General features: G+C 28.3%; 50 protein-coding genes, 3 tRNA genes, 1 other RNA gene and 1 pseudogene (2 of these 55 only partly in view). 29 read left to right on the plus strand and 26 right to left on the minus strand.

Annotation, left to right across the window (positions count from 1 at the left end; translation table 11 throughout):
* The 12 genes and pseudogenes from rpoD to QIA00_RS03645 all read left to right on the plus strand — a co-directional run.
* Positions 1–509 (plus strand): annotated as a pseudogene (rpoD, locus tag QIA00_RS03590) (RNA polymerase sigma factor RpoD) (it extends 1,386 nt beyond the left edge of the window).
* A 12-nt stretch (positions 510–521) separates the two neighbouring features.
* The gene (locus QIA00_RS03595) at positions 522–1,280 is read left to right on the plus strand and encodes a zinc ribbon domain-containing protein (protein ID WP_316257512.1); all 759 of its coding nucleotides are present in this window, start codon (positions 522–524) and stop codon (positions 1,278–1,280) included.
* Positions 1,281–1,306: 26 nt separating this feature from the next.
* An RNA gene (gene rnpB, locus QIA00_RS03600) (RNase P RNA component class A) lies at positions 1,307–1,661 on the plus strand.
* A gap of 24 nt (positions 1,662–1,685) precedes the next feature.
* Positions 1,686–2,654 (plus strand): tetratricopeptide repeat protein, encoded by a 969-nt coding sequence (locus QIA00_RS03605; RefSeq protein WP_316257514.1) that lies wholly within the window; start codon positions 1,686–1,688, stop codon positions 2,652–2,654.
* A gap of 10 nt (positions 2,655–2,664) precedes the next feature.
* Positions 2,665–3,714: a rod shape-determining protein gene (locus QIA00_RS03610; protein WP_002557301.1), complete on the plus strand. Its 1,050-nt coding sequence runs from the start codon at positions 2,665–2,667 to the stop codon at positions 3,712–3,714.
* A gap of 3 nt (positions 3,715–3,717) precedes the next feature.
* On the plus strand, positions 3,718–4,563 hold the full coding sequence (mreC, locus tag QIA00_RS03615; protein ID WP_316257516.1) for a rod shape-determining protein MreC: 846 nt from the start codon (positions 3,718–3,720) through the stop codon (positions 4,561–4,563).
* Positions 4,563–5,045 (plus strand): rod shape-determining protein MreD, encoded by a 483-nt coding sequence (mreD, locus tag QIA00_RS03620; RefSeq protein WP_316257518.1) that lies wholly within the window; start codon positions 4,563–4,565, stop codon positions 5,043–5,045. The genes mreC and mreD overlap by 1 nt, the downstream gene beginning before the upstream one ends.
* Positions 5,045–6,844: a penicillin-binding protein 2 gene (gene mrdA, locus QIA00_RS03625; RefSeq protein WP_316257520.1), complete on the plus strand. Its 1,800-nt coding sequence runs from the start codon at positions 5,045–5,047 to the stop codon at positions 6,842–6,844. The genes mreD and mrdA overlap by 1 nt, the downstream gene beginning before the upstream one ends.
* 4 nt (positions 6,845–6,848) lie before the next feature.
* Positions 6,849–8,165, plus strand: a complete 1,317-nt coding sequence (rodA, locus tag QIA00_RS03630; protein ID WP_316257664.1) for a rod shape-determining protein RodA — start codon at positions 6,849–6,851, stop codon at positions 8,163–8,165.
* Between the two features lie 166 nt (positions 8,166–8,331).
* Positions 8,332–10,077 (plus strand): threonine--tRNA ligase, encoded by a 1,746-nt coding sequence (gene thrS, locus QIA00_RS03635; protein ID WP_316257521.1) that lies wholly within the window; start codon positions 8,332–8,334, stop codon positions 10,075–10,077.
* A 4-nt stretch (positions 10,078–10,081) separates the two neighbouring features.
* Positions 10,082–10,711: a CDP-diacylglycerol--glycerol-3-phosphate 3-phosphatidyltransferase gene (pgsA, locus tag QIA00_RS03640; RefSeq protein ID WP_316257522.1), complete on the plus strand. Its 630-nt coding sequence runs from the start codon at positions 10,082–10,084 to the stop codon at positions 10,709–10,711.
* Positions 10,698–12,143 carry a hypothetical protein gene (locus QIA00_RS03645; protein WP_316257523.1) on the plus strand — a complete coding sequence of 482 codons (1,446 nt, stop codon included), beginning with the start codon at positions 10,698–10,700 and terminating at the stop codon, positions 12,141–12,143. Before pgsA ends, QIA00_RS03645 begins: the two co-directional genes overlap by 14 nt.
* Here the strand turns inward: QIA00_RS03645 and cyaB are convergent.
* Positions 12,117–12,665, minus strand: coding sequence for a class IV adenylate cyclase (gene cyaB / locus QIA00_RS03650; RefSeq protein ID WP_316257524.1), 549 nt, complete (start codon positions 12,663–12,665; stop codon positions 12,117–12,119). The genes QIA00_RS03645 and cyaB overlap by 27 nt on opposite strands.
* Positions 12,666–12,761: 96 nt before the next feature.
* Here cyaB and QIA00_RS03655 point away from each other — a divergent pair, with 96 nt between their 5' ends.
* Genes QIA00_RS03655 through QIA00_RS03670 form a run of 4 tightly spaced genes read left to right on the plus strand, consistent with a single transcriptional unit; the run spans position 12,762 to position 17,229 of the window.
* On the plus strand, positions 12,762–14,084 hold the full coding sequence (locus QIA00_RS03655) for a TrkH family potassium uptake protein (RefSeq protein ID WP_316257665.1): 1,323 nt from the start codon (positions 12,762–12,764) through the stop codon (positions 14,082–14,084).
* A gap of 5 nt (positions 14,085–14,089) precedes the next feature.
* Positions 14,090–14,872 carry a potassium channel family protein gene (locus QIA00_RS03660; RefSeq protein WP_301427467.1) on the plus strand — a complete coding sequence of 261 codons (783 nt, stop codon included), beginning with the start codon at positions 14,090–14,092 and terminating at the stop codon, positions 14,870–14,872.
* Between the two features lie 9 nt (positions 14,873–14,881).
* The gene (locus QIA00_RS03665; protein ID WP_316257525.1) at positions 14,882–15,853 is read left to right on the plus strand and encodes a MinD/ParA family protein; all 972 of its coding nucleotides are present in this window, start codon (positions 14,882–14,884) and stop codon (positions 15,851–15,853) included.
* Between the two features lie 32 nt (positions 15,854–15,885).
* Entirely contained in the window at positions 15,886–17,229 is a 1,344-nt protein-coding gene (locus tag QIA00_RS03670) for an ATP-dependent 6-phosphofructokinase (RefSeq protein ID WP_301427469.1), read from the plus strand.
* A 16-nt stretch (positions 17,230–17,245) separates the two neighbouring features.
* On the opposite strand, the gene QIA00_RS03675 is transcribed toward QIA00_RS03670, so the two are convergent.
* The 5 genes from QIA00_RS03675 to QIA00_RS03695 form a co-directional block, all read right to left on the minus strand.
* Complete coding sequence (locus tag QIA00_RS03675; RefSeq protein ID WP_316257526.1) at positions 17,246–18,577, minus strand: CoA-disulfide reductase; 1,332 nt, start codon at positions 18,575–18,577, stop codon at positions 17,246–17,248.
* A gap of 14 nt (positions 18,578–18,591) precedes the next feature.
* Positions 18,592–19,983 (minus strand): L-cystine transporter, encoded by a 1,392-nt coding sequence (locus tag QIA00_RS03680; RefSeq protein WP_316257527.1) that lies wholly within the window; start codon positions 19,981–19,983, stop codon positions 18,592–18,594.
* A gap of 65 nt (positions 19,984–20,048) precedes the next feature.
* Positions 20,049–21,644, minus strand: a complete 1,596-nt coding sequence (locus QIA00_RS03685; protein WP_316257528.1) for a glucose-6-phosphate isomerase — start codon at positions 21,642–21,644, stop codon at positions 20,049–20,051.
* A 24-nt stretch (positions 21,645–21,668) separates the two neighbouring features.
* The gene (locus QIA00_RS03690) at positions 21,669–22,070 is read right to left on the minus strand and encodes a ParB N-terminal domain-containing protein (RefSeq protein WP_184106920.1); all 402 of its coding nucleotides are present in this window, start codon (positions 22,068–22,070) and stop codon (positions 21,669–21,671) included.
* A 6-nt stretch (positions 22,071–22,076) separates the two neighbouring features.
* Entirely contained in the window at positions 22,077–24,995 is a 2,919-nt protein-coding gene (locus QIA00_RS03695) for a penicillin-binding protein 1A (protein ID WP_316257529.1), read from the minus strand.
* Between the two features lie 307 nt (positions 24,996–25,302).
* On the opposite strand from QIA00_RS03695, the gene plzA reads away from it, so the two are divergent.
* Positions 25,303–26,088, plus strand: a complete 786-nt coding sequence (gene plzA, locus QIA00_RS03700) for a c-di-GMP-binding receptor PlzA (protein WP_316257530.1) — start codon at positions 25,303–25,305, stop codon at positions 26,086–26,088.
* A 192-nt stretch (positions 26,089–26,280) separates the two neighbouring features.
* Here plzA and QIA00_RS03705 read toward each other — a convergent pair whose 3' ends face one another.
* Entirely contained in the window at positions 26,281–27,300 is a 1,020-nt protein-coding gene (locus QIA00_RS03705) for an L-threonylcarbamoyladenylate synthase (RefSeq protein ID WP_316257531.1), read from the minus strand.
* Positions 27,301–27,405: 105 nt separating this feature from the next.
* Between QIA00_RS03705 and QIA00_RS03710 the strand changes: the two genes are divergently transcribed.
* The 3 genes from QIA00_RS03710 (at position 27,406) to valS (ending at position 32,009) form a co-directional block, all read left to right on the plus strand.
* Entirely contained in the window at positions 27,406–28,197 is a 792-nt protein-coding gene (locus QIA00_RS03710; RefSeq protein WP_316257532.1) for a septal ring lytic transglycosylase RlpA family protein, read from the plus strand.
* Between the two features lie 190 nt (positions 28,198–28,387).
* Positions 28,388–29,377 (plus strand): tRNA dihydrouridine synthase, encoded by a 990-nt coding sequence (locus QIA00_RS03715; RefSeq protein WP_316257533.1) that lies wholly within the window; start codon positions 28,388–28,390, stop codon positions 29,375–29,377.
* A gap of 4 nt (positions 29,378–29,381) precedes the next feature.
* Positions 29,382–32,009, plus strand: a complete 2,628-nt coding sequence (gene valS / locus QIA00_RS03720; protein ID WP_316257534.1) for a valine--tRNA ligase — start codon at positions 29,382–29,384, stop codon at positions 32,007–32,009.
* Between the two features lie 82 nt (positions 32,010–32,091).
* Here valS and QIA00_RS03725 read toward each other — a convergent pair whose 3' ends face one another.
* The 3 genes from QIA00_RS03725 to groES all read right to left on the minus strand — a co-directional run bounded on the left by QIA00_RS03725 (position 32,092) and on the right by groES (position 33,863).
* A complete protein-coding gene (locus tag QIA00_RS03725) occupies positions 32,092–32,688 on the minus strand; it encodes a hypothetical protein (protein WP_316257535.1) in 597 nt (198 codons plus the stop codon).
* Between the two features lie 76 nt (positions 32,689–32,764).
* Positions 32,765–33,442: a tRNA (5-methylaminomethyl-2-thiouridine)(34)-methyltransferase MnmC2 gene (gene mnmC2, locus QIA00_RS03730; protein WP_316257536.1), complete on the minus strand. Its 678-nt coding sequence runs from the start codon at positions 33,440–33,442 to the stop codon at positions 32,765–32,767.
* A 148-nt stretch (positions 33,443–33,590) separates the two neighbouring features.
* Positions 33,591–33,863 carry a co-chaperone GroES gene (groES, locus tag QIA00_RS03735; protein WP_014023949.1) on the minus strand — a complete coding sequence of 91 codons (273 nt, stop codon included), beginning with the start codon at positions 33,861–33,863 and terminating at the stop codon, positions 33,591–33,593.
* A gap of 141 nt (positions 33,864–34,004) precedes the next feature.
* Here groES and QIA00_RS03740 point away from each other — a divergent pair, with 141 nt between their 5' ends.
* The 3 genes from QIA00_RS03740 (at position 34,005) to QIA00_RS03750 (ending at position 39,582) form a co-directional block, all read left to right on the plus strand.
* Positions 34,005–35,636, plus strand: coding sequence for an ABC-F family ATP-binding cassette domain-containing protein (locus QIA00_RS03740; protein ID WP_316257537.1), 1,632 nt, complete (start codon positions 34,005–34,007; stop codon positions 35,634–35,636).
* 34 nt (positions 35,637–35,670) lie between these two features.
* A complete protein-coding gene (locus QIA00_RS03745) occupies positions 35,671–37,371 on the plus strand; it encodes a PQQ-binding-like beta-propeller repeat protein (RefSeq protein WP_316257538.1) in 1,701 nt (566 codons plus the stop codon).
* A 105-nt stretch (positions 37,372–37,476) separates the two neighbouring features.
* Positions 37,477–39,582, plus strand: coding sequence for a P83/100 family protein (locus QIA00_RS03750; RefSeq protein WP_316257539.1), 2,106 nt, complete (start codon positions 37,477–37,479; stop codon positions 39,580–39,582).
* Between the two features lie 76 nt (positions 39,583–39,658).
* Here the strand turns inward: QIA00_RS03750 and QIA00_RS03755 are convergent.
* Both QIA00_RS03755 and QIA00_RS03760 read right to left on the minus strand, forming a co-directional pair.
* Positions 39,659–39,731, minus strand: a tRNA-Pro gene (locus tag QIA00_RS03755).
* 7 nt (positions 39,732–39,738) lie between these two features.
* A tRNA-Arg gene (locus tag QIA00_RS03760) sits at positions 39,739–39,812 on the minus strand.
* Between the two features lie 100 nt (positions 39,813–39,912).
* Here QIA00_RS03760 and QIA00_RS03765 point away from each other — a divergent pair.
* On the plus strand, positions 39,913–40,548 hold the full coding sequence (locus QIA00_RS03765) for an endonuclease III domain-containing protein (RefSeq protein ID WP_316257540.1): 636 nt from the start codon (positions 39,913–39,915) through the stop codon (positions 40,546–40,548).
* 8 nt (positions 40,549–40,556) lie between these two features.
* On the opposite strand, the gene QIA00_RS03770 is transcribed toward QIA00_RS03765, so the two are convergent.
* The 3 genes from QIA00_RS03770 to QIA00_RS03780 are packed head-to-tail and all read right to left on the minus strand — an operon-like array spanning position 40,557 to position 42,862.
* Entirely contained in the window at positions 40,557–41,417 is an 861-nt protein-coding gene (locus QIA00_RS03770) for an ABC transporter permease subunit (protein ID WP_316257541.1), read from the minus strand.
* Positions 41,417–42,397, minus strand: a complete 981-nt coding sequence (locus QIA00_RS03775) for an ABC transporter permease subunit (RefSeq protein ID WP_316257542.1) — start codon at positions 42,395–42,397, stop codon at positions 41,417–41,419. Before QIA00_RS03775 ends, QIA00_RS03770 begins: the two co-directional genes overlap by 1 nt.
* 6 nt (positions 42,398–42,403) lie before the next feature.
* Complete coding sequence (locus QIA00_RS03780; RefSeq protein WP_316257543.1) at positions 42,404–42,862, minus strand: septum formation initiator family protein; 459 nt, start codon at positions 42,860–42,862, stop codon at positions 42,404–42,406.
* A gap of 98 nt (positions 42,863–42,960) precedes the next feature.
* On the opposite strand from QIA00_RS03780, the gene QIA00_RS03785 reads away from it, so the two are divergent.
* The gene (locus tag QIA00_RS03785; protein WP_316257544.1) at positions 42,961–44,241 is read left to right on the plus strand and encodes a hypothetical protein; all 1,281 of its coding nucleotides are present in this window, start codon (positions 42,961–42,963) and stop codon (positions 44,239–44,241) included.
* Between the two features lie 212 nt (positions 44,242–44,453).
* On the opposite strand, the gene QIA00_RS03790 is transcribed toward QIA00_RS03785, so the two are convergent.
* From QIA00_RS03790 to QIA00_RS03815, 6 genes are all read right to left on the minus strand, one after another.
* Entirely contained in the window at positions 44,454–45,467 is a 1,014-nt protein-coding gene (locus tag QIA00_RS03790) for a DUF4340 domain-containing protein (protein WP_316257545.1), read from the minus strand.
* A 19-nt stretch (positions 45,468–45,486) separates the two neighbouring features.
* Positions 45,487–46,995, minus strand: a complete 1,509-nt coding sequence (locus QIA00_RS03795) for a GldG family protein (RefSeq protein WP_316257546.1) — start codon at positions 46,993–46,995, stop codon at positions 45,487–45,489.
* Between the two features lie 5 nt (positions 46,996–47,000).
* The gene (locus QIA00_RS03800) at positions 47,001–47,735 is read right to left on the minus strand and encodes an ABC transporter permease (RefSeq protein ID WP_301427490.1); all 735 of its coding nucleotides are present in this window, start codon (positions 47,733–47,735) and stop codon (positions 47,001–47,003) included.
* Positions 47,732–48,661 carry an ABC transporter ATP-binding protein gene (locus QIA00_RS03805; RefSeq protein WP_316257547.1) on the minus strand — a complete coding sequence of 310 codons (930 nt, stop codon included), beginning with the start codon at positions 48,659–48,661 and terminating at the stop codon, positions 47,732–47,734. Before QIA00_RS03805 ends, QIA00_RS03800 begins: the two co-directional genes overlap by 4 nt.
* Positions 48,662–48,669: 8 nt before the next feature.
* Positions 48,670–49,629: a ribonuclease Z gene (locus QIA00_RS03810; RefSeq protein ID WP_316257548.1), complete on the minus strand. Its 960-nt coding sequence runs from the start codon at positions 49,627–49,629 to the stop codon at positions 48,670–48,672.
* 191 nt (positions 49,630–49,820) lie between these two features.
* On the minus strand, positions 49,821–50,888 hold the full coding sequence (locus tag QIA00_RS03815) for an NAD(P)/FAD-dependent oxidoreductase (RefSeq protein WP_316257550.1): 1,068 nt from the start codon (positions 50,886–50,888) through the stop codon (positions 49,821–49,823).
* A gap of 201 nt (positions 50,889–51,089) precedes the next feature.
* Between QIA00_RS03815 and QIA00_RS03820 the strand changes: the two genes are divergently transcribed.
* The 3 genes from QIA00_RS03820 to QIA00_RS03830 all read left to right on the plus strand — a co-directional run bounded on the left by QIA00_RS03820 (position 51,090) and on the right by QIA00_RS03830 (position 52,541).
* Positions 51,090–51,686 (plus strand): ATP-dependent Clp protease proteolytic subunit, encoded by a 597-nt coding sequence (locus tag QIA00_RS03820; RefSeq protein WP_316257551.1) that lies wholly within the window; start codon positions 51,090–51,092, stop codon positions 51,684–51,686.
* A gap of 46 nt (positions 51,687–51,732) precedes the next feature.
* Positions 51,733–52,392 carry a hypothetical protein gene (locus QIA00_RS03825; protein WP_316257666.1) on the plus strand — a complete coding sequence of 220 codons (660 nt, stop codon included), beginning with the start codon at positions 51,733–51,735 and terminating at the stop codon, positions 52,390–52,392.
* 65 nt (positions 52,393–52,457) lie between these two features.
* A tRNA-Leu gene (locus QIA00_RS03830) sits at positions 52,458–52,541 on the plus strand.
* A 12-nt stretch (positions 52,542–52,553) separates the two neighbouring features.
* Here QIA00_RS03830 and QIA00_RS03835 read toward each other — a convergent pair.
* Both QIA00_RS03835 and QIA00_RS03840 read right to left on the minus strand, forming a co-directional pair.
* Complete coding sequence (locus QIA00_RS03835) at positions 52,554–53,411, minus strand: undecaprenyl phosphate translocase family protein (protein ID WP_316257553.1); 858 nt, start codon at positions 53,409–53,411, stop codon at positions 52,554–52,556.
* A gap of 38 nt (positions 53,412–53,449) precedes the next feature.
* Positions 53,450–53,779 carry a nucleoside triphosphate pyrophosphohydrolase family protein gene (locus QIA00_RS03840; protein WP_075552402.1) on the minus strand — a complete coding sequence of 110 codons (330 nt, stop codon included), beginning with the start codon at positions 53,777–53,779 and terminating at the stop codon, positions 53,450–53,452.
* A 110-nt stretch (positions 53,780–53,889) separates the two neighbouring features.
* Here QIA00_RS03840 and QIA00_RS03845 point away from each other — a divergent pair, with 110 nt between their 5' ends.
* Entirely contained in the window at positions 53,890–54,783 is an 894-nt protein-coding gene (locus QIA00_RS03845) for a LysM peptidoglycan-binding domain-containing M23 family metallopeptidase (protein WP_316257555.1), read from the plus strand.
* 240 nt (positions 54,784–55,023) lie between these two features.
* Here the strand turns inward: QIA00_RS03845 and QIA00_RS03850 are convergent, their stop codons facing one another.
* The 3 genes in view from QIA00_RS03850 to QIA00_RS03860 are tightly spaced (at most 2 nt apart) and all read right to left on the minus strand, a layout consistent with a single transcriptional unit that may run on beyond the window.
* Positions 55,024–56,382 (minus strand): sigma-54-dependent transcriptional regulator, encoded by a 1,359-nt coding sequence (locus QIA00_RS03850; protein WP_316257557.1) that lies wholly within the window; start codon positions 56,380–56,382, stop codon positions 55,024–55,026.
* A gap of 2 nt (positions 56,383–56,384) precedes the next feature.
* On the minus strand, positions 56,385–57,533 hold the full coding sequence (locus tag QIA00_RS03855) for a two-component system sensor histidine kinase NtrB (protein ID WP_316257558.1): 1,149 nt from the start codon (positions 57,531–57,533) through the stop codon (positions 56,385–56,387).
* Positions 57,530–57,671, minus strand: the 3' end of a protein-coding gene (locus tag QIA00_RS03860) for a hypothetical protein (RefSeq protein WP_316257560.1). The gene runs 905 nt beyond the window's last position; the window shows 142 of its 1,047 coding nt (coding positions 906–1,047); its start codon lies off the right edge, out of view; its stop codon occupies positions 57,530–57,532. Before QIA00_RS03860 ends, QIA00_RS03855 begins: the two co-directional genes overlap by 4 nt.

Raw genomic sequence — 57,671 nt, forward strand, 5'->3', positions numbered from 1 at the left:
GCTCGCACAATTAGAGTTCCTGTGCATATGATTGAACAAATAAATAGGCTTAATAGAGAAACTAGATATTTAATTCAAGTTTTAGGCAAAGATCTACAGATGAAGAGCTTTCAGACAGACTTGGGTGGGAGCTTAAAAAGGTCAAAACCGTAAAGAGTGTTTCAAGAGAGCCTGTATCCCTTGAAACACCAATTGGAGAAGAGGAGGATTCTGTTCTTAGCGATTTTATTGAGGATAAGGCAATAAAAAATCCTGCAAGTCACACATCTTTTGTAGTTTTGCAAGATCAAATAAGAGCAATTCTTGGAACTCTTCCTGAAAGAGAACAAGAAGTTGTAAAAATGAGATTTGGACTTGAAGATGGCTATTCTTTAACTCTTGAAGAGGTTGGACTTCATTTTAATGTTACAAGAGAAAGAATTAGACAGATTGAATCTAAAGCATTAAGGCGGCTTAAAAATCCCAAAAAAACTCAGAAATTAAAAGATTATCTTGAAGATTTAAATTGAACAGGAGGATTGATGGAAAATAATATTGATACATTAAAAAAACTTGAAGTTATATATAAGTCTAAGTTTGAACTTGAAGAAAGGCGAAAAAGTATTCCCAAGTATTTAGAGGCGAAAAAAAATCAGATTGAAGAATTGTCGAAAGTTCTTGTTGATTTGCAACAAAAGTTTAAGGAGTATCAAAAAGAAGACTCTGCTTTAAAGTTAGATATTCAAGATATTAATTCAAGAAAAAGCAAAGCTGAAGAAAAAATTGATAGCATTAAAACACAAAGAGAATATGAAGCTCTTGAAAAAGAACTTCAGGTTATTATTGACGATGAAGTTACAATTAGAAAAAAAATGACACATGTTAATGGACTTAAAACTAAAATAGAAAAGGAAATATTAGATGTAAACGAGAAGCACAGCAAAGAAGAAGAATGTTTTAGAGCTGAGAGTAGTAGTTTTGAGCTTGAGCTTTTAGAAATTGAAAAAAAACTTTTAGAAATAGAGAGTGAAGAGTTAAATTGTGCTTCTAAAATGAATGAAGATTTTTTATTTAAATTTCAAAGAATAATAAGAAATAAATCAAATGGAGTTGTGCCTTTGGTTAACAATGTTTGTAAAGGTTGTCATATGATACTTCCTATTGAATTTGCAAACAAAGTAAGGCGTGAGCCTAACGATATTAAATTTTGTCCTTATTGCAGTAGAATACTTTATTATCAGGATAAAATTCGAATAAGTGATGAAATAATTCCTGGTAGTTTGGCAGATCTTGTTGAATAAAATTTATTAATTTGATACTTTTTATTTAAGCTGGCAGTCAGCCATCGCTTAGTTTTATAAGTAATTAAAGCTTAAGAGGAAAGTCCGAGCTCCAATAAGAACATAATGCTAGGTAATGCCTAGGGGTTTTAAACCTAAGAAAGTGTCGCAGAAAATTACCGCCTTAAAAGGTAAGGGTGAAAAGGTGAGGTAAGAGCTCACCGCTTATTTAGCAATAAATACAGGCAAGATAAACCTCATTAGGAGCAAGATCAAGTATGTAAGCACCCTTTGTTCTTGAGGATATGCTTACGGGTAGATCGCACGATTTTTTTAGTGATAAAAAAACAAGAGAGATGATGGCATAGTACAGAACTCGGCTTATGGGTGTCAGCTTAATTTCATTAGCCTAAAAGAGAGTTTTAAATGGAAATAAGATATTTAAGATATATTTTTTACGCATTTATGATTTTCATTTTCATTTTTTTAATTTATTACATTTTATCATATTTTAAATCTTTTTCTAGTTCTTATTTAAAAGCAGGACCAACAGAAGTTGATTTACTTTCACTCTGGGATAAAAAGGAATATAAAGAAATAATAGATTATGCTGAGAATGATATTAAAAATCATAGATTTGATTTTAATTTAAATTTACTTTTGGGATTTTCATATTTTTATTATTCTTTAATAGTTAATGAAGGATATCTAAAAGGAGAGTTTTTAGATAAATCCATAGAAAGGTTAAGATTTTTAATTTCTATAAATGATGGAGTCTCCATAAGTCCTTTGTATTACATATTGGGAAAAGCATATTCTCATAAAGGAGAGTTTTATAGCGAGCTTGCTGTAAAATTTTTAAAGAAGGCCTTAAGTGCTGATAACTTTGATTTTGTAAACATTAAAGAAGATATTTTTGAATATTTAGGATATTCGTATCAGCTTTTAAGAGATTACAAGTCTAGTTTGAAATTTTTTGAAAAAGCTTTTAATGAAAATAAATCTGATTTAGTTCTTTGGAGTTTGGCTTATGTTAATTATAAGTTGAACGATATAAACAAAAGTATTGAGTATATAGAAAAAATAATAGAAGAAGAGAAAAGGAAATTGTCAAAGGGTGGGAAAACAGATGAAAATTTAATTCAAAAGGTATATTTACTTTATGGAGACATTCTATTAGATAAAGGTGATTATGACAATGCTTTTAATTACTATAATAAAGTTCTAGAAATTAATAGTTCAAATTCTAGCGTTTATGTTAAAATAGGAGATATATATAGAAAGAAAGATAAAGATTATCCTAAAGCTAGAAAATACTGGAGAGAAGCTCTCAATCTTAATCCTTATTTAGAAGCAGCAAGAGAGAGACTTGGAATTACTTTGGAAGACTTTTAGGGAGGTTGATTTGAATTTGTTTAAGTCTTTTTTGATAGATATTGGCATTGATCTTGGGACATGTAATACATTGGTGTATATCAAAGATTATGGTGTGGTTATGAGTGAGCCCTCTGTTGTTGCAATAGATATTACCAAAGGTAATAAAGTTGTTGCGGTTGGTAGGAATGCTAAAAAAATGCTTTGGAAAACTCCAGAAAATATTAAAGCTGTACGCCCACTTAGAGATGGAGTTATTGCTGACATTGAGAATACAGAGAAGATGATCAAATATTTTATTAATCAAATTTTTTCTCGTAAAAAATTATTTTTTAAGCCAAGAATGGTAATAGGTGTACCCACTTGTATTACAGAGGTTGAACGAAGAGCTGTAAAAGAGAGCGCAATGAATGCTGGTGCAAGAGAAGTTAAAGTAATAGAAGAATCTCTTGCAGCTGCTATTGGATCTGACATTCCTATTTTTGAACCTACAGGTCACATGGTGTGTGATATTGGAGGTGGAACTACAGAAATATCTGTTATTTCTCTTGGTGGTATGGTTGTAAGTAGAGCAATTAGGACTGGTGGTGACGAATTTGATGAAAGCATAATAAAGTATATGAGAAATTCTCATAATATTATAATTGGTCAACAAACAGCAGAAAAATTGAAAATTAAGATAGGAAATGTATATCCTGATATTCAAAATTTAAGGGTGGAAAAAATAGATATTAAGGGTACAGATGCTGTAACTGGTCTTCCTAGAAAGCAACTTGTTGATTCTATGGAAGTAAGAGAATCTTTGCAAGAACCTATAAATGTTGTTGTAGATGAAGTTAAGCGCACTCTTGGTGCAACGCCTCCAGAGCTTGCTACAGACATTGTTGAGCGCGGCATCATTTTGACAGGAGGAGGGGCTCTTCTTAAGGGCTTAAATAGGCTTCTTTCAAAAGAAACCGGAGTTCCTGTTTATGTTGCAGACAATCCACTTCTCTCTGTAGCTGTTGGTGCTGGGTTATTTTATGATTATGCCAATAGAATAGATATTAGTAAGAATATTTACAGTTTTATCAATGAATAAATTATGAATTTTCTTGTCAAATTCAAGAATTTTATCAAAGTACTTTTAGTATTGATAGTTTCTCTTGTTTTTATGATTTATGATTCAAGCAGTATTCAAAAGAGAAGATCTGATAATTTTTTGTTTTTTACTCTTAATTCTTATATTCAAAGCAGAATGCATGGAATTTTTAGTTTTATTTCAAATGTTTTTAAAACTGTAAATGAATACAAAAATTACAAGGACAAGATAGAATTTTATAAAAAAAGAATACAGCAGCTTGAAATAGTAACTCAAAATATACAGTCACTAAGGCAAGAGAATGTTCGTCTTAAAGAGCAATTAAATTTTTATTCGTCAAGCTCTAGTGATTTTATTTCGGCAGAGATTATATATCTAAACTATTCAAACATATCGACTTTAATGGCTATTAATAAAGGATTTAATGATGGAATAGAAAAGGATATGATAGCAGTTGCATATCAGGATGGATTTAGTGGTCTTGTGGGCAAAGTTGTAAAGGTCTATTCCAATACTGCTAAAATTTTGCCTTTGACTAATTATGAAAATTTTGTGTCCGCAAGGATTCAAAGTAGTAGGTTTATAGGGCTTATAGAAGGCAATGGTTATGGGAAAAAACTTGAAATGAATTACGTTAGTAGACTTGCTGAAAAAGATTTAAAAATAGGCGATTCTATTGTTACTGCTGGATTTAGTGAATATCCGGTTGGTATTTATATTGGAAAGATTACAAATTTTCATATTCTTGATTACAATTCTCTTTTAAAAATAGAAGTAGAGCCAGCTATAGTTTTAGATAAGCTTGAATATGTTTTTCTTATTAAAAACAACAAAGAGATTGGTGAATAATGGCAGCATTTTTTACATATTTTATTTCTAGCGCATTTTTAGGTAAAATTTTTCAACACTACTTTGCAACTTATTTTTATTTTTCAATAGATATTTTTTTAATTTTTCTAGTTTTTAATTCTTTAAATTTTATTTTTAATGTGGGATTATTATCTAGTATTTTATATGGTCTTCTTATGGATTATTTTACAGGATTACCACTTGGATTTTTTGTTTTTGGGTATACGATAATATTTTATTTTAACAATAAAATAAAGTTTTTCATGCCTAAAAATATGCTTAGCATGACAATATTTTTTATTCTTTCAAAAGTTATATTATGGTTTTTAGCTATTGTATTTTATGATTTTGTAGATTTAAAATCTTTTAATTATTCAATTTTTAACCTTGATCTTGTTGTAAATATAATGTCTATTAACTTTTTATATCCAATTCAAAATTACTTTACTAGAAATTTTTATTCATTTAAAGAGGATTATTAGTGGGTGTTATAAAAAATTTTAGATACAAGTTCGCCATATTTTTTTTAATAGTAATTATGGTGCTTTATTTGGCGATTTTATTTCAAATGCAGATCGGTAAGCATTTATTTTATGACAGAGAAGCCAATGTTTTTTTATCAAGATTGGAAAAAATCAATGCCTCAAGGGGCGAGATTTTAGATTCTAATTCCAATATTTTGGCAAATAATTTAACTATGTTTATTTTAAAGATAAGTTTGCAACAGTATTACAATATGCCTGCTGCCACTAGAATTGAGATGATAGATTTTTTATCAAACACGCTAGATATTGATAAATCAATTATTTTGTCTAAACTTCAAGAGCCTGGTGGATATCTTAAAGATGTTGAAATAATTGAACTTACTCCTAAGATGTTATTTAAAATTTCTGAAAAAAAGTTTTATTATCCTGCTCTTTTATGGACTTATTCTTTTAAGCGTAACTATTTAGTTGACGATTCATATTCGCATTCAATCGGTTATGTTGGGCAAATAAATCAAAGAGAGCTTAGAACGTTTTACAATGTTAGTGGATATGATAATACTTCTACGATTGGAAAGTTAGGCATTGAGCAAGTTTATGATAATTATATTAGAGGGCAAGAGGGGTTAATAAAATACAAAGTAGACTCTAAAGAGAGAAGAATAGACGATGGTTCTATTATAAGAAATATGGTACCAGGTAATGATGTTGTGCTTAATATTAATAAAGATATTCAAGATCTTGCCAAGAATGCTTTAGGCAAAAGGTATGGTTCTATTGTGGTATTAAAACCATCAACAGGTGCTGTTCTTGCTCTTCACAATTACCCTTATTATTCTATGAAAGATGTTTACAATAAAGATAATAAGGAGGATTACTCTTTTTTAAATAAAGCAATTCAATCTGTTTATCCGCCCGCGTCTATTTTTAAATTAGTTGTTGCTGCTGCTATTCTTGAAGAGAGAGTTATAGATAAAGATCGTAAAATTTATTGTCCTGGATATTTTAAAGTTGGAAATAGAATTTTTCATTGTTGGAAGCCCGGTGGTCATGGGTATGTTAATTTAGAAGAGGCGATTGCACATTCTTCTAATGTTTATTTTTATACACTTGGTCTTAAGTATCTTGGGGTTGATAGAATTAGAAAATATGCAAAAGAATTTGGTTTTGGAGAAAAAACAGGAATTGATTTGCCAAATGAAGTAGCTGGCCTTCTTCCTAGTCCTGAGTGGAAAGAAAAAACTTTCAATCAACCTTGGGTAGGAGGAGATACTGTAAATTTTTCAATAGGCCAAGGATTTTTAAATGCTACTCCTATGCAGATTGTTAATATGGTTGCTATGATTGCAAATGAAGGTGTTGTATATAAACCTAGAATTGTAAATAAAATTTTAAAAGGTGGTACTAATAAAGTTATTCTTGAGAATAAACCAGAAATATTAAGAAAGACAAATCTTATTAGTAAAAACACATTTAAACTTCTTAAAAAATATATGAGAAGTGTTGTAACTTATGGTACAGCAAAATATGCAGTTCTTACAAAAGCTGTTGAGGTTGGAGGAAAAACAGGGACTGGTCAAACTGGAATAGATGGTTTTGAAAATAGTTCTTTTATTGGACTTGCGCCTTATAACGGTTCAGCCGATAATCAAATTATTGTTTTTAGTTTGGTTGAGGCAAAAAGTAATGTGGATTGGTGGCCTGCAAAATCTACAGATTTAATAATGCAAGGCATTTTTGCAAATCAAAGTTATGAAGATCTTCTTAAAGGTTATAGACCATGGTACATTAGGTAGATTAATGGTTTTTAGAAAAAATTATGATTATTTGGCTTTGATAAGCTTACTTATAGTTTCTTTTGTTGGTATATTGTTGATTTATTCTAGCGATTACAATATTAGTGGATCTTTAACTAAGAATGAATATATAAAACAAACCTTTTGGGTAATTATTGGATTTTTTTTAATTTTTATAGTGGGTAAATATGATTTAAAATTTGTGTATAGCATGGTGTATCCTTTATATTTTTTATTAATATTGGCTTTAATTTTTACTGCATTTTTTGGAATGACAGTAAATGGAGCAAGGTCCTGGATTGGTATATGGAAACTTGGAGGACAGCCTTCTGAATTTGGTAAAGTTATTATTATTTTGACCCTTTCAAAATTTTATACTGAAAAAAAGGGGTATAATGAATTTTTTACCTTTATCGCTGCATTTTTATTAATTTTTCCATCGGTGATTCTTATATTGTTGCAACCTGATTTTGGTACAGCAATAGTATATTTAACCATTTTTATATTTATTTCTTTTTTTGCAGGAATAGATTTGCATTATGTTTTGGCATTTGCGTTGATAGGGTTTTTTTCTTTTGTTTTTGCAATTTTACCAGTTTGGTATGAATATAAGGTGAATATGGGCAATGTATTTTATCTTATTTTCTCTAATCCTTTTTATTTTAGAGTAATAATGGGGGTGCTGCTTTTAATACTTTTGATTTCTGTTTTAGGATTTTTTATTTCTAAATATGGTTTGAGTATTAAAATAATTTATTTTTATGTATTTTTTGCAAGTTCTATTTTATTGGTTTCAATAGTGCTTTCAAAGGTCCTTTCAAAGTTAATGAAAACCTATCAGATTAAACGGTTTTTGGTATTCTTAGATCCGGCTATTGATGCTAAGGGCGCTGGTTGGAATTTGAATCAGGTTAAAATAGCAATTGGTTCTGGTGGTCTTTTGGGTAAAGGATTTTTAAAGGGGCCTTATACCCATGCTAATTATGTGCCATCTCAAAGCACAGATTTTATTTTTTCTATTCTTGCCGAAGAGTTTGGATTTTTAGGTGTTAGTACTATTTTAGTATTATTTTTTTTTCTTTTTTTAAAATTTTTGATAATAATGAATAAAAGTCAAGATAGGTATATGGCCTTAGTAATATCTGGAATTTTGGGACTTTTATTTTTTCATACCTCATTTAATGTTGGAATGTCTTTAGGAGTTCTTCCTATTACTGGGATTCCCTTTCCTTTTCTCTCTTATGGAGGTTCTTCTACTATTACATTTTTCTTAGCAATGTCTTTTTATTTTAATATTGAATCAATAGTTGCTATGGATTGAGAATTTATTTTTAGTTTTTTGTTTTCTTATCTCTATTTTTTTAGAAAATTTTTTTGTATATTTTAATTTAGTAATTATAAATATTTGAGGTGCATATTTTTTGCGTAAAAGTGATGAGTGTGAATTTTAATTTTTTAATAAAAATCGAAAGGCTAAAGGTATTTTTGTGAGCAAAGATTTAGACAAAGAAGATGTTCTTTACAAAAAAAGACACTCAATAGCTCATGTTATGGCAGAGGCTGTTCGTGATTTATTTCCAAATACCAAGATTGCAATAGGTCCTCCCATTAAAGATGGTTTTTATTATGATTTTGAATTTAAAAAGCAGATAACAGAAGATTCTCTTTTAGACATAGAAAATAGAATGAGAGAAATTTTAAAGACTGGGAGTTCTTTTGAAAAAGAGATAATAAGCGTAGAGCAGGCTCTTGAAATTTTTAAGGATGAGCCTTATAAGATTGATTTGATTAAAAATTTTGATTTACAAAATGAAGTTTCTATTTACAAGAGTCATAATTTTGTCGATCTTTGTAGGGGTCCTCATGTTGAGAACATGAATAAAATTGATCCAAAGGCATTTAAGCTTACTAGCATTGCTGGAGCTTATTGGCGGGGCAGTGAAAAAAACCCAATGCTTACCAGAATTTATGGAACCTTGTGGAATAATGAAAAAGAGCTAAGATCTTATCTTAATTTGAGAGAGGAAATAAAAAAAAGAGATCATAGAAAGCTTGGAAAAGAGCTTGATTTATTTTCTATTCATGAAGAGATTGGACCAGGACTTGTTTTTTTTCATCCCAATGGTGCTAAAATAAGAACTTTAATAGAAGATTTTTGGAGAGAAGAACACTCTAAAAATGGATATGATATTCTTTTTACTCCTCACGTTGGCAAATCTTGGCTTTGGCAAACTTCTGGTCATTTAGACTTTTATAAGGATAGTATGTTTGAAAAAATAGAAATGGATAAAAGTGATTATTATCTTAAGCCCATGAATTGTCCTTTTCATATTGCAATTTACAATACAGGTAAGCATTCTTATAGAGATTTGCCATTTAGATGGGCTGAACTTGGCACTGTGTATCGTTATGAAAAGATAGGCGCTTTGCATGGCATGATGAGGGTCAGAGGGTTTACTCAGGATGATGCTCATATTATATGCACGCATTCTCAAGTTTTAGATGAGATTAAAGAAGTTCTTAGGTTTGCTATTTATATGTGGAGTAAATTTGGCTTTAGCAATCTAAAGGCATATCTTTCTACAAAGCCTGACAAATCTGTGGGCAATGATTCTGATTGGGAAATGTCTTTAAAAGTTCTTGAAGAGACTTTAAGTGATTTTGAAGTTCCTTATGAAATTGATAAAGGGGGAGGTGCTTTTTATGGGCCTAAAATTGATCTTAAGATAGTTGATTCGCTTGAGAGAGAGTGGCAGATGAGTACAATTCAATTTGATTTTAATCTCCCTGAGAGATTTAATATGACTTATACTGCTGAGGATGGTAAAGAAAAAAGGCCATTTATGATTCATCGAGCTTTGTTGGGATCTATTGAAAGATTTTTTGGAATTCTTGTAGAGCATTATGGTGGAGCGTTTCCTTTATGGTTATCTCCTATTCAAGTAGTAATCATTCCTGTTAACAATATTGTAGAAGGTTATGCTGTTAAAGTTTTTAATAAATTTAAAAATGAGGGGATTAGAATAAAACTTGATAATAGTTCCTCAAGAATGAATGCTAAAATTAGGGAATATCAAGCTAAAAAAATACCTTATATGTTTATAATTGGTGAGAGAGAAGCAACAGAAGAGAGAATATCTATTAGAACAAGAACAAATGAGCAAATAAATGGAATGAAACTTGCTGAAGCTCTTAAATTTATTTTATTTAAAATAAGAGACAAGGAGATTTGATAAATTGAATAATTTAATCAAGGTCATTACCCCCAATAAAATAACATTAGCTAGAATTGTACTTTCCTTTATCATATTAATTTTATTTTTTTTGGAAAATGTATTTTTTTCGTATTTATTTTTTGGAATTATTTGGTTTTTAATTATTTTTAATGAATTTACTGATTTTATTGATGGGTATCTTGCAAGAAAATATGGTCTTGTTAGCAATGTAGGTAAAATTTTAGATCCTTATGCGGATGTTTTGCAACATTTAACTTATTTTGTTTTTTTCTTTTACAAAGGTATAACCCCTTATTATTTTTTTGTAATATTTATTTATCGTGAAATTTCTATTGGGTTTGTTAGAAATTTAATTATTCAGTTTAATGTAGTTCAACAAGCAAATTTTTTAGGAAAATTAAAGTCACTTCTTTATGCTGTTTGTACTTTTGCAAGTCTTTTATTTTATACTTTAAATCAACTCAACTTTACAGAACCTGTTCAAAATTTTATTAGTTACATTTTAACTTTTGAATTTAAATTTTTATTTATTGTTCAAATGACATATGTTTGTGCTGCTTTTTTTGCAATTTTATCATTTTTAGAATATGTGTTAATATTTTTGAATGTAAAAAAATATGAAAATAAATAAGACATTCATTTTGCTATTTTTATTTACAAAACTTTCTTTTATTCAAGCTCAAGTAAATCAAATCTTAACAGAAATTAGTCCTTTGAGTATTTTAAATAAAAATGGGAAAGGAAGTGTTTATTTGAAAGTTAGCAAATCTTCTGATTATATTTTAACCCTAGATAAAAGTTCAAATTCCGATTTTGTTTTTAAAATTTATGATATTTCTAATAAAAAATATATAACTGATAAAGTAAAAAAAAGAGATTTTAAACTAAGATTAGATAAAAATTTTCTTTATGCAATAATATATGTTGGTACTAAAAATGAAAACATAAGGTTTTCGCTTACAGATTTAGATTTTTCAATTTTAAGTAGCGATTCTCTTAAAGCTAAAACATCTAAGATCGAAAAAGAAGATTTATTTTTTATTTTAAAAGATTTACCTGTTTTAAATTTAGCTGCCAAGCTTAAAAAGTATGTATTAAGGATTTATAAAAGCAATATTTATATTGCCTATCAGTTAGAAAATAGCGATGACATTAAAGTTGCTGAATTTATTGAGGGTGTTGGTTGGTTTAATCTTGATTCATCTGTTAATGGAAATATTACTAATATAGTTAATTTTGACTTTTCAATTAATTCGAAAGGAAATTTATATATTGCGTTTGTTACAAAATCAGGAGCTGATTTTGCCAGTGAGCTTATAGTTAAAAAATTTAATAGTAGAAAATGGATTGATATTAGTCCTGGGCACATAGAAAATTTTGGATCTTTATTGAATATTAGCATCGATTTAAAAGATAGGTTGTATTTAGCATATTTGAGGAAAATTGGGGGTGAATATAAAATCAATTTAATTTCGAATATGGGCTACGGAAGTATTTGGACCGATGTAATACATGCTTATTTAAGTAAAGGTGATTCTAATGTTAATTCATCAAACATTGGACTAATATCTGAACCTTTTTTGGGCATTTTTTATAATTATAAGTCAAACAATGAGATTAAATCTGAATTTATTGTAAACAATGAGAATGCTTGGGTAAATTCCAATATTTCTTCTGTTTATATGGCTAATTTTATTAAAGGCTTTTTTGATTCTAATTTTAATCAAATAATTATGAGTTTTGTTTCTGAAAATAGACCTATTATAAGCATTTGTCCTTTGAAAAGTAATAGATGGATTAACATAAGTCCTAATGTTGAAATGGAAGGTTTAAGTACTGACATTGGGCTTTATAATAATACTTTGTTTTTAGCTTTTGAGGATAATAATAATGTGAGATTAATTTATTTTAAGAATAAAAATTGGTATTTTTTAAATAAGTTGGAGAATTTTAAAAGCGATGTTAAAAATCCTCAGATTGGAATTTATGGTAATCAAGGGCTTATAATCTCTACTTTAGGCTCTAATTCCAATGAATTATTTTTTACTTTGGTTTGCCAATGAAAGTAATTCAGAGTAAGGTCTAGTTTCAAGGTTTTCTTTTAATCCAAATTGATTGATTATATTATCAATCTCTTTTTTTGCCAAATCTATATCATTTTGATTGTTAATTATTTTTTCTATTTCTAAAAAAAATCCAAGATTTTTTATTTCGTTTATTTCTATATTTAAATTATTAGCTTGATAAATTAGACTTTTTTTTATTTTTTTGTATAGCTTTTTAAATTTAAGTTCTTTTATAAGAATTAAAAAATTATTAATACTATCTATTTTGAATTCTATTTCTTTATTAATTTCTATATTATTATTGTTGTTGTTGTTGTTGTTGTCTAATATTTTTTTTTTAAATGTAACAATTTTTTCTAGAGTATTTAATTTTCTTATTCTTATAATTTTTTTTTGGTTTGAGTAATAGATGTCAGTTTTTATTTCTTCTTTAATAAACTTAAATTTTTTATTTGCTAGCTTAATAATTCTTTTTAACTCTTTTGGGGGAATAAATGCTTTTGATTCTATTTCAAACATATATTAAAAATAATGTAATTATGATAATATTTCAATGTTAAAATATTATGCTATATAAGATGAATTTTTAATAATTTAAACAACTTTTTGTATGATATGTTGAAATTTGAATTTAGCGACAGGTTTTTACTTTTTAGTTATTTCGTTTTAATTATGTTTGTAGGCTCTCTTTTGTTGATGTTGCCTATTTCCTGGGAAGGTGATGGCAGATTGGCATACATCGACGCTCTTTTTACTGCTGTTTCTGCTGTAAGTATTACAGGCCTTATAACGGTTAAAATGGAAGGCTTTTCTACTTTTGGATTTATTTTAATAATGTTACTAATCCAGCTTGGGGGACTTGGATTTATAAGTATTACCACTTTTTATTTGCTTATACCTAAAAAGAAAATGAATTTAACAGATGCAAGAATAATAAAGCAGTATTGCCTTTCAAATATAGAATATAATCCTATTAGAATTTTAAAAAGCATATTGTTTATAACTTTTTCAATTGAAATGATAGGTTTAATATTAATACTTATTTGTTTTAAACTTAGGGGGGTGAATATTTCATTTTTAGAGGCTTTATTTACGACAATTTCTGCTTTTTGTAATGCAGGTTTTTCCATGCATTCTGAGAGTATTTATGCATGGCGAGATGTTCCTGAAGCTATAGTTGTGGTCTCTATTTTAATAATTTGTGGTGGGCTTGGGTTTATGGTCTATAGAGATGTAAGGAATACTATTAAGAACAAAAAAAAACTATCGCTTCATGCCAAAATAGTTTTTTCTTTAAGTTTCTTTTTAATTATAATTGGAGCAATTTTATTTTTTTTTACAGAGATGCATAAATTAAAAGCTGGTTATTCAATGAGTACTTTAATATTTAATTCAATTTTTTATTCGATTAGTACTAGAACAGCTGGTTTTAATTATCTTGATAATTCTTTAATAAGTGGAAGAACTCAAATAATTTCTCTGCCATTCATGTTTATTGGTGGTGCACCCGGATCAACTGCAGGAGGTATTAAGATTACAACATTTTTTTTAATTGTATTAGCTGTTGTTAAAAATCAAAGCGGCAATGGATATATTATTGGGTCTTACAAGGTTTCAATAGATAGTATAAGATTTGCGCTTTTATTTTTTGCAAGAGCTATTTTTATTTTAAGTTTTTCTTTTTTTATGCTTCTTTTTTTTGAGGGAGGATCTGGCAATTGGAAGGTTATTGATTTGGGTTATGAAGTATTTTCTGCTTTTGGAACGGTTGGTCTTTCGGTTGGAGTAACTCAGGATTTGTCATTTTTGGGGAAAGTCATTATAATTTTTACTATGTTTGCAGGACGAATAGGGCTTTTTTCAATGGCTGTTTTTGTTTCAAGAAGGTCGCGTTTTGAAGAATTTACAAGGCCAAGGCAAGATATTTTGGTTGGTTGAAGCACATGAAAACATTTGTTATTATTGGACTTAGTAATTTGGGAATTCACCTACTTGAAGATTTAAGTAAGCTTGATTGTCAAATTATTATTATAGATACATCTAAAGAGCTTATTGAAGAATATGATGTGATATCTACAGAAAGCTTTGTTGTTGAGCAATTTACTAAAAATGCTTTAAAAAGAATAATTCCAGTAGATACAGATGCGGTTGTTATTGACTTTGATGATGATCTTGGCAAAAGTGCTCTTGTTACTCACTATTGCAATCTTTTAGGTTTGAAAGAAATATGTGTTAAGACCGAAAATAGGGATGATGCTGAAATATTAAAAACCCTTGGCGCAACAAAAATTATATTTCCAAGTAAAGATGCTGCAAGAAGATTAACTCCATTATTAGTATCTCCGAATCTTTCAACTTATAATATTATTGGGTATGATATTATTGTTGCTGAAACTGTTATTCCCAAAGAATATGTTGGTAAAACTCTTTTTGAAGCCGATCTTAGAAGAGAATGTGGGATTACAGTTATTGCTGTTAGAAATTTAAGTAATTCTAGATATGAATTTGTTGATGGCGATTATTTTTTTTTAAAAGATGATAAAATTGTGATTTGTGGGAAACCAGATAGTATTGAAAATTTCACAAATAATAAAGATTTAATTAAAGATTTAATTTCGGGCTCTAAAGAAGATGAAAATTTAAATAAAGATTCTGAGAAGAAATCGAGATTTGTAGGGATTTTTAATTTTATGAAAATTTTTCAAAAAGATCGTAAGGATAATTAGGATTTAAGAATGACTAAAATTATTCCTGTAGCAAGTGGCAAAGGTGGTGTTGGAAAAACATCTTTTGTTGCAAATGTTGGTTACAAGCTTTCTAGTTTAGGTAAAACTGTAATACTTGTTGACCTTGATCTTGGAGGTTCTAATCTACATACGTGTTTGGGAGTTAAAAATAAGGGTTTAGGCATTGGTTCTTTTATTAATAAAAAGAGTAAAAGTTTTTCAGATTTAGTATGTACAACGCCGTATGATAAACTTTATCTTATTCCAGGTGATGCTCTTTATACGGGAACAGCTAATCTCCCTTTTTCTATTAAGAAAAAAATTATAGAATCCATTCAAAAAGATCTTATTGCCGATTTTATTTTTTTAGATTTGGGATCTGGAACTTCTTATAATACAATAGATTTCTATTTAGCATCTTATAGCGGCGTAATTGTTACAATACCAGAAACTCCTTCCATACTCAATGCTTATTCTTTTTTAAAGAATGCTCTTTATCGTCTTTTGTATTTAGGATTTCCGCAAAAAAGCCCCGAACGGGAGTATATTAGTAATTTTTTTAAAGATAAGATTGAAGGTACAAACCGTGGATTTAAAGATTTGGTTATTGGGATTGAACTTATTTCTTTGAGTTCTTCTTTAAAAGTTAAGAGAATGATGAATAATTTTTATCCCAGAGTTGTGTTAAATAGAATAGAAACTAGTGAAGAGATTGCTATGTGTGAAAATTTGATTAATGTTGTTAAGAATAATATTAATATACCAATAGAGTTTATAGGTTTTGTGCCTTTTGCAAAAAGTTTCAGAGAGGCTATTAATAATAGAGTGCCATTTATTGATTTTGAGAAAAATTCAAAGTTGAATAAATATTTTGAATTCATAGCTGGTAATCTAATTAAATCTCCTATTGAGGGGTCTCCATATATTTACGATGACATATACGATATGATTAAAGATCAAAGTCGATTTATTAGAAAATAATTAGGCTATAATTCTATAAAGAGGAGTATTTGGTGTATAGAATTAAAAATGAAAATTTAGATTTTAAAATAGATAACTTGGGAGAATGCAAGCAAAACAATCCTTTGATTGATTTTTATGCTAGTGAGGGTTCTTCACATTTTGTTAATGAAAAAAATAAAATCAAGTTTAGTGTATATAGAAATGAGGACGAGGGAGATAGATATGAAGATGTTCTTTTAGAAAAAGCCGGTCCTAGAGAAAAAATTTATTTTGTGCCCAGACATGTTAAAGCTGCGATTACTACTTGTGGTGGACTTTGTCCTGGCTTTAACGATGTTATTCGTTCTATTGTTCGAACTTTATGGAAAATTTATGGGGTTCGCAATATTTATGGAGTAAAATTTGGATATCAAGGGCTTCTTCCCGAATCAAATTCATCTTTTATTAATCTTAATCCAGATGTTGTTGATGATATTAATAAATTTGGAGGCACTATTCTTGGTTCTTCAAGAGGCAGTATTAAACCTGTAGAAATAGTTGATACTTTAGAGAGAATGAACATTAATATGATTTTTAACATTGGTGGGGATGGTACTCAAAAGGGGTCTCTTCTTATTGCCGAGGAGATAGAAAAAAGAAATTTAAAGATAGCAGTTGTGGGCATTCCTAAAACTGTAGACAATGATTTTATGTTTGTTCAAAAATCTTTTGGCTTTGAGACTGCTGTAGAACAAGCTGTTGCAGCTGTTGCTGGTGCTCATTTTGAAGCCAATAGTGCTTATAATGGCATTGGACTTGTTAAAGTTATGGGGCGGGATTCTGGCTTTATTGCTGCTCATACTGCACTTTCTTCTAATGATGTTAATTTTTGTTTAATTCCGGAGCTTGATTTTGATATAGAAGGCCCTAATGGATTTCTTGTTCATCTTGAAAGACGACTTTTAGAGAAAGAAAGCTTAGAAGAGATTCCTCATGCAGTAATATTGATAGCAGAAGGAGCAGGTCAAAAATATTTTGACCATTTTCCTAAAAAGAAAGACGATTCTGGGAATTTGCTTTATGAGGATATTGGGCTTTATATTAAAGATAAAATTACAGAATATTTTAAGGCAAAAAATATACAATTTACTCTTAAATACATTGATCCTAGCTATATTATTAGAAGTTCACCTGCTAATGCTAGTGATTCGCTCTATTGTGCTAGGCTTGGGTCGAATGCTGTGCATGCTGCAATGGCCGGTAAGACAAAAATGTTGATTAGTTTGTGGAGTACAAAATTTGTTCATATACCTATTAAGATGGCAGTAATTGATAGGAATAAGGTTAATCCAAATGGTTCTTTTTGGAGAGATGTTCTTTCAAGTACAGGACAACCAATTAGCATGAAGAATTAAATTAATTTAATTCTTTCTATTTGGCAGCATTTCCAGCAATATTTAATATATCCCAAGTTCTTGAGAAGGGTGGAGAATATGAGAAATCCATCATCCCTAATTCCTTTGTTGTAAGTTTTGAATAGATTGCAATTGCTAAGGCATGAATTCTTATTACGGCTCCATTTTTTCCTATTGCTTGTGCTCCAAGGATTATTTTGGTATTTTCCTCATAAATTAATTTAATATAAAGATCTTCTTGGCCTGGATAATAATTCGTATGATTTTTATCTTTTACAAAAATCGTTTTATATTTTATTTGAAGCTTTTTTGCATCTTTTTCTGTAAGCCCTGTTCTTGCAGCTTCTAAAGATAGTATTTTAATTGAAGCTGAGCCCAACGCGCCTTTAAATGCTATGTGATTTCCAGCTAAATTTTCGCCAACTATTTTTCCAAGTTTGTTAGCTGTTGTTGCCAGGGGTATGTATTCATTTTTTTTACTCACTATATTATAAATAGTTGCACAATCTCCTGCAGAAAAAATATTTTTTATACTAGTTTCACCATACTCATTTACAATTATTGCTCCATTTTCAGTAGTTTTAAGCTGATTTTCTAAAAATTCAGTAGCAGGTTTTATCCCGGTAGCAAGTATAACAGCGTCGGCTTGATAAGTATTTTTGTTTGTTACTACTCCTTCTACCTTTTTTTCTCCTATTAAACTTTTTACAAATTCATTTGTATGAAGATTGATCCCTTTTTTTATTAGTTCTTCTTCCATTATTGTAATTATTTCTTCGTCAAAGGAATCTATGAGTATGTGCTTGTCTAATTGAATTAATCTTACATTTTTTCTTTTATTTTTTGCTGCTTCTACCATTTCAATTCCAATGTATCCAGCACCAATTATCACTATATTTTTAATCTCTTCTTCATCCATTAAATTTTTTATTTTTTGACCGTCTTCTAAATTTCTTAGTGTATGAAAATTTTTTAGATTGATATTATTGATTGGTGGTATAATAGGTTTTGCACCAGTTGCTACCATGAGGCGATCGTAAGTATTGTTAAAAATGGTTCCTGTTTTTTGATTTTTTATTACAATTGTGTTGCTTTTTGCATCTACTTTGATAACTTTGTGGTTAGTTTTAATAGAGATTCCAGTTTTTTCGAATTCTTCTTTTGTTCTTGAGATCATTGTATTTGGGTTGTCAAAAAATCCTCCCACAAAGTAAGGCAGGCCACAGGTTCCAAAAGATACAATATTTGTTTTTTCATATATAGTAATGTCTAGCTTTTTGTTTAAGCGGTTTGCTTTAGCTGCGGCACTAGTTCCTGCTGATGTGCCTCCAATAATTATTATTTTCATCATTGTTTTCCTATTTATTTACTTATGAGCTCTTTTTGGTTGTATATATTGTGGTTGAATTGTTTGAGCTGTTTAGCCGATATAACACCTGCAAGCATTGAGCCGCCCACATTAACAGCCGTTCTTCCCATGTCAATTAAAGGTTCAACAGATATTACAAGTCCAACCAATCCCACTGGAAAGTTCATTGCTGAGAGCACCATTAGTGAAGCTGTTGTTGCACCTCCGCCAGCTCCAGCAACCCCAAATGAAGTTATTATTATTAATCCAATAAGTGTGAGTATAAATGAAATATCTGTAGGGTTTATTCCTTGAGTTGGTGCTATCATTATCGCAAGCATAGCTGGGTGTAGTGCTGCACAACCATTTTGTCCAATTGATGTTCCAAAGGAGCTTGATAAATTTGCTATTCCTTCGCTTACTCCCAGATTTTTAGTTTGAATTTCTATATTAATAGGTATGGTGGCAGCACTCGACCTAGATATGAATGCAAATGATAGTGCTGGGAATATTTTTTTTATAAAAGTAATTGGGTTTAATTTATTTATTGCAATTAATGTCATATGCATAAGAAATGTAAGACCTATGGCAATGTAGGAAGCAATTACAAATTCTCCAAGCTTTATTATGCTTTTGATTTCGCTGGTTGCTGTAATTTTTGTCATTAAAGCTAATATAGCATAAGGTGTTAGTTTTAAAATTAAAGTTACTACACCCAATATTATATCTTGAAGCGTTAATATTATTTTTTTAAAAAATTCTATTGATTCTGGCTTTTTGATAGATGTTTTAAGGGCGGCTATTCCTATGATAGCTGAAAATATCACAACTCCTATGGTTGAGTTTTTTCTAAGTCCTGCAAAATCTTCAAATATATTTTGTGGAATAAGATCTGTGATTTTTTTTGTGATTGGTGTTTGCTTTAATATTTCAAGGCCTTTTTGCAATTTTTCACTTTGTAAAATTTCGCTAGTTCCTGCTTGTAGTCCTTCGGCTGTCAATCCTAATACTAAAGCAGTGAAAATGCCAATTACGGCAGCAATACCTGCTGTAAATACTAGTGTTAATATTACAAGTAGGCTCATTTTTCCAACATCTTTACTGTTGGTTGATTTTATTATTGCAGATATTATTGATGTTATTATTAAGGGGATTATAATCATTTTAAGGAGCCTTACGTATCCATCGCCCAAAATACTTATCCAATTTATAGTTTCGTTTGTTATTTCTGAATTTGTTCCATAAAAACATTGAATAGTCATTCCAAATACTATTCCGATTGCTAACGATATAAACACTCTTTTTGTAAAAGAAACATTTTTTCTTTTACAAAAATAAACTATACTTATTAGAATAAGCATAGTTATAATATTAATTAATGTATATAACATACTTATCTTGTTCATTATTCCCTCTTATATAAGTTTAGTGCATTCTTTTTTAAACTTAAGGTGATATATTTAAAGATTAATTAATCTTGTTTTAATAAAATTTTTTTAGAATAAGATTCTATTACTTCATCTTCAAATGTGTTATTTTTTAAAATTTGGTTTGCAATAATTTTTCCTAGTTGGACTCCTTCTTGGTCGAATGAGTTTATATTTAATAGAAATCCCTCAAACATTACTTTATTCTCATAATGGGAGAGTATTGCTCCTATTGCATAAGGTGTTAATTCTTTTGAATATATTAGTGCAGAAGGCCTTTCGCCTTGAAAATTTTTATTTTTGTTACTATTTTCTTTGCCTTTTGAAAATGCTATTATTTGGGCTATTAGATTTGCTTTTAATTTATCATTGCTTGAGCTGTTATCAGTTATTGTATCTTCTTTAAGTTGTGTTTCATTGAAACCTATGAAATCCATTGGAACTATATCTGTTCCTTGGTGAAGCATTTGAAAGAATGAGTGTTGAACATCTGTTCCAATGCCTCCCCAAATTATTCTTACAGTTTTATAGTTTATTGTTTCGTTAAATCTATTTACACTTTTCCCATTACTTTCCATTTCAAGTTGTTGTAAATGAAGATAAAAATTTTCCATTGCTTTAGAATAAGCAATGATGCAGTTGCTATTGTAGTTGAGAACATTTCTTTCATATATACTAATTAGTGCTGCTAAGAGAGATGCATTTTCTTTTATGTTTTTGTTTAATGATTTTTTATCAGCTCTGTTAGCCCCTTTTATAATTTCTTTTACAATTTTTTCTGTGAAGCAAAGAGTAAGTAGTGTAAGTCCAACTGCTGATGTTGGAGAAAATCTTCCACCTATTGAGTCATGCATAAAGAAATATTCAAGATATCCTTTTTCCTCTAGTGCTAACATACTATCTTTTAATGTTATAATGACTATTTGTTTTTTATATTCTTTTATGCCATTTAATTTTAATTTGTTTATTAAGAATTGCATATTAGCTTTGGTTTCTAATGTATTTCCACTTTTTGAGACAATAATAAAAAGCGTTTCATCAACATTAATACTGCTTAATACTTCTTCTGATTCGTCTGGATCAATGTTTGAAATAAAATAACCATTCATTATAGCTAGATTGTGTTTTTTTGCATAATTTTTTATTGAGCTATAAAGAGCTTTTGGCCCCAGGCTAGACCCACCAATTCCTATTTGAACTACGTTTTTAAACTTTTTACCATTTGAGCTTTTAATGTTGCCAGAATGAATTTGCTTTGCAAAATTATATATTTTTTCAAGTTCTGATTGGAAAAACTCTCTCATATTTTCTTTATTGTCTTCTATTACGTCCTTACCAATTTGTCCTCTTGTAAGGTGATGCAAGACTTTTCTATTTTCACTAATATTGATTTTTTCTCCATCAAGCACTTCTTTATATTTTTCTATTAAATTTGCTTCATCGCTTAAATTTTGAAAAATTTTAAGGTGGGTTTCATTAATTTGCTTTGAAGCATAGTTATAATGTACACTATCTCCTTCTATTGTAATGTCATATTCTTTTATTCTTTTTTCAGTTAATGCCGTTTTGAGCACTTCTGGAGCAATTCCTTCAAGGATTTTAAAATTTTCAAGTTTATCAAGATTTTTGTAATTTAACATAAACACACACCTCTTTATTATGGTTTAAATTTTTCTATTTTTTCTTTTACACATGTTTTTAATTTTTAAGATAATAAATTTAAAAAATCTTATTATTATATTGCTTTCAGAATAAATTTTTAAGTAAGCTTCTCCTGTGTTTGCCTCGCTTCTTGTAAATGATTTTCTAACATTATTCTCATCAAGTTCAATTTCAAGTAAAGTTTTTTTGTTTTCAATTGAGATTACCTTTACCTCAACTTCTTTGTAACCTATTTCTTTTAAAGCTTGATATCTTCTAAGTCCTGCTATCAAGTTTTTATTTTTATCTATTATTATTGGATAAATTAATCCATGTTTTATAATACTGTTTTTAAGAGTTTCAATGTCTCCTATATTTTTCCTAATTCTTTTTTTTATTTTTATTTGATCGATATCTATTAACATATTGTTTTAATCCAATTGGATATCTTCTCCGTTGACGTCTTTATTGTTAATTTTCTCATTTTTATTGTTTTTTGAATTTAATTCTTTTGTGTTTTGTGCTTCTGTGTTTGTTTCATTAATAATGGCTTCGTCTTTAATTTCTTTAGTGTTTTCAATAGGCATTTCTCGGTTATTATTGTTATTTATTAGCTCTTGTTGTGAGTTTTTATTTTCTATTTCACTTAAGGGTTCTTTGATGTTCATTTCTATTTCATCTTCATTTTTATTTTCTTCATTATTATTGGTGCTTTCAAGATCATTGTTACTGTTGTTATTGTTAATACTTTCAAGATCATTGTTACTGTTGTTATTGTTAATACTTTCAAGATCATTGTTACTGTTGTTATTGTTAGTACTTTCAAGATCATTGTTATTGTTGTTATTATTGTTGATTCTTTCAAGATTATTGTTATTATTATTGCTATTGTTGTTAAAGCTTTCAAGATTATTATCAAGATATTCGAATTCAGGAGTGTCAAAATTTATTTCATCGTTATTATTAATCTCATCAATTCCATATATGTTAAATTCTATTGTATTTTTAAATTCTTGTTTATTTTCGTAATATTTTGATTTTTCAACTGGTTGGGTGCCGGAAATAAATAGTTCATTTATTATTTTCTCATCAGCAATTTCTTCTGGTAGTAGGCCAGTTTCTGCTTGTACAGGGATACTAATTATTCCTGCAGGCTTTACAAAAACTTTTTTGGGCAAGTTTTTGTGATATTCTGCCATGAATTCTCCCCAACTAGGTCCTGCTAATCCTGTTCCTGTTCCAGATATTCCCAGCGAATATCCTTTTTTGTCAAATCCAACCCAAAATGCTGTTGTTATATAAGGAGAATATCCTATTGCCCATCCGTCTGCCCAATTTTGTGTTGTTCCCGATTTTCCAGCAATGTCTGATTTAAAATTTTTGAGATTTGTATATCTTTGATTCGCTAAGGTTCCGTATTGAATTGTTGATTTCATCATATCTGTGATGATATAAGCGGTTTGAGGAGACACTATTTGAGTTTGATGTTCCTTGCTTTTTATTTTAGCCAATATGTTTGCTTCTTCATTTGTTATTATTCTTCCAGCTCTGTCTTCAATGTATCTTATCCCATAAGGTTCGATTTCGTTACCACTATTTCCTAAAATTGCAAAGGCTCTTGCCATTTGGATTGGAGAAACCGATATTACGCCTAGTGCTAATGGATAAACTTTCGGAAACGTTTTTTCTATTTCTTTTGGATCTGTTATTCCTAGTAGTTTTGAAGAGTAGCTAATTGCAGAGTCAAAACCTATCCTGTCTAATATTCTTAATGCTGGAATATTTAAGGACAGAGCTAATGCTTGGCGTGTTAAAACGTTACCCCTCCATTTGCCACCATAATTTCCTGGAGCATAAACTTCTCCGTTTTTATTTAGAAATGCTACCGGAGAGTCTGAAAACATTGTGGCAGCTGTTATTTTTTTTAGATCAATTGCGGCTGCAAAATATAATGCTTTGAATGCACTTCCAGGCTGGACTTTTGCTTGTGTAGCTCGATTAAATTCATTGTCTTTAGTATGCCCACTTCCCCCAACCATAGCTCTTATTGCTCCGCTTGTTGTATCTATTGCTATCATTGCTCCTTCAGGCTGTGCAATTAGTTTTGGTGTTAATTTGTTTTTAATAATATATTCTTTTGTTGCCTTATCTATTTTATCAATTCCAAGTATAGCTCCAAAGCTTGCAATCAGATCAATATTGTCTTCGTAAAATTTTCTTTTTCTTAGTTTTTTATATTGCCTTCCATTTATTCTTAAATTTTTAATTCCCAATAAATCTGATATTGCATCTACTACAGGGACAATTTCTGAATTAATAATTATTGTTTCAGATGATCTATTTGAATTGTGCATTGTTCTTGCTTTATTAATCATATCGTTTGTGACTTTATCTGCATATTTTTGTGCCTCAAGATCAAGGGTTGAATATATTGAGTATCCATCTTTATATATGTTTGCACCATCTGGTAAATATTTTAGTATTTTTTGTCTTATATATTCAGAAAAATAAGGAGCTTGGTCTTTTTTGTTTGAAATTGCAGATGTGTCAGCCATTCTAGTCCAATCATAATTTTGCCAGTATTCATTAAATTCTTTTTCAGCAATTTCAGCCTTGACTATTCCATTTGATACAACTTGGTTTAAAACTGCGCGCTGTATTTTTTTTGAAAATTCTGGATTGTAAAGAGGTGAATAAAGTTTTGCATTTGGAAGCTGAATTATCATCATCACAGATTCTGCTGTATTGATTTTATTTACACTTTTGCCAAAAAAGAATTTTGATGCTGCAACTATTCCATAGTTTCCGTTTCCAAAGTAAACTTTATTAAGGTACTTCTCTAGTATTTCGTATTTTGAGAGTTTTTTTTCAAGTTGAATTGCCCACCATATTTCATGTAATTTTCTCAAAATTGATCTTCTTGCTTGATTTGTGTAGAGGAGCTTTGCAAGTTGTTGGGTTAATGTGCTGCCGCCTGAAAAATATCTGCCAAGAACAATATTAAATGCAGCTCTAAATATTCCTATCAAGGAAAAACCTCGATGAGAAAAAAACCCAATATCTTCTCGTATTAAAAGCGTATTAATTAGATTGTCAGGCATTTTTCGCAAAGGCATTAATTCTCTATTCTCATCAGATATAAATTGAGTTATTTGTTTTCCATTAATATCTAAAAGTCTTGAAGGAACTGCTGGATTTACATATCCAAAATTTTTATCTTTTTGTATGTTTATAGTTTTAGATACTGCTAATGAGAGTGTAATAATAGAAAAGCTAACTGCAAAATATGTTAAATAAATAAGCAGCTTATGCATATTTATTTTTTTCAAATTGGGGCTATTTAATTTCATACTTTTTACTAAAGTATACTATAAGTGCATAAGAATTAATAATATTATAGGTTGATTGTTATAGTATAAAATTATTGTTATAATTTTACACTATGTAAACAGCGGTTTTAAGTTTTATTAATTAAAAGATGCTGTGAGGGGTGGGTGATGGCATGTTTTTGATTTTAATGAGTAGATTTATTGATTATTGATTAAGCGTTTTTATAGCTTAATTGTTTTAAACTTTTTTATTGGTGTAAAACTGTTTAAAACAGTTTTAAGCTTTGTGTAGTATTTTTATATTCAAAAAAGGAGAAAGGAGAGGTTTATGCTTTTATCTAGAAAAATAAGAGATTATGGGGCTAAGTATAGGGGCAAAGAGATTAAAATGAGTACAGAGATAAATAGTTTTTTAAATCTTTGCAATACTATTGAGATGAGAGTAGGCTCTTATGCTGTTTTTGGAGTAATTTATTCTATTTCTATGGATTCTCTTAAGCTTATCTTTCAAGAAGATACGGTATTGCCTGCTTTGGCTAAAAATAAAAATTTAGGCTCTATTCAACTTAAAAAAAAATCAAATTCTAAGAGTAGTGCGGCTTTTTTTCCCTTTTTATCTGTGAAGTTATTGAGTGCTTCTGCTTATTCTTCTTTGAATAAGGAATACAATTTATTAACATTAGAATTTTTATCTCCTGTTCCAGAAGAGATTGCTATTAAAGTTGGAAAGCTTCTTGATTTAAAACTTGGGCAAAATCAGAGAATTCATGAGAGGATTATTATCGATAAAGATTCTATTAGAAAGCTAAAAATTGATTCTGATAAAGCTTTTATCAAGTTTAATGGAGCAAAACATAAATGTTTAATAAAAGATTTATCTTATGGGGGCGCTTTAGTAATTTCTTCTTTTGATTATGGGGATGTTGAGGAAGATGCAATTGATTTGATTTTTAGTTTTGAATTTATGGATGAAGAAATTTTTATTGAAGGTAAATCAAAAAGCTTAAGCGTTATTCAGACGCCTAGTGGAAAGGTTTTTGCGCTTGGCATTGCTTTTGATGAAGACAAAATACCACTTGAGTATACTATGTTAATCCACGATTATTTCAATTAATCAGAAGATTGAAATTTTTATTATGTAATTATGCAAAAGTTTGCTTGTAATACTTAAGCTTAAGTTTTCTTGGTTGTATTTGCTGGTTTTATTAAGGTTGGAGAGGAGAGGTGTTCTGTGTCTTTAGACTTTTATTTTAGCATTATTTTATTAATGAATAATTATTCCTTTTTGAATTTTTTAAGTAACAATTTAGCATAATTTTTTGTTAATAAATCTATTTGAACTGGCTTTTTTGATTCTATTGTTTATTGAGTATCCAAGCTCTTCGTCTTTTAAGAATTCACTAAGTATTTGTTTGTAGTTGTTTTCAGAATTTACCAGTTCTTTGTAAAGATTTTGTGCATATTCTTCAAGGGTATTAAATACTGTAATATTTTTTTTATCCCAAAAAGAATTAAATAAATAAGATTTTAGAGTAGCTTTTGTGATAAGTATTTTTGTATCTTTGTTTAAATATCTTCTTATGTTATCTTGACTTTTAAATAAATAGACGGGAATTTTTGGCTTATAATGTTCTATTATGTTTCCGGGTGATTTTTCCAGTTCTATTCTTGTTTCTGCATAATTTACTTTATATTTTCCTTGAAGTTCATTTTCTATCATTTTTTTTGTTATTGCGCCTGGTCGTAATATCAGCACGTTGTCTTTTAGGTCAAATCCAATCACAGTTGATTCGATTCCAATATTAAAGTCTTTGCTCCCTTCTGTTTTTATTATTCCCTTTACAAGGCCATTTAATTCTTTTAAGGCCATTTCGAAATTTGTTGAGCTTGGTCTTTTTGATATATTTGCAGACGGTGCTACTATGGGGACTTTAGATGCTTTTATTAGGCTTAAAGCTGTTTTATTTGCAGGAATTCTTATTGCCACTGTGTCTAGATTTCCACTTACAAATCTAGATATTTTTATTGATTTTTTAAGAACGTAAGTTAAAGGACCCGGACTAAATTTTTTTATTAGCATGAGAGCGCTTTTGGGAATATGCTCTGATAATTCTTTTATTTTTTTTAATGTATCAACGTGTACTATTAAAGGATTGTTAATAGGCCGTTTTTTTACTAAAAAAATCATTTTTACAGCATCCTCATTGTAAGCATTTGCGCCAATTCCGTAAACTGTTTCTGTTGGGAATACAACAAGCTCTCCCATTTTGATAAGTTTTGCTGCTTTTTGTATTTGACTGTTGCTAATTATTTCTGTTGATATCATTTTTTAGACTTTTTTCTTTTTATAATTAAATCAAAAAAAATGTAAATAAGCAATTTGCAAGCCCAATTGTTTGTTGAAATATTTTTTTATATTATAATAAACATTATGAGAAATTTAATTTATGCCATCTTAAGAGATAATAAAAACCTTGTTTTTCTCTTTGTATTTTTTTTTATTGCTTCTCATTTAAATTCTGCAACAGTAGGCCTTGCTTCATGGTATGGCGAAGCTTTCCATGGAAAAACCACTGCTAATGGCGAAAAATTTGATATGATGGCTCTTACGGCTGCTCATAAAGAATTGCCTTTTAATACTACCGTAAGGGTTACAAATCTTTTAAATAATAGAACAGTTGTTGTAAGAATTAATGATAGAGGTCCTTTTAGAAAGGATAGAATAATCGATTTGTCAAAACATGCTGCTGAGAAGCTTGATTTTTTAGGAATAGGAGTTGCTCCTGTAAAAATTGAAGTAATTGAAAGTGCAAATGAAAAAAGACCTTCTGTATCAAAATCTAGTGACTTTAAAAAAACATTTAATAATATTCCTGAGATTAAAGAAGAAAAGAAAACCAATAAATCAGACGAAAATGTTTCTGTTGAAAATAAATCTTCGAATTTATTGGTAGATTACTCAGTTTCTGCTGACAAAGAAACAGATTTTTACATCCAAGTTGGATCTTATAAAAAAAAAGATTATGCTGATAGAGCTTATCGAATATTAAAAAAAGCGGGTCTTTTTGTTGTAGTAAATTCTCATGGGCCGTTTTATACCGTTTTTATTCCTACTAATGCTGATGATGTTCAAAGAAATATAGAGCTTATTAAATTTGCTGGATATAAAGATACTTTAATAAGAAAAACCAAGGTTCCAGGCGAGAGCCTTATTATGGATTGATTTTTTAAATTATTTTTTATTAAAATTATTTATTAACTTTTTAAAATTTTATGATTATGTCCTTTATTGCTAGTCCTTTTGTGGTATTTTTTTATTTTAAAAATTGCAGTTCTATTTTTAAAAATTTAAATTTATTAAGCGGTTGTTTTACTTTGCTTAAATTTGTATTTTATTATTATATAGTTATTTTATGAAGTTTTTATTTGATATTTCTCTTCCAATTATGATTTTGGCTCCGATGGAGGACGTTACCGATACTGTTTTTAGAAATTTAATTCATTTAATAGGATCTGAAGAAGGAGAACCCGATATTTATTTTACTGAGTTTATTTCTACAAAAGGAATTTTGAATAGATCAAAACAATCTATTCAACATACTTTCTTAAAACCCAATGAACTTAATAGGCCTTTAATTGCTCAAATTTGGGGCAATGTCCCCGAACAATTTTATAGAGCAATAGAAATATTGGGGGGCATGGGGTTTTGGGGAATTGATATTAATATGGGGTGTCCTAAGAGTAAGATAATTAAAAAAGGAGTTTGTTCAGCTTTAATTAATAATAAATCTTTGGCTAAAGAAATAATTCTTGCAAGCAAAGAAGCGTGTGCGAGATTTAATTTGCCTCTTAGTGTTAAGACCAGGCATGGATTTTCATATCCAGAAGTTGATGATTGGCTGGGGTTTTTGTTAGGCCTTAAAATTGATATGTTAACGGTTTATCCAAGACTTGCTATTAATCAGAGCAAAGGTCCTGTTAATTTTGATATTTTTTATGAACTTGTTAAATTACGAAATAATCTTAGTCCTTCTACTCTGATTATTGGCAATGGGGATGTTTTGAGTCTCAAGGACGCTAGATATTATGTTAATAAATATTTAATTGATGGGATTATGTTTGGTCGCGGAATTTTTGATAATTTGAATTTATTTAAACCCTCTTCAAAGCACTTTTTAGATAGTAATTTAAATTTTAGGTTAAATATATTAAAATTTCATATAAAGGATTTCCATGCTACTTGGGGACTTGAAAAAGATTTTAATAAACTTAAAAAATATTTTAAGATATATTTTACTGAGAAAGAAAGACAGAGTAAATATTTTTCAAATCTTATAAATTCAAAAACTTATGAAGAGCTTTTTGAAAATTTAAAAGTTATTGAAATGGTAGGAGATTTTTAAAACGATGAATTGTAAACCCCTTGAAAAATATGATCCCAAGGCATTTGAAGATGAAATTTACACTAAGTGGCTTAAAAATAATGTTTTTTTGCCAAATAATTCTTTATTTGAAAAATTTAGTATGGTTGCGCCCCCTCCTAATGTTACTGGCGTGTTGCACATGGGGCATGCTCTTAATTTTGTTTTACAAGATGTTCTTGTAAGGTATAAAAGAATGAAAAGACACAATACTTTGTGGCTTTTTGGCACAGATCATGCAGGAATAGCAACGCAGGCTGTTTTTGAAAGACATCTTAAAAAGATTGGTAAAAGCAAGGATGATTTTGCAAGAGAAGAGCTTGTTAGAGAAATTTTTAAATTAAAAGATAGGCATAGGGGTATGATTGTCAATCAGATAAACAAACTTGGGGCATCTTATGATCATTCAAGAGAAAGATTTACCCTTGATGAGAATCTTTGTAGGGCTGTTAACAAGGTTTTTAAGGACTTATATTCTAAGGGGTTGATTTATAGGGGTGAGTATCTTGTTAATCTTGATCCTGGATCTGGGAGTGTTGTTAGCGATGAAGAGATTGAATACAAAGAAGTTGATGGCAAGCTTTATTTTGTTAAGTACTTTATTGATAACTCTTCTTTTATTGAGATTGCAACAACTAGGCCTGAGACAATGTTTGGGGATACTGCCATTGCTGTTAATCCTAATGATGAGAGATATAAGTCTTTGGTTGGCAAAGAAGTTACAATTCCTTTGACAACTAAAAAGATAAAAATTATTGCAGATTTTTATGTTGACAGCACTTTTGGCACTGGAGCTTTAAAAGTTACTCCCGCGCATGATCCTAATGATTTTGAAATTTCAAAAAGGCATAATATTCCTAAGGTCAATATTTTAACTCAAGATGGAAAACTTAATAAAAATGTTCCTTTGCAATACCAAGGATTAAGCGTGAAGGATGCAAGATTTAAAATTGAGACAGAATTAATGGAAAAAGGTTTTTTGCAAGATGTCAAAAAGCATAGACAGCAGGTTGGGCATTGTTATCGCTCAGGTGAGGTTGTTGAACCTTATTTGTCTACTCAGTGGTTTGTGAAAATGAGGCCTTTGGCAGACAAAGCTTTAAAGGCTTTAGAGAATGGAGAGTTGAGATTTTATCCTAAAAAGTGGGAAAATACATATAAACATTGGCTTTCAAATATTAGAGATTGGTGTATATCAAGACAACTTGTTTGGGGGCATAGAATACCGGTTTGGTACGATGTTGATACATCTGAGCTTATTGTTAGTGATACTGATCCTTCTTTAGATGAAAAGAATATGGGTAAGAGGTTTATTCAAGATCCAGATGTTCTTGATACTTGGTTTTCTTCTTGGCTATGGCCTTTTTCTTCGCTTGGATGGCCCAATTTTACTGCTGATTTTAAAAATTATTACCCAACAAATACTTTAATAACAGCTTACGATATAATATTTTTTTGGGTTGCAAGAATGGTGATGGCAGGATTAGAATTTACAGGACAAGTTCCTTTCAAAGATGTTTATATTACACCTCTTTTGCGGGACAAACAGGGCAAAAAAATGTCAAAGTCCTTGGGTAATGGAATAGATCCCCTTGATATTATTAATGAGTATGGAAGTGATTCTTTGCGGTTTACTTTGTCTTTTTTGTCTGTTCAGGGTCAAGATTTAAATATTGACGCTAAAGATTTTATGTTTGGAGCTAAGTTTGCAAACAAAGTTTTTAATGCTTCCAAATTTATTCTTTTAAATTTAAAAAATAGAGAAATATTAAATGATTTAAAATTTAACAACATTGACAAATGGCTGCTTACAAGCTTAAATTCAACCATTCTTGATGTAGAGTCTTCTTTTGCAAATTATAAATATAATGAAGCTTCAAAATTTGTTTATGAGTTTTTTTGGAATGATTTTTGTGATTGGTATATTGAAATTAGCAAAATTGATTTAAATAATGAAAATATTGATACTCAAAATATGGCTATTTCTAAGTTGTTATTTTTTCTTAAAAAATCATTGTTGATTTTACATCCGTTTATTCCTTTTGTTACAGAAAAAATTTATTCTGAATTTTCAGAAAAGGAAGATATTTTAGCTTTAAATGAATATCCAAGTTTTTATATTGCTAATAATTTTCAAGAAGAATTTGAAAGTTTTAAAGTATTGAAAACTTTCATTATCGCTATTAGAACACTTAAGAGCGAATTTAATATACCTGCTAGTGTTGAAATTGATGTTGCTTTGAAGTTTGATGCGGACTTTAAATATGAGGCATATTTTAAGGCCAATGAAAGTATTGTAAAAAGAATGATTAATTTTAAAAACATATTTTACAATGAAAATTGTGATGGCATGCTTGGTATAGCTGCAGTTGGTTTTGAAATTTATACAGATGTTAAGTCATTGATAGATAAAACTAAAGAGTTGATAAGGCTTGAAAAGCAGCTTGAAAAGTATAAAATGCTCAATATTTCTGTTTCAAAGAAACTTGAAAATAAAAATTTTTTAATGAATGCTCCTGAGGAAATTATTGAATCTGAAAAATTAAAATTTGTAGAATTTTCTTCTTTAATTAATAAAATAAATAGTTATATTATTAATTTGAAAAATCTGTAAAAAGATTTAAAAATTATTATGTAATGAAATTAGCGTGGTTAACTTTTAAATAAGATGCTATTAGAAATAGCATCTTGAATCTTTAATTATCATTTAATATTTGAGAAGATAAGAAGTTTGAGTCTTGTAGTTTCATGAAGCTTTTTGTTATTGTTGATACATCTTCTTCTTTAATGTAGATCGATGGAAATGTTTTTCTTTGATTAAAGATAAAATCGAAATCAAGAATTAAATAAATTTGATTACTTTTTCGAGTTACACTTAGCTTTAATTCAAAATCATCGTCGTCTTTGTATCGTTTATAAGGATTTTCTTTAATCATTTTTGTCTCTAATAATATGATTTCATTTTCTTTAATGTTTTTTGGCCTGCTATCAAATAATATTAGACTTTTGATTATATTGCTAGTATTTAAAAGATTGAAAAAGCTGAAATTCCTTCTATATCCTTTTTCTTTTAGGATAAGCTTAACTTCTGAATCGTGATCTTTAATGTGTTCTCCGTTATGTTCAATTTCAATAATGCCTTCAAGGCTTGCATTATTTAGAACCCCGGAATATTTTTCTTTTTTTATTAGTATATCTTGTATAAAGAACAAATCTTTGATTATTTCTTTTGCAAAAACATAATTATTAGATATTAAAAGGATTAATACTATAACTAATATTTTTCTTGTCATTAAAATTCTCCTTGTGCCATTGATAGTATATTATATTTGGTGGAAATTTTTTGTAATGTATGTTAAAAGTAAATTTTTAATTTTTTTGGGCTTTTATCATATGTCTTTTATTTCCAAATCCTTTTTCTATGTGAATGTATTTGAAGTTGGCAAATTTTAGGCCGTCTTTTACAATTCTTGCAGAGGAAAATGTTGAAAGCTTGCATTCTAGGCTGCTTTTCTCAGAAATTAAATTGAATATTTCATTGCTCCACATTTCAGGATTCTTTTTAGGATTAAATCCATCTAAAAACCAGTATTCTACATTTTTTGGAATTTCTTTGATTTTTATTTTAGCATCTCCAATTAAAATTTTTAAATTTACATTTTCTATTATTTTTAGTTTTAAATTTTTTTTTGGAATTTTAGGGTAATGTTTTAACATTAATTTAAAATAAGCAGTTTCTTTAACGAAGAACTTTGAAATTTGCATTATTGTTTTTTTTTCAAGCGGATATTTTTCTATAGAATAATAATTAATTTTTGAGGTTATGTTGTTTTCTTTTATGAATTTTAAAAGACACACAAAGTTTAATCCTGTTCCAAATCCCAACTCTGCTATTAAAAGATTTTTTTTGGTTTTTAATTCTAAATCTAGATTACATCCTTTAATAAATGTATAAAAACTCTCTTCAATTCCATGCTTTGAATTGTAATAGATGTCATCGAATTTGCTTGAATATATGGTTTTCTCTTTAAAAATTGGCTTTTTCATTTAATTTTATCTCTTCAAGCTTACAGAACTCTGTAAGCTTGAAATTTTTAATTTGATTGATCAGAATAATAAGTTTTTGTATATAAATTTTTTAATTTTTATAAAATTTTTTATAAAAAATTAAAGCTAAGTAGCTAAACTTAGCTTTTTATTCTTCTATTATTGCAACTATTTCTTTTGCCTTTAGTATTAAATGTTCTTTATTTTCGATTTTTACAGCAGCCCCTGCATATTTTTCATAAAGTACAGTATCACCAACTTTTACAGTGATTTCTTCTTTGTTGGAACCAACAGCTACAACTGTTCCAATATTTGTTTTTTCTTTTGCATTTTCTGGTATGTAAAGTCCTGAGATTGTTTTACTCTCAGCTTCTTTGATTTTTATTAAAACTCTATCAGCTAACGGCTTAATATTTTTCATTTCAAACATCTCCTTATGTAATAATATTAAATATACGAAAAAATTGAGAGTTGAGTCAATATATTTATATGGTGCTTGAAAATTAAATTAATTTTCAAGATAATTTTGTTATTAGAATATCAATTTAGGCAGGGTAATGGTTTGATAACTGTAAGTAATTTGGAAGTTGCATTTGGAGAGAGAGTTTTATTTAAAGATGTAAATATTAAATTTTCTCCCGGAAATTGCTATGGAATAATTGGTGCTAATGGGGCAGGAAAAAGCACTTTTTTAAAAGTATTAGGGGGAATGATTGAAGCTAATAAGGGTGAAATATCTATTCCTAAAAATCAAAGATTAGCAGCTCTTGAACAAGATCAATTTGCTTATGATGGATATAAGGTTATCGATACTGTTATTATGGGGCACAAAAGACTTTATTCTGTCCAAAAAGAAAAAGATGAAATTTATAGTAAACTTGATTTTACTGATGAGGATGGAATTAGGGCTGGAGAACTTGAATCAGAATTTTCAGAGCTTGGGGGATATGAGGCTGAATCTGATGCAGCGGTTCTTCTTAAGGGCCTTGGAATAGATGAGGCAATTCATAATAATTTAATGGGTGATGTTGAAGGAGCTTTAAAAGTTAGGGTTCTATTAGCTCAAGCACTTTTTGGTGATCCTGATATATTACTTCTTGATGAGCCTACCAATAACCTTGATCTACAATCTATTAAATGGTTAGAAGAGTTTTTAATTAATTTTGAAAATACAGTTATTGTTGTATCTCACGATAGACATTTTTTAAATCAAGTTTGTACTCATATTGTTGACATTGATTATGGCAAAATTCAAGTTTACCTTGGAAATTATGATTTTTGGTATGAAACAAGTCAGATTTTAAACAAGCAACTAAAAGATGCTAAAAAGCGATCTGAAGATAAAATTGCTGAACTTAAGACATTTATTCAAAGATTTTCTAGCAATGCATCTAAATCTAGACAAGCAACATCAAGGAAAAAGTTGATTGAAAAAATAAGAGTTGAAGATTTAAAACCTTCTTCAAGGAAGTTTCCTTATGTTAATTTCAAAAGCGAAAGAGAACTTGGTAAAAATGTTCTTACAATTAAAAATTTAATAAAAGAATTTGAAGGGAATTTAATGTTAAATAAATTTAACATTATTGTTGAACCCCAGCAAAAGATTGTTTTTTTGGGAAATCCTATGTTTGCAACTTTTTTGTTTGATATTATTACAAATGAAGATAGAAATTATAAGGGTCATTATGAATGGGGATCTACTGTTAATTTTTCATATTTCAATAAAGATAATGGAAAATACTTTGATTTAGATTTAAATTTAGTCGATTGGTTGCGTCAGTATTCAAAAGAACAAGATGAAACTTATATTAGAGGATTTTTAGGTCGAATGCTTTTCAGTCAAGATGAAGCTTTAAAAAAGGTAAATGTTCTCTCAGGAGGAGAAAAAGTAAGATGCATGCTTGCTAAGGCTATGCTTAGCGGAGCTAATGTTTTAATACTAGATCAACCCACAAATCATTTAGATCTTGAGGCAATTACATCTTTAAATGCCGGGCTTAAAGAGTTTAAAGGAGTTGTTCTTTTTACATCACACGATCATCAATTTATAGATACTGTTGCCAATAGGATCATCGAGTTTACTCCGAACGGGATAATTGATCGATATATGACTTTTTCTGAGTATGTTGATGATGCTAAGATTAGGGATCTGAGAAATAATCTTTATGGCAGTAATGCTGGTTTTAGGCTTTAGTAGTAGTTTTTAGAAACTCAAAAGGTTTTGTATTTTGAGAGGTCTACTTTTCATATTTGTGTTTTCAGCTTCTTTTTTAAGGCTTTATTCTGATATTAATTTATATTTTCAAAAAGCATTAACTGGTAAAGTTGCAGGCAATCCAATTATTGATGAAAAACGTGATACTATTACAGTTTTAACAAAAGATAGATGGTTGACTACTTATACAATGTCACTTGAGAAGAAATATTCTTATAGACTAAATAGAATGCCATATCCTTTTCTTTTGAAAGATTTTGATAATGGGTATTATGTTATTACAGTTAGAAATGAAGTTCAAAAGATCAAAAGAGGAAAGCTTGTTTGGAAGCATAAACTTGATTTTTCACCCTTGAGCTCTCCTCCTGCCATAGGAAATGTTAACATCCTAATTCCTCTTGTTAATGAAAAGGTTGTTTCTATTGATTTAAATAGCGGTGAAAAAATGTTTGAGGTTGACATAGGGGGTAGACCCGCTACTTCTCCTGTAGTTTTTGATAATGGAGATTTTTGTATTGCAAGTGAAAATGATGAAATATTTTTTTTTGATTCTTTAGGTAATAAGAAATGGTTTTCCAGACTAGTTGCTTTTCCTCTTTTGTTAATGATAAATACAAAAAAAGAGGTGGTTGTTGGGCATAAGTCGGGACATATTGTTGCTTATGAAAGAGATTTTGGGGAAATTGTTGGCTCTATTAAGTTAGACTTTCCTATTAATTTTTTGTTTGAAAAGTTTAATGGTGAATATGTTGCGATTTCAAATGTTGGTATGTTTTTTGATTTGAATAGAAACTTTAAGCTTAAATTTAAAAAAAAAATGAACTTTGAGATTGAGAAAGCCGTTCTTTATAATAATAGAAATCTTTTAATTTCAACCAAATCAAATGGAATTTTGTCTTTTAAAGAGGATTTTGATATATCTTTTTCAGATGCTAAACTTAAGGGCTTGTCAGGACTTAGTTCTAATTCAGGCATTATTGTCCTAGGGGGAGGTGATTGGATTCTTAGTACTTATTATTATGAATACGACAAAGAGCTTGATGTTAGCGTTTGGAATCATTTTGGAGGTAATAAATACAATCAAGGCAGAATAGATTTAAAAGAAAAACGTTTTGTAGATTATGATAAAAATTATTTAATTCTTGAAGAGATTCTTAATTCTAATTATAGTGATACTGCTTATAATAAATTTTTAGAAATTTTGGATTTTCTTGCAGCTGAACATGGAAATTTTCCCACAAAATATTTAAATTTATATGAAAAAGCTTTTAATGAGTGGCTTTTGTCAGAAAAGAGGTTTGATAGAATTTCTTCAAGAGGCAAGCTTTATAGATATTTTGTATATGTTGATGATGAAGCTTCAATTAAGAGTTTTATTAATTTAGCAATTAGAGAGAGAGATATTAATAATATAATTACCATAGTCCAAACTATTACTAAATTTGAAAGTTATTATGGGCAAGATTGTATTGTATACAATTATATCCAAAATATAGTTTTAAATTATCAAGGTAATTTAGAAATAGCTTATTCTGTGATTTTAAATTTGAGAAATATAATTTTAAATTCAACAGACAAACTTCTTAAGCTTTGTAAGCATAAGTATATAAAGTTATTAATGTTTATGAGACGGCAAAATTTTTCTGAAAATATTAATAAGTACATTAATGAAATTATTTCAAGCATTCAAGATATTTCCAGCACGCAAGATTGAATTATTTGTTTTGCATATAAATCCGATTGTGTTAAAATTAGGTTTAAATTGGTGAATTTAGTTGGTAAGGTAGATTATAATTAAGTTTATAGGAGAATTTCTTTTATGAAAAAAATATTACTAATCTTTAGTTTTTTTCTTGTCTTTTTGAATGGATTTCCTCTTAATGCCAGGAAAGTTGATAGGGAGAAATTAAAGGACTTTGTTAATATGGATCTTGAGTTTGTAAATTATAAAGGTCCTTATGATTCTACAAATACGTATGAACAAATCGTGGGTATTGGTGAGTTTTTAGCAAGACCGTTGACCAATTCCAATAGCAACTCAAGTTATTATGGCAAATATTTTATTAATAGATTTATTGATGATCAAGATAAAAAAGCAAGCACCGATGTTTTTTCTATTAGCAGTAAGTCAGAGCTTGACAGTATATTGAATTTAAGAAGAATCCTTACAGGATATTTAATAAAGTCTTTCGATTATGACAGGTCTAGTGCAGAATTAATTGCTAAGGTTATTACAATATATAATGCTGTTTATAGGGGAGATTTGGATTATTATAAAGGGTTTTATATTAAGGCTGCTTTGGGGTCTTTAACTAAAGAAAATGCAGGTCTTTCTAGGGTTTACAGTCAGTGGGCTGGAAAAACACAAATATTTATTCCTCTTAAAAAAGATATTCTGTCTGGAAATATTGAGTCTGACATTGATATTGACAGTTTAGTTACAGATAAGGTGATAGAAGCTCTTTTAAGTGAAAATGAAGCAGGTGTTAACTTTGCAAGAGATATTACAGACATTCAAGGCGAAACTCATAAGGCAGATCAAGATAAAATTGATATCGAATTAGATAATATTCATGAAAGTGATTCCAATATAACAGAAACTATTGAAAATTTAAGAGATCAGCTTGAAAAAGCTACAGATGAAGAGCATAAAAAAGAGATTGAAATTCAGATTGATGCCAAAAAGAAACAAAAGGAAGAATTAGATAAAAAGGCGATTAATCTTGATAAAGCTCAGCAAAAATTAGATTCTGCTGAAGATAATTTAGATGTCCAAAGAGATACTGTTAGGGAAAAAATTCAAGAGGATATTAACGAGATTAATAAAGAAAAGAATTTACCAAAACCTGGTGATATAAGTTCTCCTAAAGTTGATAAGCAGCTGCAAATAAAAGAGGCTCTAGAAGATTTACAGGAGCAGCTTAAAGAAACTGGTGATGAAAATCAAAAAATAGAAATTGAAAAGCAAATTGAAATAAAAAAAAGTGATGCAGAGCTTTTAAAAAGTAAAGATGATAAAGCAAGTAAAGATGGTAAGGCATTAGATCTTGATCGAGAATTAAATTCTAAAGCCTCTAGCAAAGAAAAAAGTAAAGTCAAGAAAGAAGAAATAACCAAAGGTAAATCACAGGAAGGCTTAGAAGACGATTTGAATAATGTTGAAAACCTTATGATGCCAGAAAAGCAAAAATTGCCTGAAGAGCAAAAATTAGATAGTAAAAAACAATTTAAACCTGTTTCTGAGGTTGAAAAATCAGATAAGATTCCCAAGGCTAGTAGCAATGTTGCTAAATCATTACCCTTGGATAAACCTTTTTATAATGACATTGATTCAAAAGAGAAGTTAGATAGTGAAGATGTTAATTCGCAAAAGACCAAGCCTCAGGTTAAAGACCAAGCTACTTTTTTGGATAAAGATTTGACTACCATGTCTATAGATTCTAGTAATCCTGTATTTTTAGAGGTTATTGATCCAATTACAAATTTGGGAACTCTTCAGCTTATTGATTTAAATACTGGTGTTAGGCTTAAAGAAAGCACTCAACAAGGCATTCAGCGTTATGGAATTTATGAACGTGAAAAAGATTTGGTTGTTATTAAAATGGATTCAGGAAAAGCTAAGCTTCAGATACTTAATAAGCTTGAAAATTTAAAAGTGGTATCAGAGTCTAATTTTGAGATTAATAAAAATTCATCTCTTTATGTTGACTCGAAGATGATTTTAGTAGCTGTTAGGGATAAAGAGAGTAGTAATGATTGGAGATTGGCTAAATTTTCTCCTAAAAATTTAGATGAGTTTATTCTTTCAGAGGATAAAATTATGCCTTTTACTAGCTTTTCTGTGAGAAAAAATTTTATTTATTTGCAAGATGAGTTTAAAAACCTAGTTATTTTAGATTTAAATACTTTAAAGAAAGTCAAATAATTTTACGGTTTGATTGAATTTCTATAATTTTTTAAAAAACTAAAAAAGCTAAAAACATAAGTTTTTAGCTTTTTTTTCGGGATGGTGGGATTCGAACTCACGATCCCCTGCTCCCAAAGCAGGTGCCTTAGCCACTAGGCCACATCCCGAATGAAGCGCACCAATTAGGACTCGAACCTAAAACCTACAGATTAGAAGTCTGTTGCTCTATCCAATTGAGCTATTGGTGCTTTAAATTCTAATGATGAGTATATCATTTTGAAAAATCCTTGTCAATAAAGTCTAGATACCTTTACTTTGTATATTTTTTATTTTTGTTTTGTGTTTATAATGTTTTATAATTTTTTTATGATTAATCTTGATTTGATTGTTGATGAAACTTTGTTTAGATATCCTGATGTTAAGCCTTTTTTAAATTATAAAAACAATTATGAACTTTTAATAATGGTGATTTTAAGTGCAAGAACAACAGATAATTTAGTAAATAAAATTTCTCCACATCTTTTTCAAAGGTACGAAAATTTTGAAAGTTTATCAAGAGCAAATGTGAGAGATGTTGAAAAATTAATTTATAAGACTGGTTTTTATTCAAGGAAAGCTAAAAATATTATAAATTGCTCTATTGATATTTTGGAAAAATTTAATGGCGTTATTCCAAATAATATTTTTGATCTTGTCAAGCTACCCGGAGTAGGTCGAAAAACAGCAAACGTTATTCTTGGTTCTGTTTACAATAAGCCTGCAATTATTGTAGATACTCATTTTAGCAGGGTTGTTACAAGACATGCTCTTTCTTTGGAAAATTCTCCTACTAAGATTGAGTTAGATCTAAAAAGAAGAATAAAGCCTTGCAAGCAGTATAGATTTTCTATGGCTATCAATAAGCATGCAAGAGAAATTTGTACTCCTAGAAATGTAAGTTGTGATAATTGTTTTTTAGAAAAATTTGCTCCAAGAATTTGTTAATTTTTTATTTAAGATGATATTAAATGCTTCATTTTTCTTCTCAGCTTAAAATTTATAATTGCTAGTATTATGTTTATTCCTATTAATATGAGTAAGGGATTGATCCATATCCACAGATATTTATTGCCCATTTGCATATAGTTAAGTAGTTCTCCAAGACTGGGATATAGATTTTTATCTTGTTTTTGTAAAAAGTTTACTACTTCAAAAGTAGTAAGACTTCTTCCCATTTGTAATGGGATTATAGATGATATTGATGAGAATACTTCTGGAAAAATATGATGTAATATTATTCTAATTTTGCTTGCTCCCATAGCTTCACTAGCTTTAACATAGTCTAAATTTTTTATTATTAATGTGTTGTTTCTTGCAATAAAAGCAAATCTAATCCATCCATGAATCAATGCTAATAGTGTTGCTGTTTGAAGCATGTTGTAAGTTTTTTGTTTTAAAAAGTAATAAAAAACCAAAGATACAATGTAAAAAAAAGGTAACGTTTGCAATGTTTCGATTGGCTTTGAAATTAGCATGCAAATTTCAAAACTAAACATGCCAATTATTGTTCCAATAAAGATTCCAATTATTGCAGAAATTGTTGCGTAGCTTAGTGAAAGTAGAATAGAGTTTCTGGTTGCAATGATTAGTCTTGCCATAATATCTCTTCCCATTTTGTCGATTCCTAGTGGGTTGTCTTTTGTGGGTGGTATAGGCACATTTTTAATAGGTTTTAAATAGACTTTATTTGGATCTTTTTTATAGATTGCAATTTTTGAATTTTCATTAACCAGTGACGGAGTAATAATTAGTAATACAATAAATATTTTAAAAAGTATGATATATATTTTTTTTATTATTGTATCTGGTTTCATTAGTTTAAGGTGTCCTTATATGGGTTAATTTTGTAAATTAGTATATCTGTTATTATATTTGGAATAAGCATAATGAAAACACCAATAAAAATCAAATCTTTAGAAATAGCATAATCGTTGAATTTTAAAGCATTTAAATATAAGGCTCCAATTCCATCAATTTCAAACATCGATTCAATCATGGATGCTCCAAAAAAAGCGGTTGTAAGAATAGGTCTCATGTTTGTGAGCAGTGGTGTTATTGATGGAATTAATGCATGTTTTAAGATTATTTGCAATTTATTTATTCCTCTTGATTTTGCGGCTTTTATGTAAAATTCTGATAAAGTTTTGTCAAGAGATTGTTTAAAAATTACAGAATTAAATATGAAGAATGAAAAAAACCATGCAAATCCACCTATTATTAAATTTTTTGGATTTAAATTAAGGTAATATATTAAAGACAATATTAAAAATACTGTTAAGTTTCTTGGCATGGAGTGTAGTAATAGCATTAAATATTCTAAAATGTTATTTATTAGGTTGTTTTTTATGTAAATTTTCCAAATTATAATAAAGACTATTGCTGCAATATAAGAGAGTAGGGCGCCCGGAATTGAGACTTTTAAAGTATTGAATATTTTTTGAAAAATTATTTTAGTAGTTGGCTTTCCTTTGCTAAGCAGAGAGTATCGATGATCGCCCCACAGTATTCCTTTGTTTTTTGTTTTGTATATTATATATGAATTGCCAGCTATATGCTTTAAAAAGCAATCTTTTTCTAATTTTGATTTGGGGTTAAAGTCATGTATCAGGGCATATCTTTCTATACTTTTATATACCCCAATGTATTGTAAGTAATTTTTCAAGACATTTGCTTTAACAAAAGGAATATACTGTTGTTCATTTGAAAAAAAATTTACTAACGATACGCAAAAAAATGATGCACAAATTAAATTAATTAATAAATATATTGTATTTTTAAAAATAAATATTTTCAATAAAGACTAACCCTTAGAGTTTTTGGAAGCAAGTTTTTTGCTTTTTGTAATTTTTTTGGTTTGGATAATGCAGCTTGATAGAAAATAATAAATTAAACCTATTGCTATTGATATAAGGTAAAAATTTTGATTCTTGGCAGGGGGTTTTTGTAAGATTAATATTTGCCCTTGATTATATTGATCTTTATTGTTGTTGATTTTTATTACTGTTGAGTTTTTTGGGTAGTAGCCCAATTTTTTAGCTTCTTTTAAAATTTCCGATTTAGATACTTGTAGGTTAATATATCTTGCTTTTAATTCTTTTTGAATTTCTTTTAGTTTTTCGATATGATTTTTTATTAATGTTAAGTTGTTATCCAATTTTTGATAATTAACAAATCCTCTCTCTCCAAATATGGGAGCTATTATGAAATAGCTTAGTATTCCCGAGTAAAAAGACATTACAATTTTCTTATAAATAGTCATATAGCTTGTAATTATATTCTTAATATACTATATTTACAAGTAGTTAAAGTTGGTTTAGATTGTAGTTCTATTGAGTAGTTTTGGAGAGCAAGTTTGGCATGAAGGAAAGTATTTTTTTTATCAAAGAAGGCCCCAAGGAAGTTGATTTTGATATTGAAAAGGTATTTTTAAGAAGTGAGTCTGTTGATTTTGTTTCTACAGCTCCAGATAATCTTAAAACTTTTTTAGATGAAAAGCTGTTAAAGCTCGATAACATATTAAAAGAAAGGCATGGTGAGTTGATTAATTGTTTAAAGGGCGTTGAGCTTCGTGTTGAGAGAGTTGAAAAAGAAATGCTTGATAATAGTCTTAAGCCTGTTCAAAGGAATTTTATTTCTTATGATTCGAGGGATTTTGAAAAAAAGTCATCCGATACGGATGATTCATTTTCCAAAAAAGAAGATAATTTGCCTAATATTTCCATTGGTCAAGAAGAATTAGATGCACTGCTTGAAGGCATCAATTATGCCCCAAAAGAAAATGAAGAAGTTCAAAATGATGTTAAATTTAATAGAGATAAAGATTTGAATTTTAATAACAATTTGAATGTGGCTGATAATTTTTCTAATAATATTCTTAAAAAAGAAGATATTGAAGATATTAATGTTGGCAGTTGTAATGTGTCCATGGGGAATATGGAGTTAAATAATAATAACGATCACGGTGAAAAATTGGAAAGTTTTGTTACAGGGGCAGATAAAAACTTAGATTCTGTTAATAAAAATTTAAATAATAGTCCTTTTTTGGAACATAAAGTGAATGGAGAAGATTCCCATTCCATTGCTAATTGCGATAACTCTAGAAAATTGGAGAGTTTTGTAGATAATGCACAGAGTTTAAATTTAGTTAATGAGAATGAAAACATTGAGCATGCGAATGGTGGTAATTATGCCATTCTTAAAAGCTCTGGTGAACGTTTTGAGCTAAAAGAATTTGATGATTTTGAAAATATTTTAAAAGAGGACCTAGATTCTAAAGTTGCCGAGGACTCTTTTTCTAATGCTGAAGAAAAAAATTTTCATGATAATTTGAAAGGTAGAGCAGATCAAGACCAAAGCAATGGTGTTGCTAATTATGAAAAGCCCAGCTCTAAAAACATAGCTAAGGACCCTTTTCCTTCTAATTTTAATTTTAATGATGTTGAAAAGGTTGTGAGTAAATTTAATGCTAAAGAATCTTTAAGCAATGTTGTGCTAAATAGCGAAGAAAAAGCCATATTAATAAATTTTATTGATAGGGTAGAAAGTGAACTTGAATTAAATCCTAATAGAAATATGTTTAAAATTAAACAAGAGTATGAGGTTTTAAAAAAAGTTAAATTTTTACTTACTAAAGGTTAAAAATCCATTCATTTAAATAAATTCTTTTTTTTATAAAAATTCTTAAATTAATTTTTGATAACTGAGCGGTTTGTTTGATATTGATTTTAATTTAAAAGATATTATGAGTAAAGCCAAACAACATCTTATCTTTTGATAAAATGTTGTCTTTGCCGTGGTTACATTTTGATTATATTTATTTTTATATGTTTTTCTTTTTATATATAGCAAGATTAATCTGCATTGCTGTGATGTTCATGATGATTTTCTTGATTATCATTGCTAGAAATATTGTCTTTTTCTATTAACTTTTTTTCTAAGTTAAATACGTCAAAAAAAGTCCATTTGCTAGTCATGTAGTAATATTCATCTTTATCTTTTTTGATTAATATGTCTTTGTCATTTTCTTCGTTTTTATTAAAATAAACTTCAATATTATTGACACTTTTATTGCTCCATTTGACTTCAATTTTGTATTGAAGAATATAGTCATCTATTTTGGATTTATCAATTTCAAGTCCATCAGCTTTAAATTCGGCAATAATATTTAAAGGCCTTTCCTTTGTTATTTTTTGGTTATTTAAAAAATAAAGGCCATCTTTAGTGATAATTTCATAGTTATTGTTTATATTGTTTTCATTTTCCTTGTTTAATTTTCTTATTATTTTGAATGATAAATTTTCTAATTTTGTGTTTTTTTCTTGGAACAATGTAGTATCCGAAAATGTATTATAAGAATTGCCTTTATATGATAAGAAAATGTTTTTTGTTAAGTAAACATTTTCTTCACTGCCTTTAATGTATGCCAGTCTTGAATCTCCTTCTCCTGATTTTCCAACAAAAATTTCTGTCAATAGCTTATTATTATTGTCAAATAATTTAAAACTTGGATTTTCCCCAATTCCTAGTTCTTTATGTTTTTTTTGATCTCTACTTACAAGTTTATTTTTTTCAAGCTCTTCTAATGCTTTGATTAGAGAGTTAACTTTTTTGTTGTCAACAGGAATATTTTGCTTGTTATATGTTAGCATCCAATCTTTTTCAAGTTTTGTTAGCGTTCCTTCGTTTTCTGTTTCAATTTTAGAAATTAAATTGAAGTCAAAATCAAAAAATTTTTCTTCCAGGATCCTTGCTACTTTATTTTCATTTGAAAAAATTATTCCCAATAAGAATGTAGATGTTAGCACCACTATTATCAATATTTTGATTTTTTCTTTATTGATTGAGAATATTTTTGGTTTTGTCATAAACGCTCCTTTCTTCTTATTAATTTGCTTTTCTTTTTCTAGTAAATCTAACAAGTCCAAATATTAATATTATTGTTGGAAGAATAATTAAGTTAACAATTATTAATGAAAACTTTGCATTGACCATTTCGTTTGAAGAGCCTGTAAATTTTAATTTAGCTCGTACTTCTCTAGACTTAATATTAAAAAATTCTTCCTTTTGCATTAAATAATCCGAAATTCTTCCTGATAGTTCAAAGTTTGATGGAGAACCGTTGTACATATAATCACTAAATATCATGCTTGATCCTGTTAGGATTATTTTAGAATTTTTGGAATATTGATCTTTATAAGGACTTTTAATTTTTCCTTCAATTGCATATCCTAGTATTTTAATTTTATTCTCTTCGAATTTATTTGGAACTTCAAATGCATTCAAAGATATGTTTGAAAGGTTGGGTTCTTTAACTTGCCATGATTGTTTAGAACTTGCAAATAGAGGTAAAAATTTTACTTCTGCTTCATCTTTTTTTACTAGTTCTAATGAGCTGCTCCAAGGAATTGTAGCAGTATAAAAATTTTTAAGTAATGGCATGTCTTCTTTTACAATATTGCTTTTGTCTATTAAGATCCATGGATAGTAAGTTTGGAAATTGCCACCCAAAAAGATTGTGGGTGCTCTTTTATCAAGAATAATATTATCGTTGTATTTTATGCCATAACTTTCAAATAGATCAAATAGGCTGGATTTAATAGGAGTTATGCCATATGGATTTTGAGGATTGTAGTCAATTGTGCTTGTTGCAACAAATATTTTTCCATCATTAACAATAAAATCGTCAATTTTTTTTGCAATCTCTTCATCAATTTCTTTAGCGCCAATGATGAATAGTCCATTTATATCTTTTCTAATGTCTTCTAATTTTTCAGTTTTTAAATCTATTTCTTTTATTTCAATTCCAAATGCTTTTTTCATTATTTCGGAAAAGTTTTTATGTGCTTCTTTTAAAGTTCTGTCTCCAAAAGCAAGTCCTAAAACTTTTTTGGTATTGTTTATTAGCTTATCAAGTCCATTTGCAAGGTCATATTCTAAATTACTGATTTCTGTTACAACCGGTAGTACTTCTCTTTTGCCCTCGTAAATAATCTCAATTCCTGAGTATATTTTTAGTATTGAGAGCTGATTAATATCTCTTAAGTCTATTTGCTGAGAAGGAATGCCAATATGCTCTAATGGTGTTGAAATTTTATCAGCATCAATTTCTTTATAAATTACCTTACCTTTTGAAGCATCAGAAAAACTTATTAAAAAATTTTTTATTTGGTTTGGAAAAGCAAAATAATTTTCAAGGCTTCCTGAATTGTAATATGTAATATATATTGTTTCATTTGCACTTGAGAACAAATTTTTTGTAACTTTAGATATTGTAAAAGCTTTGTGTTTTGTAAAGTCTATTTTAAAAATGAAAATAGATATATTACAAAAAATCAAAAAGATTATTGTAAGGTTCAAAGTTAGGTTTAAAACTTCATTTTCTTTATTTTTCATAAAATTTATCTCCATTTTTTTAGTGTTATGCTGTGTGTGCTTAGTATTAGGAATGTGATTGTGAATGTAATAAAATAAATAAAGTCTGATAAGTTTAATATGCCCATATTAAAATAGCTAAAGTGATTGGTTATTGAAATAAAATTAAGCATTTCTCCTATTATATTTTCTTTTCCAAAGATCATAACCAATTTTCCAGAAAATAGTATTAATATCAGCGTAAATACGGTTAGAATGTAAGAGACTATTTGGCTTTTTGTAATAGAGGATATGAATGTTCCCATACTTAGCACGGAAAGAGAATAAAGAATTATTCCTAGATATTGAAGCAATATTATTCCAAGATCAAATTCGCCCATGAAAATTGTCATTATTGTAAGGGGTAGGGTAAGTGAGAATAATATTAAGGTAAATATTTTAAGCGTAATAAATTTACCCAAAACTATCTCTTGAGGACTTAGTGGCAAAGCATAAAGAAGTTCAATGCTTCCTGTTTTGTGTTCTTCTGAGAATACCCCCATGCTAAGTGCTGGCAGTACTAACATTAAAATAATAGGCATTGAAGAGAAATAAGAAGTAAGAGATGCATTGTCTTTAATGAAAAATCCTGATAAAAAAATAAATGAAAAGTTTATGAATATTAAAAAAAATAGCATCACAACGTATGCAGTTGGAGTTCCAAATAATATTTTTAGTTCTTTTTTAGAAAGCGATAAAGATTGCTTTAAATCTATTTTCATTTTTCTCTCTCCTTGGTTAATTTGCTAAATATCTTTTCAAGGCTTTCATGTTTTGGGATCATTGCTTTTAAGATTATATTATTTTTTACGATGTAGCTAAAGAGATCTTCTTCTGTTTTGCCTTTAGATAGTTTTAATGAAATATTTAAGTCTTTTTCGTGTTCTTCAAGTTTTATTAATGTGAAAATTTCATTTTTGATGTTGAAAATTTTTTTATCATTTTCAGATTTTTTTAAAGCTATTAATTCTATTTCAATCTCTTTAAGCTTATTTTTAATAATATTTTCTTTTGTGTCATCAGCAACAATTACTCCGTTGTTGACAATAATTATTCTTTTACAAATAGATTCTACTTCGCTTAGTATGTGTGAAGAGAATAATATTGTACTTTCTTTTGCAAGCTCTCTTAAAAATTCTTTAAATTCAATTATTTGATTTGGATCAAGACCATTTGTTGGTTCATCAAGTATTACAAGTTTAGGATTGTTTATTAAAGCTCCAGCTATTCCTACTCTTTGTCTAAATCCTTTTGAAAGTTGAGAAATTAGCTTATCTTCAACTTCTTTTAATTTGAATATGCTTATTACTCTATCAATTTCTTTTTTTAATTTTTTAACACCTTTTATTTCTGATATAAACCTTAAATATTCCTTTACAGAAAGCTCTGGATAAAGAGCTAGTTTTTCAGGAACATATCCTATTTGTTGTAGTATTTCTTTTGAATGCTCTACAATGTCTTTTCCGAAAATTTTTACATTACCTTTGTTTGGATAATGAAATGATGTTAAGATTTTGATTAATGTGGACTTTCCGGCTCCGTTTGGACCAAGTATACCAAGTACTTCGCCTTCTTCAACCTTAAAGCTAACATTAAATAGTGCTGTAAATGGCCCATACATTTTAGTAACTTTTTCTACATTTATCATATACCCTCCTATTTAATAATAAAGTTATTTTTGTTTGCTTCAAGTCTCATTCCATCTCTTGTTAAAAAAATTTCTCCGTCTGGATATTCCAATTTTGCCTCCTTTAGTAAATTTTCAAGATCTTTTCTTAATGTATATCTTTCACTAAAATGGATAAGTCCTGTTTGTAAAACTTTTGCTTGCTTTACAATATTTGCAGCCCCACCAGCTGTTAAGTGAAGTTTTTTATCTGCTTCTTTTTTTAGTTCATTTTTAAATGTGCTTTCAATTATTACAAGGTTAAAATTTTTGATTTTCTGTATGAGTTCTTTAAAATAACCAGTATCTGTAATGTATGCAACTTTTAGCCCTTTTTTAGATTTTCCAAGTATTTCTGATGGCTTTATAATTTTCCCGTTTACCAATATTTCTTTTCCATCTTGTAGGGCTTTTCTAATAGGTCCTTTGGGAATATTTAGCTCTTCTGCTTTTACTGTATTGAATTTGCCGGGTTTATCTTTTTCTATGAATAAATATCCAACACATTCTATTGAATGTTTTAGCTTGGTGTATTCGATTTTTTTTGTTTTATCCTCATATATTATTTTTTCGGTTTTATCTATTATTATTTCTTTATAAATTATTTCATAGTTTTTATATATTTTAAGCATATCTATATTGGCTTTTGTATAGTTTTTTATTCCAACAGGTCCAGCGATTATTAATGGATCTTTTCTTGTTTCTCCACTTTGTGACATTAGCATCACTATTCCGAGTAGTCCTGTGATGTGATCAGCATGTAAATGAGTAATACAAATCATTTTTATTTTTTGCCAAGATATTTTTTGTTTTCTTAAAGACATTTGAGTTCCTTCTCCACAATCGAATAAAAAATTGTCTCCATTGTATTCGATGAGTACAGATGACAAATATCTATTATGGAGCGGTCTTGTTCCTCCAGTTCCTATAATGTTAATATTGAATCCCAAAGATTATTCTCCTGGTTTGTTCTGAAAGTATTAACTAATTTTAATTGCTTTGTTAAATTTTGCTTCACTTTCTAGTTTCTCTTTGGATAAGAATTATTTTAGCTCAACTTAAACATTATATTATTTTTTCCTAAATTTAGAAATATTAAGAGATATAATCGTTTGTCAGTATTGATTTGAAAATTTGGATTTTAACAATGATCCAAAATATTATAATATTTTTCATATCTTTTAATATTGTAATGATTTGGAATTTTGTCAATTTTTTCAATATTATTAACTAATAAATTGGATAAGTATGGCGCCATTGATATACCTCTTGTTCCAAAGCCATTTAATATAAAGATATTTTTATATTTGGGGTGTTCTCCTAAGAAAGGCTCTCTGTCAAGGGTTGAAGGTCTTATGTGGGCTTTTTGGCCAATGACTTTGCATTTTAGATTTGTTATTTTTTTAAATTTTTCTAATAATTCTAATTTTGCCCATTCATTTGTAAGCGTATTCCAAGTATTCCATTCGTAAGTTCCCCCAAGGTAAAATTTATTGCCTTTTAAGTGAATTAAAGATGAATGTCTATTGTAAATCTCTTTAAAATTCAATTTTTTGCATTCCAATATAATGATTTCGCCTTTTGCAGGCTCAAATGGGAGATAAGAAAAAAATCCTTTTAGTTTTTCTTTATATCCTTTTGCAAATATTAATTTTTCAAATTTCAAATCCTCTATTTTGAAAAAACTCTCTCCAAGTTTAATTTTATTTTCGTCTATATTTTTGTTTATATATGATTTTTTTTTGATTAAATGTTTTTTAATATTTTTTATATAGATTTTTGTATTAACCCTAGCGCCTTTTATTATCATTCCGCCGTTAGAGTCGTTTGAGAAATTATAAATTTTTCCATCTTGTATTTTTAAAATAAATTTTGTTATGTTTTTATCATTTTCAAGTTTATTAATCAGTTCATTTTTTTGATTTTCAGTAGTAAAGGGTCTAAAGATATTTTTTTCTATAAAAAAGTTAGATTTAATGGTTTTTTCAATTTCTCGATAGTAGTTTTTTGCAAATTCAAAAATATGTGGTTCTTTCCAGGCAATGTTCATTTTTCTACCCATAATAGGATTAATAAGCCCGCCTGCTACCATTGTTGCTTTTGTATCTTCATCATCAAAAAGAATTACTTTTTTATTTCTTTTGAGCAATTCGTAAGTAATAGTGCTCCCTGCTATTCCTCCCCCTATAACCGCAAATTCATGATGCATTATAAACCCCTTTTTAAATTTTACTTAATTTGTAAAATTTAGAATATTTTTTGACTTTAATGAAGTTTAATTAAAGATTTATTAGTCTTTTGCTTTTTAGAAATTAAGTACAATCGTTTAATTTTTGTGCTTTTTTATCATTTAAAAACCTTTTATTTTCAATTATAATATATCATTATGTTTTTGTATAAGGGATGTTTTATGACCGGGAAAGAAGATAATGATGCTTGTGATTTGCATGATAAATCATTGAAATTGGTTTTAAAGAGTAGATCAATAGTTATTGCTGGTGAGATTACCAAGGATGTTTCTAGGCTTTTTCAGGAAAAAATATTATTGTTAGAGACTTTGGATTTTAAAAAGCCTATATTTGTGTATATTGATTCAGAAGGGGGCGATATTGATGCTGGATTTGCTATTTTTAATATGATTCGTTTTGTTAAGCCTAAAGTTTTTACAGTTGGAGTAGGGCTTGTTGCTAGTGCTGCTGCTTTAATTTTTTTGGCTGCAAAATTAGAAAATAGATTTTCGCTTCCCTTTGCTAGGTATTTATTGCACCAGCCCTTGAGTGGATTTAAAGGAGTTGCTACAGATATTGAAATTTACACTAATGAGTTAAATAAAGTTAAAAAAGAACTTAATAATATTATTTCAAAAGAAACAGGTCAAAAAATTTCTAAAATAGAAAGGGATACTGATAGAGATTTTTGGCTAGACAGTAGTGCTGCAAAAAAGTATGGACTTGTATTTGAAGTTGTTGAGACAAAGTATCAACTTGAAGAGTTTATTTCCGCTTAGTGTTTTATTTTTTTCCTGTAATGTTGCAGGTACAGATTTTAGTGTTTTGGAGCTTAAGGTTGCAAATTTTAATTTAAATGATGATTTTTATCAAGGGTTACTTGATTCTGCTTATAATATTCTAAATCAAAGTTTTGATTTAATAATTATCAAGAACCTTGAGAATAAAAATGTGCTTGATTTAATTAATAATAGAGTTTTATTTAGAACTTTTAAGAATGCTTATTTTATTGATCAGGGCAGGGGACTTTCTGTTAGTATTCTTTCTAAACGCAAAATAAATATTAAAGTTTTAAGTGTAATGCAAGATTCTTGCGATTTAAAATTGGGATTGCTTGTGGATTTTGATTTTGAAAATAATCACTATGGTATTGTTATTTATAATTTAAGCAAGGAATTTGTTAAAAGTTTTACTAGTTTGCAAATTGGTGAGCAAATTTTATATTTAAAAGCCCAAATGGATAAATTGATGTTTGTTTTAGATGAATCTGAATTTGTTATTTTTGATTTATTAATCAAAAATGGATTTTTTAGCTTAATAAATGATTCAAACGATATTTCAATGTTAGCAAATAAAATTGATTTTAGAGTTTTTTCTAGTTTTTTTGCTAAAGTTTCTTTATATTCATTTATGTTTGTAATTTTAGATTATTTGCATAGCAATTATGTTATTGAGAATTTTCCTCAAAGGATAGTTATTAATTGAGTTTAAATTTATTTTTTTATTTAACTTGACATTGTAATATAATATTATTTATCATATTATTCTATGCCGAAGTGGTGGAATTGGTAGACACACAGGACTTAAAATCCTGAGGAGGAAGCTCCGTACCGGTTCAAGTCCGGTCTTCGGTATTTTTAAATTTTTTATTTATATTTACCGGCTAGTTTTTTGTTTATAAAGATTCCCAGTATAAATGATATTCCTAAGGATGTAAAAGATGTAGAGCTGATTTTAAAGTTCAATTTTAATACAATTAATATCATTTGTAGAATTGATCCAAAAATTAAGCCTTTTGATAAATAAATAAAATTATTTAAGTGATTATCTATTATTTTCTTTATTATTAATATTGATGTAATTATTCCTATTGTTGCAGCTGTTGCAAATATTGTAATAAGAATAATGTTAAATTCAGATACAATAAGTATTATTTCTTTATAAAAGCCAAGTAGCAAAAGCATTGCAGATCCTGAGATTCCTGGCAAGATCATTGATGCTCCGCTTATTGTTCCAGAGGATATCAATAATAAGTAATATTTTAGTGAATTTTTGTCTTTAAGTATTGTACTTTGCAATTGCATATTAGATTCTTTGAGTATTAAGAAGAGTATAATAATGATCATGCCAATAAAAAACAATAAATTATTTAATATTTTTGTATTATTATTTATTTCTTTTATGGGTATTTCTGTTTTTAGTGTTAGCATATTTCCAAATGCTAATCCTATGAAAAATACTATTAGCAGTGCTTCTATTATTCCATTGTTAAAAGCATAAGTTTTAAATATTTTTGCAGTTAATAATATTGAGGTTAGCATTCCTGTTGCTAAAATAGTTAAAAACATTAAATTTTTTTTAATTTCTGTGAGCTTTAAGATTTCTGAGATAGAGTCTATTATTTTATAATAAATTTTTAATATTAAAGCCAGTGTTCCCCCAGAAACCCCCGGGATTATGTTTGCAATTCCAAGTAAAATTCCCTTGATATAAATATTAAGCATTTTTATTTTAGACTTTAAATATTTTTAATTTAAATGTCTTATCTGTCATCGCCTTCGCCATTTATTGTTCCATTTTCATGTCGCTTTTGTATTTTTTTTAGGTTTGTAAGGGCAACATCTTCAAGTGTAATTCCCAGATTATTGCTTAAACTTGACAAGTACCATAATACATCTCCAAGTTCTTTTTTAATTGATATTAAATACTCATCATCAATAATGTAATTTTTATCTCTTCCCAATTTTTTTATTTTTTCAACAACTTCTCCAGTTTCACCAGCAAGGCCAAGTGTTGTTAAAATTAATTCTTCTTTTTTATTTTTGTATTTAGCAGTTTTTTTTGCTCTTTCTTGGTATTCGTTTAGCTCCATATTGAGAGACAGTTTATTACAGTTTGTTATTATTTGCAAGTCCCAATGGGATTTATTTTTTTTATGTTTTTTATTATATTTGATTAATTAATCATAAAAGAATTTGTAGCATGAGTAAAACTTTTTTGTTATTTAAAGTAGCTTTCTTTTTTTTAAAAATAATTTGTGTTTTTTCTTATCCAGAAATAAAAAGTTTTTCAAGAAAAGATCCTATTTTTTCTGATCTTAAAATTAAAATTTTAAAATATAACAAAAAACAACATATTCCTTTGTTTTTTTATTTGTACAAAGTTAAAAAAGGAGATACTTTTTTTAAAATTGCTAATAAAATAAACGGATGGCAGTCTAGCATTGCTACTGTTAATTTATTAGATTCTCCTATTGTGAGTGTTGGACAAGAGATTCTTATTCCTAGTAAAAAAGGAGTTTTTGTTTTTGATAGTAAAGATTATAGGTTTAATAATTTGCTTTTAGCGACAAGGGATCTTACTAAAGCTGAAAAGGTAAAAGTTAAAAGGAACGACAGAGTTTATGAATTTTATTTTTTTGATTTTGTTAAGAATCCAGATTTTGGATTTTTTTCAGGCACAGAGTTACTTTTTTTTTTAAATGCCAATTTTATTTTTCCTTTAAAAAAATTTATTGTTAGTTCTGATTTTGGATTTAGAAATGATCCTTTTACTGGCAATAAAAGTTTTCATACAGGAATAGATCTTGCAGCTCCGATGAATACGGAAGTATATTCTTCTTCTTCGGGAATAGTTATTAAAGTTGAATACAATGATCTTTATGGTAATTTTGTTGTAGTTGGGCATAAAAATAATATTAAATCTCTTTATGGGCATCTAAATTCATATTCTGTAAAGATAGGAGATTTTGTTAAATCGGGTGAATTGCTTGGCAGAGTAGGACAAACGGGGCGTTCAACGGGGCCGCATTTACACTTTGAAATATTAAAAAAAAATGTTCCCATTAATCCCTTAGGGGTTTTAAAGAAAAGCTAGGTTGAAGGCCAGTTAAATATACAATATTATTAAATTGTATTGATTATTAATAAATAATATTGTATAATTAAACATTTGATAAAAATATTTTTACACTTTTTCGACAAGATTTTAAAAGAAAGTGTTTCATTTTAATATAATTATTGACATTAAAAAATTTTTTGGTTTCAAAATAATACATTTAATTAAAAATATATTATTTTTTTGTATTGATTATAATTTAATAATTTGAAATAAATCTTATTGATCAATATTATATTCGATTATTTTATTGTGTAAAGTTTTTCTTCCTATTTTTAGTATTTCAGCGCATTTGCTCTTGTTGTTTTTAGAATGAAAAAGCGTTTGTTTTATTATTTCTTTTTCAGCCTCTTTTAGGCTAATTCCTATTGGTAGTGTTATTTTAAATACAAGATTTTCATTATTTTTGATTTTTGCTGGCAAATCTTCTTTAGTGATTTGTTTGCCTTTTGATAATATTAATGCGCTTTCAAGTACATTTTTCAACTCCCTAATATTTCCTGGCCAATCGTAATAATAGAGGGCTTTCATTGCGTCATTAGAAAGAGTTTTTTCTTCTCTGTTGTTTTCCTTTGCAACGTCTTTTATTAGTATGTTTGTTAAATAGGATATATCATCTTTTCTTTCTCTTAAAGGTGGTATGTTTATATTAATAATATTTAATCTATAAAATAAATCTTCTCTAAATTTTTCCTTTTTAATTTCCTCTTCAATGTTTTTGTTTGTTGCAGCCAAAAGCCTGATATCAACTTTAATTGTAGTCTCTCCCCCAACACGTTCAAAGGTTTTGTTTTGCAGTACTCTTAAAAGTTTGACTTGAATTTCGGGCGAAATTTCTGCTATTTCATCAAGAAAAATTGTGCCTTTGTTTGCAAGCTCAAATCTGCCTTTTTTTTTGGAAATTGCTCCAGTGAATGCACCTTTTTCATGACCAAAAAGTTCACTCTCAAGAATGCTTTCAGAAAGTGCAGCGCAATTTACTTTTATAAATGGTTTGTCATTTCTATTTGAAAGATCAAAAATAGCGTCTGCTATTATTTCTTTGCCAACACCGCTTTCGCCTGTTATAAGAACAGATGCATTTGATTTTGCTATTTTTATTACAAGTTCAAAAATTTTTTGCATTAACAGTGACTTTCCCACGATTTTTTCATAGTATTTTAGATCTTTTCTTATTAGTATATTTTCTAAATTAGTATTTTCATCATCGTTATTTTCTTTTTTATTTAGCGATCTTTTTATTATTAGCAAAAGTCTTTCAAGGTCTAAGGGCTTTGTTAAAAAATCGTAAGCACCCTCTCTCATAGCATCTACAGCAGAATCAACTGTTCCGTGGGCTGTTAAAATAATAAAAGGTATTCCTAAGTTTTTTTCTTTAACTATTTTGAGCAATTTTTCTCCAGATATCTGAGGCATTCTCAGATCAGATATTATTACATCGAGATTTTCATTTTCAATTGTTTCAAGAGCTTCTTCTCCGTCACTAGCAGTGAAAACAAAATATCCTTCATCTTCAAGATAAGTAGCAATTCCCTCTCTAATATTCTTTTCATCATCAGCTACAAGTATTTTGCTCATTTTCAATACCCTTCAATTAAAATATTTTTTTTATTTAGTTTAGGAAGTGTAATTGTAAAAATAGTGCCTTTGCACTCTTTGCTTTCCACAAAAATTTCACCCCCAAGCTCTTTTATTATTTTATAAGAAATAGTAAGTCCTATTCCACTTCCTTTTTCTTTTGTGCTAAATTGAGGTTTAAATATTTCTCCTTTTATCTCATCTTTTATTCCGTTTCCATTATCTTTTATGTTGATATGTATTTTATTGTCTTTTTCGAAGAGAAAAATTTCTATTTTTTTTATTTCTTTTTTTGTCTCAAGCAGTGCTTCTTCTGCGTTTTTAACGATATTTATAATAACTTGTTTTAATAGTTTCTCATCAATGAGAATATTGCTTATTTTGTTTAAATTAAGCAATAGTTTTATGTTTTTGCTTTCTAATCCAGGATTTAACAATTCACATACACTGCCTATAACTTGTTTAATGTCTTTTTCTTGTAAGTTGATTTTTATTGGCCTGACAGTTAATAAAAATTCTGTTACTATTTTATCTACTCTGTTTATTTCTTCTTTTATTACTTTAAAATAATTTTCAGCTTTACCATTTTTCATTTTTTGTTTTTCAATTTCCTTTTTTAGCAGCTGTAAATTTATATCGATTGCTCCAAGCGGGTTTTTTATTTCATGGGCAATATTTCTTGCATGTCTTGTAAAAGAGGCCAAAGCCTCAACTCTTCTAAATAGCTCCTCTTTTCTTTTTTTCTCTTTAATGTCTTCGATTAAAATAATGTTGCCTTCAAGTTTTTTTTCTTTTACATAAGGCATAAATGAAATTTTAATATATATATTGTTTGAGATTGGAACTTCTAATCCTATTATTTTATCTTCTGTTCTAACCAATTCTTTTATTAAATTTATTAAGATTGGAATTTGAAGATCATCAAGAATTTCTATTTTTGATTTAGATGTTAAAGCTAAAATTTGGTATAAAATCTTGTTTGAATAGATTATGTTGTTTTGTTTATCAAGTACAATGATTCCTTCATTAATTGATGCAAATATGCCGTCATATATTTCTATTTTTTTGTAAATTTGTTCAATAAATTTAGTTTTTTGTTCATTAGATAATTTGTTTAGCTTTGTTAAAGCTTTTTTGAAAAAATTGTTCATATCTCCTCATAATTTAGCATCAAGTTTTCTATTATTAATTTTTTATTTTGATTATAGGGTCGATATTTGTAAATATTTTTCAAATGTTGTGTGTATTTGAGATATTGATTTATATTTATCTTTTTTTCTAAAAAATCT

Source organism: Borreliella americana (genome assembly GCF_032595795.2).
Lineage (GTDB): Bacteria > Spirochaetota > Spirochaetia > Borreliales > Borreliaceae > Borreliella > Borreliella americana.

What these genes read in the sequence shown, in the direction of transcription:
- groES (WP_014023949.1), bottom strand. Translation starts at nt 33,863, where the DNA reads ATGAAAAATATTAAGCCGTTAGCTGATAGAGTTTTAATAAAAATCAAA.
- QIA00_RS03690 (WP_184106920.1), bottom strand. Translation starts at nt 22,070, where the DNA reads ATGTTAATAGATATCGATCAAATAAAAATAAAAAAAAGAATTAGGAAA.
- QIA00_RS03845 (WP_316257555.1), top strand. Translation starts at nt 53,890, where the DNA reads ATGAGTAAAACTTTTTTGTTATTTAAAGTAGCTTTCTTTTTTTTAAAA.
- mreC (WP_316257516.1), top strand. Translation starts at nt 3,718, where the DNA reads ATGAATTTTCTTGTCAAATTCAAGAATTTTATCAAAGTACTTTTAGTA.
- QIA00_RS03820 (WP_316257551.1), top strand. Translation starts at nt 51,090, where the DNA reads ATGACCGGGAAAGAAGATAATGATGCTTGTGATTTGCATGATAAATCA.
- QIA00_RS03780 (WP_316257543.1), bottom strand. Translation starts at nt 42,862, where the DNA reads ATGACTATTTATAAGAAAATTGTAATGTCTTTTTACTCGGGAATACTA.
- QIA00_RS03645 (WP_316257523.1), top strand. Translation starts at nt 10,698, where the DNA reads ATGAAAATAAATAAGACATTCATTTTGCTATTTTTATTTACAAAACTT.
- QIA00_RS03855 (WP_316257558.1), bottom strand. Translation starts at nt 57,533, where the DNA reads ATGAACAATTTTTTCAAAAAAGCTTTAACAAAGCTAAACAAATTATCT.
- QIA00_RS03675 (WP_316257526.1), bottom strand. Translation starts at nt 18,577, where the DNA reads ATGAAAATAATAATTATTGGAGGCACATCAGCAGGAACTAGTGCCGCA.
- QIA00_RS03665 (WP_316257525.1), top strand. Translation starts at nt 14,882, where the DNA reads ATGACTAAAATTATTCCTGTAGCAAGTGGCAAAGGTGGTGTTGGAAAA.
- QIA00_RS03685 (WP_316257528.1), bottom strand. Translation starts at nt 21,644, where the DNA reads ATGTTAAATTACAAAAATCTTGATAAACTTGAAAATTTTAAAATCCTT.
- QIA00_RS03655 (WP_316257665.1), top strand. Translation starts at nt 12,762, where the DNA reads ATGTTGAAATTTGAATTTAGCGACAGGTTTTTACTTTTTAGTTATTTC.
- QIA00_RS03785 (WP_316257544.1), top strand. Translation starts at nt 42,961, where the DNA reads ATGAAGGAAAGTATTTTTTTTATCAAAGAAGGCCCCAAGGAAGTTGAT.
- mreD (WP_316257518.1), top strand. Translation starts at nt 4,563, where the DNA reads ATGGCAGCATTTTTTACATATTTTATTTCTAGCGCATTTTTAGGTAAA.
- QIA00_RS03835 (WP_316257553.1), bottom strand. Translation starts at nt 53,411, where the DNA reads ATGCTTAATATTTATATCAAGGGAATTTTACTTGGAATTGCAAACATA.
- QIA00_RS03715 (WP_316257533.1), top strand. Translation starts at nt 28,388, where the DNA reads ATGAAGTTTTTATTTGATATTTCTCTTCCAATTATGATTTTGGCTCCG.
- QIA00_RS03765 (WP_316257540.1), top strand. Translation starts at nt 39,913, where the DNA reads ATGTTTTATAATTTTTTTATGATTAATCTTGATTTGATTGTTGATGAA.
- QIA00_RS03790 (WP_316257545.1), bottom strand. Translation starts at nt 45,467, where the DNA reads ATGACAAAACCAAAAATATTCTCAATCAATAAAGAAAAAATCAAAATA.
- QIA00_RS03850 (WP_316257557.1), bottom strand. Translation starts at nt 56,382, where the DNA reads ATGAGCAAAATACTTGTAGCTGATGATGAAAAGAATATTAGAGAGGGA.
- QIA00_RS03660 (WP_301427467.1), top strand. Translation starts at nt 14,090, where the DNA reads ATGAAAACATTTGTTATTATTGGACTTAGTAATTTGGGAATTCACCTA.
- QIA00_RS03705 (WP_316257531.1), bottom strand. Translation starts at nt 27,300, where the DNA reads ATGATATCAACAGAAATAATTAGCAACAGTCAAATACAAAAAGCAGCA.
- QIA00_RS03605 (WP_316257514.1), top strand. Translation starts at nt 1,686, where the DNA reads ATGGAAATAAGATATTTAAGATATATTTTTTACGCATTTATGATTTTC.
- QIA00_RS03800 (WP_301427490.1), bottom strand. Translation starts at nt 47,735, where the DNA reads ATGAAAATAGATTTAAAGCAATCTTTATCGCTTTCTAAAAAAGAACTA.
- QIA00_RS03795 (WP_316257546.1), bottom strand. Translation starts at nt 46,995, where the DNA reads ATGAAAAATAAAGAAAATGAAGTTTTAAACCTAACTTTGAACCTTACA.
- valS (WP_316257534.1), top strand. Translation starts at nt 29,382, where the DNA reads ATGAATTGTAAACCCCTTGAAAAATATGATCCCAAGGCATTTGAAGAT.
- QIA00_RS03595 (WP_316257512.1), top strand. Translation starts at nt 522, where the DNA reads ATGGAAAATAATATTGATACATTAAAAAAACTTGAAGTTATATATAAG.
- QIA00_RS03725 (WP_316257535.1), bottom strand. Translation starts at nt 32,688, where the DNA reads ATGACAAGAAAAATATTAGTTATAGTATTAATCCTTTTAATATCTAAT.
- QIA00_RS03840 (WP_075552402.1), bottom strand. Translation starts at nt 53,779, where the DNA reads ATGGAGCTAAACGAATACCAAGAAAGAGCAAAAAAAACTGCTAAATAC.
- QIA00_RS03805 (WP_316257547.1), bottom strand. Translation starts at nt 48,661, where the DNA reads ATGATAAATGTAGAAAAAGTTACTAAAATGTATGGGCCATTTACAGCA.
- QIA00_RS03770 (WP_316257541.1), bottom strand. Translation starts at nt 41,417, where the DNA reads ATGAAACCAGATACAATAATAAAAAAAATATATATCATACTTTTTAAA.
- mnmC2 (WP_316257536.1), bottom strand. Translation starts at nt 33,442, where the DNA reads ATGAAAAAGCCAATTTTTAAAGAGAAAACCATATATTCAAGCAAATTC.
- QIA00_RS03815 (WP_316257550.1), bottom strand. Translation starts at nt 50,888, where the DNA reads ATGCATCATGAATTTGCGGTTATAGGGGGAGGAATAGCAGGGAGCACT.
- plzA (WP_316257530.1), top strand. Translation starts at nt 25,303, where the DNA reads ATGCTTTTATCTAGAAAAATAAGAGATTATGGGGCTAAGTATAGGGGC.
- QIA00_RS03680 (WP_316257527.1), bottom strand. Translation starts at nt 19,983, where the DNA reads ATGAACAAGATAAGTATGTTATATACATTAATTAATATTATAACTATG.
- QIA00_RS03695 (WP_316257529.1), bottom strand. Translation starts at nt 24,995, where the DNA reads ATGAAATTAAATAGCCCCAATTTGAAAAAAATAAATATGCATAAGCTG.
- QIA00_RS03710 (WP_316257532.1), top strand. Translation starts at nt 27,406, where the DNA reads ATGAGAAATTTAATTTATGCCATCTTAAGAGATAATAAAAACCTTGTT.
- QIA00_RS03750 (WP_316257539.1), top strand. Translation starts at nt 37,477, where the DNA reads ATGAAAAAAATATTACTAATCTTTAGTTTTTTTCTTGTCTTTTTGAAT.
- rodA (WP_316257664.1), top strand. Translation starts at nt 6,849, where the DNA reads ATGGTTTTTAGAAAAAATTATGATTATTTGGCTTTGATAAGCTTACTT.
- cyaB (WP_316257524.1), bottom strand. Translation starts at nt 12,665, where the DNA reads ATGTTTGAAATAGAATCAAAAGCATTTATTCCCCCAAAAGAGTTAAAA.